39 protein-coding genes (1 of these 39 running past the window's edge) are annotated in these 57,671 nt (G+C 49.6%); 22 read left to right on the top strand and 17 right to left on the bottom strand.

The genetic code is table 11. From position 1 onward, the window contains the following. From QW520_05215 to hutH, 3 genes are all read left to right on the top strand, one after another. Positions 1-724: the 3' portion of a thiolase domain-containing protein gene (locus QW520_05215; protein ID MEM0449204.1), read on the top strand. It extends 443 nt beyond the left edge of the window; the window shows 724 of its 1,167 coding nt (coding positions 444-1,167); its start codon lies off the left edge, out of view; the stop codon is at positions 722-724. Next, on the top strand, positions 721-1,137 hold the full coding sequence (locus tag QW520_05210; GenBank protein MEM0449203.1) for a Zn-ribbon domain-containing OB-fold protein: 417 nt from the start codon (positions 721-723) through the stop codon (positions 1,135-1,137). The genes QW520_05215 and QW520_05210 overlap by 4 nt, the downstream gene beginning before the upstream one ends. 163 nt (positions 1,138-1,300) lie before the next feature. Then, positions 1,301-2,827 carry a histidine ammonia-lyase gene (gene hutH / locus QW520_05205; protein ID MEM0449202.1) on the top strand — a complete coding sequence of 509 codons (1,527 nt, stop codon included), beginning with the start codon at positions 1,301-1,303 and terminating at the stop codon, positions 2,825-2,827. On the opposite strand, the gene QW520_05200 is transcribed toward hutH, so the two are convergent. Continuing rightward, on the bottom strand, positions 2,828-7,153 hold the full coding sequence (locus QW520_05200) for a hypothetical protein (GenBank protein ID MEM0449201.1): 4,326 nt from the start codon (positions 7,151-7,153) through the stop codon (positions 2,828-2,830). Between the two features lie 123 nt (positions 7,154-7,276). Then, the gene (gene cgi121 / locus QW520_05195) at positions 7,277-7,780 is read right to left on the bottom strand and encodes a KEOPS complex subunit Cgi121 (protein ID MEM0449200.1); all 504 of its coding nucleotides are present in this window, start codon (positions 7,778-7,780) and stop codon (positions 7,277-7,279) included. A gap of 111 nt (positions 7,781-7,891) precedes the next feature. Between cgi121 and QW520_05190 the strand changes: the two genes are divergently transcribed. The 3 genes from QW520_05190 (at position 7,892) to QW520_05180 (ending at position 11,458) form a co-directional block, all read left to right on the top strand. Further along, entirely contained in the window at positions 7,892-8,833 is a 942-nt protein-coding gene (locus QW520_05190) for a homoserine kinase (protein ID MEM0449199.1), read from the top strand. Beyond that, positions 8,788-10,044 (top strand): threonine synthase, encoded by a 1,257-nt coding sequence (gene thrC / locus QW520_05185; protein MEM0449198.1) that lies wholly within the window; start codon positions 8,788-8,790, stop codon positions 10,042-10,044. Before QW520_05190 ends, thrC begins: the two co-directional genes overlap by 46 nt. A gap of 697 nt (positions 10,045-10,741) precedes the next feature. Beyond that, a complete protein-coding gene (locus tag QW520_05180; GenBank protein ID MEM0449197.1) occupies positions 10,742-11,458 on the top strand; it encodes an ATPase domain-containing protein in 717 nt (238 codons plus the stop codon). Here the strand turns inward: QW520_05180 and QW520_05175 are convergent. Further along, positions 11,455-13,659 carry a DEAD/DEAH box helicase gene (locus tag QW520_05175; GenBank protein MEM0449196.1) on the bottom strand — a complete coding sequence of 735 codons (2,205 nt, stop codon included), beginning with the start codon at positions 13,657-13,659 and terminating at the stop codon, positions 11,455-11,457. The two genes, QW520_05180 and QW520_05175, sit on opposite strands and share 4 nt — an antisense overlap. Before the next feature lie 179 nt (positions 13,660-13,838). Between QW520_05175 and lonB the strand changes: the two genes are divergently transcribed. The 5 genes from lonB to QW520_05150 all read left to right on the top strand — a co-directional run bounded on the left by lonB (position 13,839) and on the right by QW520_05150 (position 18,526). After that, a complete protein-coding gene (lonB, locus tag QW520_05170) occupies positions 13,839-15,824 on the top strand; it encodes an ATP-dependent protease LonB (GenBank protein ID MEM0449195.1) in 1,986 nt (661 codons plus the stop codon). 91 nt (positions 15,825-15,915) lie between these two features. After that, positions 15,916-16,488: a nicotinamide-nucleotide adenylyltransferase gene (locus tag QW520_05165; protein ID MEM0449194.1), complete on the top strand. Its 573-nt coding sequence runs from the start codon at positions 15,916-15,918 to the stop codon at positions 16,486-16,488. Continuing rightward, entirely contained in the window at positions 16,454-16,924 is a 471-nt protein-coding gene (locus QW520_05160; GenBank protein ID MEM0449193.1) for a CinA family protein, read from the top strand. Before QW520_05165 ends, QW520_05160 begins: the two co-directional genes overlap by 35 nt. Before the next feature lie 61 nt (positions 16,925-16,985). Next, positions 16,986-17,831 carry a hypothetical protein gene (locus QW520_05155; protein ID MEM0449192.1) on the top strand — a complete coding sequence of 282 codons (846 nt, stop codon included), beginning with the start codon at positions 16,986-16,988 and terminating at the stop codon, positions 17,829-17,831. Next, positions 17,831-18,526 carry a KaiC domain-containing protein gene (locus QW520_05150; protein ID MEM0449191.1) on the top strand — a complete coding sequence of 232 codons (696 nt, stop codon included), beginning with the start codon at positions 17,831-17,833 and terminating at the stop codon, positions 18,524-18,526. Before QW520_05155 ends, QW520_05150 begins: the two co-directional genes overlap by 1 nt. Before the next feature lie 4 nt (positions 18,527-18,530). Here the strand turns inward: QW520_05150 and QW520_05145 are convergent, their stop codons facing one another. The 8 genes from QW520_05145 to QW520_05110 form a co-directional block, all read right to left on the bottom strand. Then, positions 18,531-19,679 (bottom strand): GNAT family N-acetyltransferase, encoded by a 1,149-nt coding sequence (locus QW520_05145; GenBank protein MEM0449190.1) that lies wholly within the window; start codon positions 19,677-19,679, stop codon positions 18,531-18,533. A gap of 31 nt (positions 19,680-19,710) precedes the next feature. Then, on the bottom strand, positions 19,711-21,105 hold the full coding sequence (locus QW520_05140; GenBank protein ID MEM0449189.1) for a radical SAM protein: 1,395 nt from the start codon (positions 21,103-21,105) through the stop codon (positions 19,711-19,713). Continuing rightward, on the bottom strand, positions 21,065-22,279 hold the full coding sequence (locus QW520_05135; protein MEM0449188.1) for a glycosyltransferase: 1,215 nt from the start codon (positions 22,277-22,279) through the stop codon (positions 21,065-21,067). Before QW520_05135 ends, QW520_05140 begins: the two co-directional genes overlap by 41 nt. Positions 22,280-22,290: 11 nt before the next feature. Further along, positions 22,291-23,727: a radical SAM protein gene (locus tag QW520_05130; protein ID MEM0449187.1), complete on the bottom strand. Its 1,437-nt coding sequence runs from the start codon at positions 23,725-23,727 to the stop codon at positions 22,291-22,293. After that, positions 23,724-24,932, bottom strand: coding sequence for a glycosyltransferase family 4 protein (locus tag QW520_05125; protein ID MEM0449186.1), 1,209 nt, complete (start codon positions 24,930-24,932; stop codon positions 23,724-23,726). The genes QW520_05130 and QW520_05125 overlap by 4 nt, the downstream gene beginning before the upstream one ends. A gap of 11 nt (positions 24,933-24,943) precedes the next feature. Beyond that, a complete protein-coding gene (locus tag QW520_05120; protein MEM0449185.1) occupies positions 24,944-25,798 on the bottom strand; it encodes a glycosyltransferase in 855 nt (284 codons plus the stop codon). After that, on the bottom strand, positions 25,785-25,919 hold the full coding sequence (locus QW520_05115; protein ID MEM0449184.1) for a hypothetical protein: 135 nt from the start codon (positions 25,917-25,919) through the stop codon (positions 25,785-25,787). The genes QW520_05120 and QW520_05115 overlap by 14 nt, the downstream gene beginning before the upstream one ends. Before the next feature lie 112 nt (positions 25,920-26,031). After that, complete coding sequence (locus tag QW520_05110; GenBank protein MEM0449183.1) at positions 26,032-26,715, bottom strand: hypothetical protein; 684 nt, start codon at positions 26,713-26,715, stop codon at positions 26,032-26,034. Positions 26,716-26,828: 113 nt separating this feature from the next. Between QW520_05110 and QW520_05105 the strand changes: the two genes are divergently transcribed. From QW520_05105 to QW520_05085, 5 genes are read left to right on the top strand one after another with little or no spacing between them, the layout of a single operon-like run. Next, positions 26,829-28,499: a hypothetical protein gene (locus QW520_05105; GenBank protein MEM0449182.1), complete on the top strand. Its 1,671-nt coding sequence runs from the start codon at positions 26,829-26,831 to the stop codon at positions 28,497-28,499. Further along, positions 28,496-29,698 (top strand): glycosyltransferase family 4 protein, encoded by a 1,203-nt coding sequence (locus QW520_05100; protein MEM0449181.1) that lies wholly within the window; start codon positions 28,496-28,498, stop codon positions 29,696-29,698. Before QW520_05105 ends, QW520_05100 begins: the two co-directional genes overlap by 4 nt. Further along, positions 29,695-30,810: a glycosyltransferase family 4 protein gene (locus tag QW520_05095; protein MEM0449180.1), complete on the top strand. Its 1,116-nt coding sequence runs from the start codon at positions 29,695-29,697 to the stop codon at positions 30,808-30,810. The genes QW520_05100 and QW520_05095 overlap by 4 nt, the downstream gene beginning before the upstream one ends. Before the next feature lie 50 nt (positions 30,811-30,860). Beyond that, positions 30,861-31,553 (top strand): class I SAM-dependent methyltransferase, encoded by a 693-nt coding sequence (locus QW520_05090; protein ID MEM0449179.1) that lies wholly within the window; start codon positions 30,861-30,863, stop codon positions 31,551-31,553. A 48-nt stretch (positions 31,554-31,601) separates the two neighbouring features. Then, positions 31,602-32,549: a DUF1616 domain-containing protein gene (locus QW520_05085; protein ID MEM0449178.1), complete on the top strand. Its 948-nt coding sequence runs from the start codon at positions 31,602-31,604 to the stop codon at positions 32,547-32,549. A 1-nt stretch (position 32,550) separates the two neighbouring features. Here QW520_05085 and QW520_05080 read toward each other — a convergent pair whose 3' ends face one another. Further along, on the bottom strand, positions 32,551-39,216 hold the full coding sequence (locus QW520_05080) for a fibronectin type III domain-containing protein (protein ID MEM0449177.1): 6,666 nt from the start codon (positions 39,214-39,216) through the stop codon (positions 32,551-32,553). 364 nt (positions 39,217-39,580) lie between these two features. On the opposite strand from QW520_05080, the gene QW520_05075 reads away from it, so the two are divergent. Then, entirely contained in the window at positions 39,581-40,489 is a 909-nt protein-coding gene (locus QW520_05075) for a glycosyltransferase (GenBank protein MEM0449176.1), read from the top strand. A gap of 3 nt (positions 40,490-40,492) precedes the next feature. On the opposite strand, the gene QW520_05070 is transcribed toward QW520_05075, so the two are convergent. Continuing rightward, on the bottom strand, positions 40,493-45,652 hold the full coding sequence (locus tag QW520_05070) for a fibronectin type III domain-containing protein (GenBank protein ID MEM0449175.1): 5,160 nt from the start codon (positions 45,650-45,652) through the stop codon (positions 40,493-40,495). Between the two features lie 497 nt (positions 45,653-46,149). Here QW520_05070 and QW520_05065 point away from each other — a divergent pair, with 497 nt between their 5' ends. Then, positions 46,150-47,382, top strand: coding sequence for a hypothetical protein (locus QW520_05065; GenBank protein MEM0449174.1), 1,233 nt, complete (start codon positions 46,150-46,152; stop codon positions 47,380-47,382). 35 nt (positions 47,383-47,417) lie between these two features. On the opposite strand, the gene QW520_05060 is transcribed toward QW520_05065, so the two are convergent. After that, entirely contained in the window at positions 47,418-48,419 is a 1,002-nt protein-coding gene (locus QW520_05060) for a glycosyltransferase family 4 protein (GenBank protein MEM0449173.1), read from the bottom strand. A gap of 117 nt (positions 48,420-48,536) precedes the next feature. Between QW520_05060 and QW520_05055 the strand changes: the two genes are divergently transcribed. Then, positions 48,537-49,286 (top strand): PIG-L deacetylase family protein, encoded by a 750-nt coding sequence (locus QW520_05055; protein MEM0449172.1) that lies wholly within the window; start codon positions 48,537-48,539, stop codon positions 49,284-49,286. Here the strand turns inward: QW520_05055 and QW520_05050 are convergent. Beyond that, positions 49,283-50,320 (bottom strand): GNAT family N-acetyltransferase, encoded by a 1,038-nt coding sequence (locus QW520_05050; GenBank protein ID MEM0449171.1) that lies wholly within the window; start codon positions 50,318-50,320, stop codon positions 49,283-49,285. The genes QW520_05055 and QW520_05050 overlap by 4 nt on opposite strands. A 116-nt stretch (positions 50,321-50,436) precedes the next feature. Here QW520_05050 and QW520_05045 point away from each other — a divergent pair, with 116 nt between their 5' ends. Beyond that, a complete protein-coding gene (locus QW520_05045) occupies positions 50,437-51,342 on the top strand; it encodes a phosphoribosylaminoimidazolesuccinocarboxamide synthase (protein MEM0449170.1) in 906 nt (301 codons plus the stop codon). Positions 51,343-51,406: 64 nt separating this feature from the next. Continuing rightward, positions 51,407-52,918: an oligosaccharide flippase family protein gene (locus QW520_05040; protein MEM0449169.1), complete on the top strand. Its 1,512-nt coding sequence runs from the start codon at positions 51,407-51,409 to the stop codon at positions 52,916-52,918. Between the two features lie 48 nt (positions 52,919-52,966). Here QW520_05040 and QW520_05035 read toward each other — a convergent pair whose 3' ends face one another. Together QW520_05035 and QW520_05030 are read right to left on the bottom strand one after the other, a co-directional pair. Beyond that, entirely contained in the window at positions 52,967-53,392 is a 426-nt protein-coding gene (locus tag QW520_05035; GenBank protein MEM0449168.1) for a UPF0179 family protein, read from the bottom strand. A gap of 12 nt (positions 53,393-53,404) precedes the next feature. Continuing rightward, a complete protein-coding gene (locus tag QW520_05030) occupies positions 53,405-54,472 on the bottom strand; it encodes an NAD(P)-dependent glycerol-1-phosphate dehydrogenase (protein MEM0449167.1) in 1,068 nt (355 codons plus the stop codon). A gap of 587 nt (positions 54,473-55,059) precedes the next feature. On the opposite strand from QW520_05030, the gene QW520_05025 reads away from it, so the two are divergent. Next, a complete protein-coding gene (locus QW520_05025) occupies positions 55,060-57,483 on the top strand; it encodes a GAF domain-containing protein (protein ID MEM0449166.1) in 2,424 nt (807 codons plus the stop codon). Positions 57,484-57,671: the final 188 nt, after the last annotated feature.

Raw genomic sequence — 57,671 nt, 5'->3', positions numbered from 1 at the left:
CTTCGCCATGATAGCCCGGCGCCATATGCATGAGTATGGCACCACACGAGAGCAGATCGCCCAGGTGGCGGTCAAGAATCATAAGCATGGTGCTCTCAATCCCAATGCTCAATTCCAGCGGGAGATAGATCTCGCCACTGTGCTCAAGTCTCCACCCGTGGCTGAGCCTTTGGGGCTCTTCGACTGCGCTCCCTTGTCTGACGGCGCGGCTGCGGTCGTCCTCTGCCCTATGGACATGGCGCGCAGCTACACCTCCAAGCCCATTCGGGTGCTGGCCTCAGCGCAGGCCTCGGATACCTTGGCGCTGCATTCTCGCCCCACCATCACCTCCTTCCGCGCGACCCAACTGGCCGCGGAGAGAGCCTTCCGCCAGGCGCAGCGCACTCCAGATCAGGTGCAAGTAGCGGAGGTGCACGACAATTTCACCATCGCTGAGATACTGGCCATCGAGGACCTTGGTTTCTTCCCCAAGGGCATGGGAGGTAAGGCTACGATGGAAGGCGAGACCTCGCTGGGAGGGAAAGTGGCTGTGAATACTTCTGGAGGGCTTAAGGCCAGGGGCTTCCCCTTCGGGGCCACGGGGGTGGCTCAGATAGTGGAGCTGGTGCAGCAGCTGCGAGGGCAGGCGGGTCGCCGTCAAGTGCCCGATGCCACCTTGGGACTGGCGCAGAATGCAGGGGGCACAGGGGCGACCGTGGTAGTGAGTCTCTTGGAGGTGGCATGATGGCTATTGCGAGATTCTGGCGGGAAAACCCTTCACGCTACAATCTTAAGGCCGTCCGCTGTGGCAACTGCGGGAAAGTCTTCTTCCCACCGCGGGCGATTTGCGGTGTGTGCCATCGTAAATCCATCGGCAAGATGGAATGCTTCAATCTCAAGGGCGAGGGAGAGGTTTTTTCCTTCGCCGTGGTGCATGACGCGCCGCGTCAGTTCGAGATACACAAACCTTATGTGGTGGCCATGGTGAGGATGGATGAGGGTGTGATGCTGACCTCCCAGATCATAGATGTAGAGCCAAAGGAAGTGCATATAGGGATGAGGGTGCGAGCGACCCTCAGAAGGCTAGGCGAGGACGGCCCGTCTGGTGTCATCAACTATGGCTACAAGTTCATTCCTGTGCGGCCTGATCATCTCTAGGTATCCTGAGGAGACTAAGAAGTCGTCAGCCTGAGAGGAATTGATGGCGAAGCTCTGCTGCAGCTAAAAACCTCGTCTCCTGGAATAGCTTCCAGGCTTCTATATAGCGGTAACCAACAATATTTTCTAGCCTGGCTTCGCATACTTCATCTGGGTGTGGTGGATGAGGGTGCAGGTGGATGGGAAGAGCCTATGCATAGAGGACCTTGAGGCTGTGGCCAAAGGAGCAGCCCAGGCTTTCATGGACAAGGAGACGGAAAAGCGCATAATCGAATCGCGCAAGATGGTAAAAAAGGTCTTAGAGCGCGGTCGGGTCGTCTACGGACTCAATACTGGGGTGGGCGAGCTGCGCAACGTCCTCATACCTGAAGCGGATATAGCGCGACTGCAGATCAACCTAGTGCGCAGCTCGGCCTGCGGAGTGGGCGACCCATTGCCAGAAGAGGTGGTGAGGGGCATGATGCTGCTTCGCGCCAATGCCTTCGCCACAGGGCATTCAGGCATCCGGCTGGAAGTGGTTCGTCTCCTGCTCGATATGCTTAATGCCAGAGTGCATCCTGTCGTCCCGGCTAAAGGGTCCGTGGGCTCGAGTGGGGATCTCGCTCCTTTGGCGCACATCGCCTTGGTGATGATAGGGGAAGGGGAGGCCTTTTATCAGGGGAAGAGGGTAAGAGGGGAGGATGCACTAAGAGCCGCTGGCCTCCTTCCTATATGCCTGGAGGCCAAAGAGGGCCTGGCGCTCATCAACGGGACGCAGATGATGACCGCTTTGGCAGGACTCTCTCTCGCCCGGGCCCTTCGCGCCCTGGATGCGGCGCAGGTGGCGGCTTGCATGAGCCTGGAAGCGCTGAAGGGGACGGCGCGCTCCTTCGATCCCCGCCTTTTCCAGGCCAGGCCCCACTTTGGGGCGAGCTTCGTAGCCTCCAATATGCGCTCTCTGCTAGAGGGCAGCGAGATACTCAAATCGCACGCTCACGTGCCTCATGAGGTGCAGGACGCCTACACTCTAAGGTGCGCCCCACAAGTCCTAGGAGCCTGCCTCGATGCGCTACTATATGCCAAGCGCGCCATAGAAGTGGAGATGAACAGCGCTAACGATAACCCCTTGGTCATGGAGGATGGGGAAATAGTGTCAGGAGGCAATTTCCATGGCATGCCCATAGCCCTTCCCATAGACCACATGGCCTTGGCGGTGCACGTCATCGGCGCTTTTGCCGAGCGCCGTATCGCCCGGCTTGTGGACGGTAAGCTTTCCCACCTGCCGCACTTTCTCACTAAGGAGAAGGGCTTGGGTTCGGGGATGATGATAGCTCAGTACACCGCCGCTTCCCTGGTTTCCGAATCCAAAGGCAGATGCTTCCCCTCTAGCGCTGATTCCCTGCCTACCTCGGCCAATCAAGAGGACTACAATTCCATGGGAGCGGTAGGTGCCCTGAGGCTCATGGACATGGTGCATAATACGGAGCGCATAATCGCCATCGAGCTGCTGTGCGCCGCCCAAGGACTAGAGTTCGCCAAGTTCGCACCTGGCAGGGGCGTAGCCGCAGCATATAATCTCATACGCTCTGAGGTGCCGGCGTTAGAAGAGGACAGGCCCTTGTCGCAGGATATCGAGAGGATAAGGAGAAAGATCCTGGACGGTTCATTGATACACGAGGTTCAGAAGGTCAGCCATTTCCATCGCGCCTAATTAAACCTCGACCTCGAACTCGGTGTCATACCCTACCTTGTCATTGGAGAGCACGGGCCGACACTCCAGGCTTAAGTCCACGCGAGCTTTTCCCGCCACGGAGGGGCGCACCTCCACCTCAATTCGTACCCTTTCCCCCCCTCTCAATTTGGGTAGGGCAGAGAATCCTCGCATCTCCATATCCCCACCGATATGTATTTCCACCTCGCGGGCCATGGCCTTGGCTTGGTTGCTCAGCTCCAGCACAGCTTTGGACCATTCGCCCGCCCGCAGCGGCTCATGGAAGTGGAGGGAGACCTCGATGTCAGGAAGGAACTCCTCCGCCTCCTTCTCGGCCAGCGCCAGCGCCTTATCCATGAGCTCCATGGCCAAAGCATGGTCCTTCGCTCTGACGCTTTCCGCTTGACGGTATAGGGCTACGACCTCAGCCATGTCCAGACCGTTGCGTCGAGCGTTCTCCACTCGCGCTTCCACTTTCATGCGGGTTTCTACGTATCGACGCTGCTCCTCAACCTGGACCCCTATGGCGCGCTCTGCTTCCAGTATGCAATTGGCCGCACCTTTCCATTTGTTCTCGGAAAGCATGCTAGAAGCCTTGGTCAAGAGCTCCGAGGAGGCGGTGACATCGACGCCTTGGGCCCGCGCCTCTTCAATGCTCTCCTGCACCGCTTCGATCCTCGCGGACAGTTTTTTGAGCATGACCTCGTTCATGGCCTGCAGTGCTTCTCTCAACTTCTCCGGGTCAAGGGAGCCGCCTGAGCCGCGCAGCTGCAGCACATCCTTGACTGCCTTAGGGATGGAATTGCGGTTGAGCATGAGGTCCTCCGCCACCATGCACAGGTTCTCCAAGCTCCTGAGCCTCTCCGCCTTTATCGCTTCGAGCGCTTCGCTGATCGCTTGCCTCCCTCGGTGCAGGTGAAGGCTAGCGGCCTCGAAGTCCATGGCCTCCAGGCTTTTCCTCGCCTCCTCCGTCAAAGCCCTAAGATGGGGGAACGCATGCTCTCCCTCCAATCGCGCTAGCTCTTCTTCCAGGGCTTTCAGCTCAGTCATTCTTCTGCAATAAACGTCCTCCTTTGTCTTTACCTCCTCCCCGCATTTCCTCGCCAGGGTTTGAGCTTCCTTAAAGGCTCCCTCTGCAAAGCGCTGCTGGGCGAGGGAAAAGGTTCGCTCCTCTTCTTCTAGCTTAAGCCCCTTCTCTCTAGCTCTGCTGAGATTATCCCCGGCCAGGTGCAAAGCCTGCGCCGCAGCCTCCTTCTGCAGTAAAAGCCTCTCTAGCTCCTTCTCCAACATGGTCACTTGCGCTGCGGCCTCGCTTATCCTTTGCGCCTCAATCCTCTTTTCCATCTCCTCTCTATTGCGTAGGAGGGCTTCTAGATCGACACCTTGCAGGCCTTTTAGCTGGTATTTCTCCTCCGCTTCTCCAATTCGTTTGCGCAGAGCCTCTGCCGCTCCTGCCGCCGCTTGATCTCCTGCCTTCTTGGCCAGCTCATGGGCGATGCCTTGGCGTCCCAGCTTCTGGTAGTTGAAGGCCTGACGCAGCAAGTCAGCTGCAGCTTCTACCGATACCCCCAGTGACTTCGCCTCATCTATGAGGGCCTGAGCCTTTTGAATGGCCATCTCCGCCTTCTTGCTGATGATCAATCCCTGGTCCAATTCACCCTTGGCCAGCTCCAAGGCCCGAAGCGCATCTTGCAGCCTTCCCTCTCTCATCAGGGATTCTGCTTTATTCGTCATCAATAGCGGGCCACTGACATCCGTTCCCGTGGACTGAGTCTTCAACAGCTTTTCTTTAATGTCATTCAGCTCCCTCTCTAGGCCTTTGCTGAGTACCGAGTTGACCGTCTTCTCCACCTCTCGCACGGATATCATAGCCTGGGCGTACTCCTGTCGCTCGATCATCTTTTTGGCCTGTTCCAGGCGCTTTTGGGGAGCTGACATCTCATAACCCAGCCGCTTTGCGATATCGATGATGCCCTGAGCTTCTTGAGCTTTCTGGGGAGCGAGGAAAGGCGCGACCAACTTCTCCGTCTCCACGAAGGTCTTGGCTATCGCCGGTAAGGCTTCCTCATACCTTCCTGCCTCGAATAGCTTCTTGGCCTTGGTCAGCATCTCCATATGCGAGGTGGCATCTAGTTGGTGAGCCTCAGCCACTTTCAGCAGGCTCCCAATTTCCACGATGCGCTCATAAATGCGGGCGTGTACCGCCTTCAACCGTTCCAAGGTCGAGGAAGCTTCCTTCATGAGGGAATAGCCTTTGAGCAGGTCCCCGCTGATGAGGGCCCGAGAAGACTCCTCCGCCAGACGCTCCGCGGGTAGCACTTCTATGCCGTTCCTTCTTGCAGAGCTTATCCCCCTGGTTATTTGAGCCAGCTGACGCGTGACCTCATCCTTGACGATGCTACGGGCGAACTGCACTACCTCAGCCGCCAGCCGCAACCCCTCCCCCACCTTCCCGCCGTTTCGCAATTCCTCGGCCCTTTGTAGCTTATCATTTAGCGTCGAGCTCTCGCATCCCATATCCTTGGTTATGGATAGCAGGTGCCTGGCCTCATCAAGCCTCCTCTGCAAAGCATCGTTCTCGTCCCTCTTCACCATAGCCATCGCGCTGTTGGCCAGCTCATAGGCGCGTAATGCCTGTCCCTCTTTCAATGCCTCAGCGGCCATCTGAAGGGACCTGCGGTGCGGGGTTATGTCTATCGGTCCTTCATATGTCTCGAGCAGGCTGCGGGCTTCGCTGACCGTTCTCTCCGCTACGACCCGCATCTTGGCCTCCACCTTTTGCATGCACTCATCCAACTCTTCCCGAAGGCCTGCATAGCGCCCGGCTTTGGCGCGTGCGATGATGTCTTCGAGCAAGGCCGATTCCTCCGACACCTCAGCTCCTATCTTGAGGGCAGAGGTCACCCGCATCTCAGCCTTCATTATATCCTGGCCGATATGAGCCTGTATGGCCTGATGGATTATCTCCTGCGCTTCTTTCAGCTGTTTTATGGCAGAGGAGAAATCTCTCCTCAAGGCTGATAGGCGCGAGGAATCCACCTTGCTCTTGGCCTCAGTTATATTTAACCTGAGATCGATGGCAGCGGTCATCAGGGACCTGGTGCGGGTCAGCTCTGACTCCATCTCGCGATATCCTTCAAGCAATTTCTCCAACTTTTCCTCGGCCTTTTGCACCTGAGATACGGCAGAGCGAAAATCACCCTGATTTAGAGTGCTGCGGGCCTTAGCCAAGGCATCCAATACCTCGGTCAGATTCGAATTCGTCCTCTTGGCTATAAGCAGGCGCCCGCGCAGACGAGAGACGAGCTCCACCAGTTTCTCCGTTTCCATGGAACGGGCCAGCTTTTCCGCGGCATTCCACCACTCCAGCCCTTCGGCATTCCTATCATTGAGGGCCATCTCCCTTCCCTGGGAAATGATACCCAGCAGCTGCTCGACCTCCATTCCCATCGCTCTCAAGGTTTCCGCCCGTTCCTTCAGCTGCTCGAAGCGATTCAGCAACCCATTGGAGATCAAGGACCGCACCTCGCTCTCCGCGATGCCTAAGGTGCTGAAGGCGTGCTCAAAATCCCCTTTCTCAGCATATGCTTTAGTTTTTGCCAGAGTCTCTCGCGGCCTGGAGAAATCCACTCCCAATTGAAGGGCTTGTTGCTCGGCACTGGCCATGGCCTCCATCCTGGATGCGAGGTGATTTTGCAAAGCGGTAGCGGTCATGCTCATGCAGTTGCGTAATTGAGCCACACACCCCCCGAAGTCATTGGCATCCAGGCATTGTCGCGCGTGAGCCAGCATCTGCCTTTGTCCACTCATGTCCAGCTTAAGGCGCTCAGCTATGAGCACCTGTGATTGGGCGGTGGAGAACATGTCCGCCAGAAGGGAGTTAGCCAAGCGCTCACTCGCATCCCATGACTCTCTGGCCCGGGCCAAAGCCTCTTCTAATTTCCCCTGTCCAAGCAGATCTTTTGCGGTGCGGAGTGAACCGCTCACCTCTTCCCCTTTGCGCTTATCCTCGAATAGAGCCAGCAGCGTTTCAGAGGAGTTGATGATGGATGCTATCTTATCCTTCTTTGCCTCTTCTACCCCCTTTATGCATCTCTCTGCCAGCGAGAGAGTCATCTTGTAGTCCTTCTGTTGGAAGGACTGGTTGGCCTCCTCCAAGGTTTTCTCAACCGCTACAGAGCGGGTATCGTAGGATTTCAGCGAAGCTACCGCTCTCTCGGCCTCGGCCAGGCGCTCCTCAGCTTCCTTGCGGTTCTTTGCCGCCTCTTTCGTCTTCTGCTCCAGCTGTCTAGTGAGCTGGATCTGCTTCAGGAGATCCCCGCTCAATGACCCTCAGCTCCGAATCGCAGGCATTCCATCCTCTTGACCATCGCTGAACCGAAGAATATCCAGCAACAATGACATAAGTCTTTGGTCCTGATTTCTCTCTTCAATATCCAAGCCCTAGCCTCAATGTTTCAGTACATCTACGAAGGCCACCTTCTCCAGCACCAGGTCAAGCGCCTTGTCACGAGGCACAGCCCCTATCTCTTTAGGGGAGATGCCAAAGCGCTTGAGTTTGGTCTCGTCACATAGCAGCACTTCATCATCTCTCCTTAACTTTAACATCCTGACTACCTCCAAGGGGTCTGCGCCTATCACCACCAAGGCGATCTCTGCGCCTCCTTCCTTCAGGGACATCTTCTCTTGCGCTTTGGATATCTGCCTCTCGCCAGAGGCATAAAGCATGATCTCCATCAATAGGTCATTGGCACAATTGGCATTTTGCCTAAAAGCGCGGAATGCATGCTCAATAGCCGTGTCCAGATGCTCCTTTCCGCATACCATGTTTGCATCCAACGCCAATACTCTTCCTAAAGGGAATGAGCGCAGGCGAGAAAGGATCTCGGAGGTGGTACCAGACTCTATCCGAGCGCCTATGACAGTGTAATCGCTCATATCGCCTCGAGGCATGGACAAGCGTATATTTGATGCTTGCCAGTAATCTCAGTTGCGCATGATGACGAAAGGTTTATCAGAGCCGACCGTTGTCTGAGGCGCCACAGCAGAGGGAGATAGGCCAGCATGCCCATGGAAAAGGTAACGGTTATGGCGCCCGCTAGCATCGCCAACGTGGGACCAGGCTTCGACGTTTTCGGGCTAGCCTTGAAAGAGCCTTTCGATTTAGTGACGGCAGAGAAGCGCAAGGATAAAGGAGTCAGGGTACGAAAGGTGGAATGGGCTACCGGTCGGCCAGTCACACTCGATCCCAAGCGCAACACCGCGGCCGTGGCAGCCGCCAGAGTGCTAGAGACGGCTGGAGCCGATTTCGGGGTGGACCTGGTGATAAGAAAGGGAGTGAGGCCCTGCAGTGGCATGGGCTCATCGGGGGCTTCCGCGGCCGGAGGGGCATACGCCGTCAATCTGCTCCTGCAAGAACCGTTAAGCGATATTCAGTTGATAGCCTGCGCCGCCTGCGGCGAGGAAGCCTCATCGGGCAGCTTCCATGCGGATAACGTGGCTCCTTCTTTACTGGGTGGATTCACCATAGTCCGCTCGTATGAGCCTTTAGATGTCATCAGGGTCAAACCCCCATCGTCCTTGGGAATCGTCGCCGCTCTGCCCGACGTCCAGGTCCCAACCAAGGAGGCCAGGGAGAAGGTGCCTCAGAGCGTGCCCTTAAAGAGCATGGTCTTTCAGGTGGGCCATGCATCCGCCCTGGCCGTGGGCATGGCCATGAGGGATATGGAACTCATCGCGCGTAGCCTGCGAGACAAGGTGGTCGAGCCGGCTAGAGCCCCTTTGGTCCCATATCTGAAAGAGGCTGAGGAAGCCGCCTTGAGAGCGGGGGCGAAAGCCTCATTCCTGGGAGGCTCAGGACCCTGCGTGGCCTCATTCTTCGATAGAGAGGAGGTCAATGGCGAGGCCATAGCACGGGCCGTTAGAGAGGTATATCTGCAGAAGGGGATAGGGTGTAGTACATGGGTGACCACCTGGGGCCGAGGAAGCAGGAGGTGGAGGAATTGAAATACATGGTCCGGTGCTTCGACTGTAGCCTTGAGGTAGAGGATGAAAGGCTTGACTCCTGTCCCAGGTGCGGCGGTCTGCTGAATGTGGAATGGGATATGGAAGCGCTCAGGGAGCTGAGATGCGAGAGATTGAGGAGCCGTCCACTGGGAGTGTGGAGGTATGCCCCCTTCCTACCCGTCCCAGAGGCAATGGCGGTGTCCATCCAAGAGGGAGGGACGCCGCTCTACGACTGCCTCGCCCTGGCCAAGGAGGTCGACATACGCAGCCTTAGAGTAAAGTACGAAGGCGCTAATCCCACGGGCTCCTTCAAAGATAGAGGGATGACGGTAGGAGTCACCAAAGCCCTGCAGCTCGGATGCCGGACGGTTGGATGCGCCTCCACTGGCAACACCTCGGCCTCACTTGCAGCCTATGCTGCCAAGGCTGGATTGGGGTGCGTGGTTCTCTTACCCTCAGGCAAGGTGGCATTGGGAAAATTGGCGCAGGCCATGTTCTATGGCGCTAAAGTCATATCGGTGGAGGGCAACTTCGACGAAGCGCTCAATGTGGTCAGGGAGCTGGCGCATAGGGGCCATTTATACCTTCTTAACTCCATAAATCCCTTCAGGCCCGAAGGCCAAAAGACCCTGGCCTTCGAGATAATCGATCAGTTGGACTTTGATGTGCCAGATGATATCGTGGTGCCTGTGGGGAATGCTGCCAACATCTGGGCGATATATAAAGGCTTGAGGGAGTGGATGGAGCTAGGATGGATTGACAAGATGCCCAGGCTCATAGGTGTGCAGGCCGTGGGTTCCAATCCTATAGCTCAGGCCTTCCGCGCTGGCAAACGCGATTTCATGGCCGTGGAGCAGCCTGAGACCTTAGCCACTGCCATCCGCATAGGCAATCCCGCCTCAGGGAAGAAAGCACTCACGGCCATTTATGAAAGCGGCGGCATAGCCACGGACGTGACTGATGAAGAGATAATCCAAGCCCAAAAGCTCCTGGGCAAAAAAGAAGGCATCGGGGTAGAGCCAGCCTCGGCGGCCTCGATAGCAGGGGTGATCAGGTTGCGTCATGAAGGACTGATCTCTAGGGAGGAGAGAGTGGTCTGTGTATGCACTGGAAACCTGCTCAAAGACCCTGATACAGTCATCAAGCATGCAGGAGAAGTGCTCAGAGCTAAGGCTGATGTGGAGGAGGTAAAGAGGCTTATCGAGCCTTAGCCTCCGGTCCAATCACCTTAGAGACGACCTCTCACCATTGCTCCGCACAACCGCTTTGTGTTGTGCACGAGGCGCTGAGCTCTGTAGTTGAATCGAGGCGTATAGAAAGCGGAGAAGGAGCCGCCTGTCTCTCATGCATACCCTTTACGGGTCAATATAAAAAGAAAAGAAATGCCTGAACGATCTCCCTGTCTGTCCTTAGATTTGTAAGGGAAGTGCACGTTGCGATCCAGGTGATGCATACGCATCTTCACTTTGGAGGCTCGAATTTCAAGTCCTTTAAAACTTGAATCTTCTTCAATGAGGTGAGTGTGGCTGAAATTTGCTTTCCTTTTCCGCGTTTATGAATCATTTTTCATTCCTTGGGAATCAGAAGTCCTTTTTCAATTTCGTATCAATAGCTTGAAATCATCTTTCCTTGCCTCATGTCACTGATTACCTCATCGTAATTAGAGGGAAGCGTCACGCGATCATAAGGTTGTCTGTTTTTTCCACATAGATCAAGATTTCGCCCCTGGCAAAGGCTTAGAATATTGTTTCCATGGGTTACTCAGCGCGGCTAGACCCTAGAATCCCTGGCGTCTTGCATAGCTGTGAGAACGTATTTCAGACTCGAAATGAAAGTTCATATCATCGTTAGCAGTCGATAGCGATGGGAAACAGTTTTATGCGTCAAGACGAATCATCATGAAGCACTATGTTGAATGCGCCGGCGAAGCGTTTGAGATACCGAACTTATGTTGATGGTTTCGACGAGAATCTCAACGGGGGTATACCCCAGGGTCATGCGGTTATCGTAGCTGGGGCCGCGGGCACCATGAAATCATCGCTAGCTTATCATATACTTTTCATGAACGCCAAGAGGGATGGCGTAAACGGACTTTACATTTCGTTGGAGCAGAGCAAGGCCTCTCTAATGCGCCAGATGGAAGGGCTGGGGCTGAAGGGCGATACCTTGGGCCGACTTGAGATACTGGACCTGGGGGAGATTAGGCGCAAGAGCGAGGGAGCGCAGTTCATGGACACCTTCCGCTTCGCGGTGAATGAGACCAAGAAGCGCTTGAACTATGAACTTCTCGCCGTGGATTCCCTCGGAGCCTTGGAGATGATCTCCGCCAGCAGCAGGCCCAGGGAGGAGCTCTATCGGCTGCTGGAATGGATTCGCTCTATGGATGTGACTTCTTTCCTGATAAGCGAGATGCCGGTAGGAGCCTACACCAGCTATGGCCTTCACGACATCGATTTCCTGGTTGACGGGATAATCCACTTGAAGATGGTGGAGGTCAGCGACACCGAGGTGCAGCGCCGCATCCGCTGCGTCAAGATGAGAGAGACGGATCATTCCAACAATTATTTCAGCTTCTTCCGCAATGAGAGGGGCTTCGCGGTCACCCGAGCCATCACCGACTTCTAGAAATCCATGAGCCTGCGTTGAGGGCTATCCGCCTCCTTTCGCTTGCTCTCTGGCTCTTTCTCTGTCTTGACGGGGGGTGCTTTCGCATATCGACTCTCTCCTAATTGTTCCTTTATGCTTTTGGCCAAGCTCTCCCCAATCTTCGGAACACGAGACAATCTCTCTACTTCCACGGCTCTCAAGTCCTCCAGGCAGCGAAAGCCATGACTGAACAGCGAACGGGATCTAGCCCTGCCTACACCTTTGAGCTTCACCAGGTCCAGCAGCTCCCTTCTCACTCCATATCGCATACGGGCCATGAGTTCCGTCAACGGTGCATAGGCATCCTTATTGAAAATGTTAGAAAGCTCTCTCATCGAATAGAGAAGCCACTCCCCTAGCTCTACCTTGTTGCGCAGATCTCCAGGCCCAATGCCGTACTTGGTCAGGATGGCTTCCTCCTCTACCTCCTCTATCCAATCTTCCAGAAGGCTGGCTGTCTTGACCTCAGCCAGGAAGAAATCGTATAGCTCTAAGTCATTTGGTATAGGTAGTAAGAGTTCCCTTCCTTTTTCAACCACTTTCGACTCTAACCAATCCATATCGCTGCGCTTCAAGTACAGGGGAAGCATGTCAGGAGTTGAGCATATGGCATGTAGGAACCCGAAATCCCCTTTGCCTGAGGCATAGGAGCGTAGAGCATCGCGCATTCTAACGGCAGACATAGGATCTATGTAGAGGTCCGAAACCCGGCGGCCAAAGAAAGTGGCGGAGAGCTCATCCGGTTTAAGCAATTGCTCTCTTCTGAGAAAGGAGATCACATCCTCCACTGCCTCCTCCATCCCTAGCATGGGAGATTGGTGCGCCAGGAAGGTGGAGTTAAGGAAATCCATCAGAGACTCCATGGAGCAGGTGGTGGAGGTCGCTATCAAAGCCAATATGTGTGACCGCAGCACACTCTCGCTTCCCAGCTTGGAGAATATTTCCTCCGTCTCTGCCAGTAGGTAATTCTCCATCAGAAAGGAACGCTCTTCCTCGCTCCTAGCCAACAGAACTGCTTCGCCGAAACTGTCATAGCGCGGTCGGCCAGCCCGGCCGCACATCTGCTTTATCTCCAGCACGGGGATGGGCACGTTCCCCATTCCCCCCTCGAATCTATACACCTCGCGTATTATGACGCGACGGGCTGGAAGGTTTATGCCTGCGGCTAACGTGGGCGTGGCTACAATCACCTTGATAAGACCTTTCTTGAAAGCCTCCTCCACTGTTTTCCTCTGCTCATTGGTAAGGCCGGCGTTGTGGAAGGCTACACCCCTATGCACGCATGCCCTCAACTTCTTTCCTATGCTGGTCTGCTCTCCGTTATCAAGCACCAGATCCTCTTCTTTTTCCAACCTGACATCGTTTTGCAGGAACTCATGCATCTGAGAAGCCAATTTCATAGCCACCGTTTCGGTGGAGCGACGGGTGTTCACAAAGACCAGGCACTGCCCCCCTCCTTTCAGGCAATCCCTCACCAATGACCAAATCGCATCCCCATCTTCCTTTAATCGAAGGCTGGTGTTATCCACAAATCGTATTTCTCCCCTGAAATAGACCCCTTCTTTTAGAGGGGTCGGCCTCCACTGGGAAGAAATATGCTCTGCTCCCAACCAGGACGCAAGCTCTCTCGAGTTCTTCACCGTTGCCGAAAGCGCGATTATCTGCAGATTGCTATTCAGGCGCTGGAATTTTGTCAGTATTACTTCCAAGGTGGGCCCTCTCTCAGGGTCATGTATTAGGTGGACCTCATCCGCTACCACTAAAGATATCATCTGCAGCCAAGCTGTGCGATGGCGCAATAGAGAATCGGCCTTTTCCGAAGTAGCCACGATTATATCATAATTCTCTAGCTCAGGCTCCGCTGAGTCCAGGTCACCAAAGGAGACCCCTATCTTGATTCCCAACCGCTCGAAACGCCTTAGATCCTCGTATTTCTCCGAGGCCAAGGCGCGAAGGGGAACGATGTACAAGGCCTTTCCACCTCTGACCAAAACATGTTTTAGTGCGGCTAAGTAGGCCACCAACGATTTTCCGCTGGCCGTGGGGACCGCAAGGAAAAGATTTTTTCCTTCCAGGGCAAGAGGCACCGCCTTTTCCTGCGGTGGATATAACTCAGATATCCCTTCTTCCATTAGAATATCGATTACTCCAGGCGGAAGGTCTAGCTCCTCTAGCTTCATTTGCTCCAATCATAATAAAAAGAATAACCTTTAACCCCTTCCTTCCACTATCGATGTTGATGCGGGACATAGCTGAACACATAGCATCACGGTGTATTCGGAAACCGCCGAAAAATTAATTATCCAGCGATTCTAGTGCCAAAACTCTTATTAAGTGGTAGTATTTTTAGTTAAATCCAGTGTCCAGAGGTAAGTTGTACATGACCGTTGAGGAACCAGGTGGCACCGAGGCTCTCCCCGATGTAGACACCTGGATTGAGAAGCAGCCTTTTACCACTACTGCCGAGATTAAAATCCCTGAGAAGCTGGCCGATCAGGTCATCGGACAGGATAAGGCAGTGGAGGTCATTAAAAAGGCTGCTGAGCAGAAGAGGCACGTCATGCTCATAGGGGAGCCAGGCACAGGCAAGTCTATGCTGGCTCGATCCATGACTGAGTATTTGCCCAAGGGAGAGCTGCAAGATGTCATCGCCTATCATAATCCAGAGGATCCGAATGAACCGAAGATCCGCATAGTTCCAGCGGGTAAGGGGAAGGAGATAGTGGCCGCCCAGAAGAGAGAGGCTATGCAGCGCAAGCAGCAAAAGGCTTCCATGGTCACGGTCATCGTGCTGATGGTGGTGATGCTCACCGTGGTCCTTTGGCTCCAGACAGGGGATCCATCGTTCATATTGGTCGGGATAGTGGCTGCGGCGGTGATATTCTTCGCCATGCGCTATTCGGGGCAGAGACAGGAGAACTACATGGTTCCCAAGCTTCTGGTCTCTCATGAAGAGAATGACATGCCACCTTTCATTGATGCTACGGGAGCGCATGCTGGTGCACTATTAGGAGATGTGAAGCACGATCCCTTCCAGTCCGGTGGTCTGGAGACGCCAGCACATGAGCGCCTGGAAGTGGGAGCGATTCACAAAGCCTCCAAGGGCGTGCTTTTCATCGATGAGATTAACATGCTGCGCATAGAGTCGCAGCAGTCTCTTCTCACGGCCCTTCAGGAAGGCAAGTTCCCCATCACCGGCCAGAGCGAACGCTCTTCCGGAGCCATGGTGAAATCTGAACCAGTGCCTTGCGACTTCATATTGGTATGCGCTGGCAATCTCGATGCCGTATCTGGTATGCATCCCGCTCTAAGGTCGCGCATTCGCGGATATGGCTATGAAGTCTACATGAAGTCCACCATGGATGATACCGAGGAGAATCGTACCAAGCTCATCCGCTTCGTGGCCCAAGAGGTAGCCAAGGATAAGAAGATACCTCATTTCGACAAGCGCGCCGTGGCCGAGATAATCAAAGAGGCCCAGAGGCGTGCCGGGCGCAAGGGGCAACTCACTCTTCGTCTGAGGGAGCTAGGCGGACTGGTGAGGGTAGCAGGTGATATCGCTAGGGAGAACAATCAGCCAGTGGTGACTCAGGAGCATGTCTTGGCGGCGAAGAAGATCGCACGTTCGCTGGAGCAGCAGATTGCCGACCGCTATCTTGAGGCCCGCAAGGAATACAAGTCTTTCGTCACTGAAGGGGCCGAAGTAGGGATGGTGAATGGATTGGCTGCCTTGAATACGGAGAGCTCTATGGCCGAATATTCCGGCGTGGTGCTGCCCATCGTGGCCGAAGTCACTCCGGCGCAGAGCAAGAACGCGGGAAGGATAATAGCCACGGGCAAGCTGGGAGAAATCGCCAAAGAAGCCGTGTCAAATGTTTCGGCCATCATAAAGAAATATACTGGCGAGGATATCTCCAACCATGATGTCCACGTGCAGTTCATCGGCACTTATGAGGGAGTGGAGGGAGATTCTGCCTCCATCTCGGTGGCCACAGCCGTCATATCCGCTCTGGAGGATGTCCCAGTAGACCAGACGGTGGCCATGACTGGTTCGTTGAGCGTACGGGGGCAGGTACTCCCGGTAGGAGGGGTCACGGCCAAGATCGAAGCTGCGGCAGAGGCGGGCATCAAGAAAGTCATCATCCCCGCAGCGAACTTGAAGGATGTGGTGCTGGAGGAGCGCTATATCGGGAAGATACAGATAGTGCCTGTGACCAATATGTCTGAGGTGCTAGAGAACGCCTTAGTAGGGGGCATCAAGAAGGATAGCCTCATCAAGAAGCTTACCTCTCTAGTCGAAGGAGCGCCCTTGTCCGGGGCCTCAAGACCCGCCTTACAAGGCTAAAAACCCCTTTTCTATTTCTTATTTTTTGCAGTTTTTTCTTATCTCAACGGCGAAGCATTGAATACCCGCATATGGCATCCTTGTCGAGAACATGTCCACACAGGCAGAGAAGACGGCCTTGGTGATAGGCAGATTCCAGCCTTTTCACAAAGGCCATTTAGAGGTCATTCGCTCCATAGTCGATGAATGCCATTCCATCATCGTAGGGATAGGTAGTGCCCAGCTCTCCCACACTTGTGAGAACCCGTTCACTGCGGGTGAGCGGCATCTCATGATATCACGCTCACTGCGCGCCGCGGCTATTGCCGAGTATTCCATCGTGCCCATAATGGATATCAATCGCTATGCGGTCTGGGTGGCGCATGTGGTCTCGCTAGTGCCTCCATTCCATGTCGTTTATAGCAACAATCCCTTGACCCGAAGGTTGTTTTCAGAGGCTGGTTATGAGGTAAGGGCCTCTCCCTTGTTCAACCGTAAACTGTATTCCGGCACGGAGGTGCGTCGAAGGATGCTATCGGGCGAAAGTTGGGAAGAGCTCGTGCCTCAGGCCGTGGTTGAGGTCGTAAATGAGATTAATGGGGTGGAGAGGATAAGGGAGCTGGGGCCAAAGCAAGTGGAGAGGAAGGATCATGGACTTATCGACTATGGTGGGGAAAACGCTTAAGCAACGCGGCCTCAGCCTGGCGCTGGCAGAGAGCCTTACTGGAGGCCTCATCGGAGCGATGATCACGGAAGTCCCAGGATCCTCAGCCTATTTCGTACTCGATGTAGTCGCCTACAGCAATCGCTCGAAAGTGGAGATCCTGGGCGTCCAAGAGAGCACATTGCGCTCCCATGGTGCGGTTAGCGCCGAGTGCGCCCGAGAGATGGCTTCGGGCGTGAGGCAGATTGCCGGCGCTGACCTTGGTGCCTCTTGCACCGGCATCGCTGGGCCAGGCGGTGCCACGGCCAAGAAACCCATTGGGCTTGTATATTTAGCAGTCGATGATGGGCGACGCACTCTGATCGAGGAGCGCTGCTTCCAAGGCGATCGCGCCGAGGTGCGGAAGGCCACAGCCCAACGCCTCTTGGAGTTGATCCTGCTGACCCTGGAACCTTGAGCTCAAGGATAATTATTTTATTCGTCGAGATCGATTCACTTATGGGATGGGTGCACAATTAATGGCAATCGGCGCATCAGTGACTAGAATACCGACTGGGGTTGCGGATTTCGATTCGATCATCAAAGGTGGGCTCCCTATAGGCTCGACGGTGCTGCTACTGGGCGAGTTGGGCGCAGGACAGGTGGAGTTTGCATACACCTCAGCCGCCAAATTGGCCCTGGTCAAGGAGCACCCGGAAGCGGGGACCTATTTCCTGGGACATGCGGCCAAGAACGGCCATATACCGAAGAAGATCTGCTATATCACCTTCTCCCGCTCCCGTGAGGATATCTTGCAGGAGATCAAGGTCTCCTTCAACAACGACTTCTATGAAAGCTTCGAGAGGAACGTGATCTTCAAGGACTTCTCAGGAATATATTTCCGCAAGACGCTGGTGCCAAAGAGCTGGGGTGGGGACGCCTCCTCCATTTTCCTACCTCCGAATGAGGACAACGTGCTAGAGGCCCTAGTGAACTTCATGGACGAGAACGCCCCCGATTCCCTGGTGATCATCGACTCCCTTACTGACCTGGCCGTGAGCGCCAGCATCGATGTGACGGATCTAGTCCAGGTGCTCAGAGGCATGACTCGAATCTCTAAGCAGTGGAATGGCATCGTGTACCTCATACTGACAAGGGACATCGTGGACGAGCGCAAGCAGAGAATGATAATGGACTCGGTGGACGGGGCCCTGGTCTTCGAATGGAGCAAATTCGCCATGAGCTCTAAGCGCCAAAGGTATCTTTACGTGGAGAAATTCATGAGCATACTACCACATCTCGATAAGGAGAGGATAGCCAGATTCGCCACCGTGGTGACGGCCGAAAGTGGCTTGGTGGTGATAGACACGGAAAGGGTGGGTTGATGATCGAACGGGTCAAGACAGGAATTGATGGTCTGGACGAGATGCTTGAAGGAGGCTTCCCTAAGGGTCATACAGTGGTGGTGATGGGCTCTTTCGGTACGGGCAAGACCACTTTCGGACTTCAGTTCCTGAACCAAGGCCTTAAGCAGGGAGAGAAAGGGATCTATATCTCCCTGGAAGAGGACGACCGCTCCATCTTAGATGATGCCATGGCCTTCGGCTGGGATCTCAAACCCCATATAGACGCCAAAAAGCTGGTCATAATCAAGCTGGAACCCAATGACGCTAAGACCACCATAACCCGCATCAAGAGCGAGCTCCCTGAGTTCATTAAGACCTTCGGAGCCACCCGCATAGTTTTCGATTCAGTATCTCTGCTCAACATGCTGTATGAGAATGAGCATGACAAGCGTGTCAATCTCTTCAATCTCTCTCAATTGGTAAAGAAGACAGGAGCTACCTGCCTGATGACAGCTGAGACTAACGACGACAACCCTCTGGCCACCAGAGACGGTTTGGCGGAGTATGTGGCAGATGGCGTGATTGCGCTGCGTTACGTCGAGGTCAAGGAAAAGAACGAGATGATCCTTACGCTTAGGGTGGTCAAAATGAGGCGCATCAAGCACTCGCGCAGGATCACGCCTTACAGCATCGGGAGCAAGGGCCTAGAAGTCTACGCCGGCGCTGAGCTCTAAAGCCTCACCTTTCGATTTCTGTATCGAGTTTAGGCTTATTTGCTGCCGCCTGAGCTTCCGTACTCTTCTGAGATAACAATTTCGAGCTCCAACCTCTCAAGCCTGGTAGTTTGGCTAGATTGGACCCGAGCAGCGCTACCCCCCTCTTGCCGTGGATGTTGCAGGTCCAGCGGTCCACTCCCCCTACCTTATATTTATATTCCTCTGGACCCGGTCCCAAGTCATATTCGGCATATCCTTCCTCTTGCGTCTCCTTCATGGCATAATAGACCGACAAATACCCAGGTGCATAGGGCCGATAATCATCGTTCATGCCTATCTTGAACAACCTGACTACATCCCGTTCGAGGATGCAGAACTGCTGTGCGGCCACATTGCCGTCTATCAGCACCTCGTACACCAGCATCTCCCCCTTCTCCGCCGATCTCGTAGATATATCTTTTAGGAAAGATGCCTGGCGCGGATCGTTGAATATGCTGCCTCCCTTGGCAGCCCAACGGCGCTTATGCTGTTCCACATAGACGTCCACTGCCTGCGCCAAGCTATCCGGTGATCTTCTTGTACGGAAGCATATGCGACCTTCGTTCTCCAGGGAGTCCAAAATTCGCTGCACCTTTTTGGCGGAGCGAGGTTCGAAATTCTCCAGAATTTCTTTCCCCTTATTCAGGGTGACATAAGGACAGGGCTTTGAGTCGTTCATCTCGGCAGCCCAATCCTTACCCATCCTCTGAAAAAGGGCCTTCGTAAGCGCATCGCATCGTAGATCGCGCAGTTGTAACATGTCCCAACGCAGCCGACGCATTCCTCGCAGTAGGGCCTCTGCGGCCTCCCCAGTATCCAAGGAGAAAGGGAATCCCAGATCATGGTATTCAGTGGTCTCTCCCACATTCCCCGCCAGGCAGAGATATGAGAGAGTAAATCGGCTGAGCTTCGTGCGATACAAAGCCAGCGGTGCAACCCCTTTTAACTCGTCCTTCTGATAAAATGCCAGTACCCTGGGACTGGCGAGCCCCCAGAAATGCTCGAACCAGGTGAGCGTCCAAAGGTGCGAGGTGAAGACCGAAGTACCGCTCGCCCTCTGCAGCACATCCCAATCCTGGCCAAGGCCTTTAAGGTCATCGATTGCAGTGATGACCTCCAATCTCAACCCCATGCGCAGCAGCTCCCATTAAAGTAATACTAAATCATGATTTATCAGGCTTCCCTGCTTTGCCCATCAGGCCGCGGGCCATCGCTCCTAGAGGATCTCTTCTTATGGCTTGCAGATTGGCGCGGTGACGAGCGCGTCTCGTCTCCCTTTTAATCATCCTCTCCACCCTTTCCCAAGGTACTTGCGACAGGCTGCGCTGAGGGTAGGATGATATGCCATATCCACCGAGGGTAGCCCACCCTTCTAAGGTGGTCGGCTCCTTGAAGCCGAACTGCTTCGCCACCTCCAAGTATTCCGTCCCTGGAGTGGGAAGGAACATGCTGAAGTAGAAGCCATCCGCCTCCAGTTTTCTAAGCATGGCTTCCGTTTGCTCGAAATCCTCCATGGTCTCTCCAGGCAGGCCTACCATCAGCATGGCGTTGCCTTTAAGCCCTGCGGCATGAGTTATTTCGAAAGCTCGTATGATATCCTCCTTCTTAACACCCTTGAGGACAGTGGATAGCAAGCGGTCCGATCCCGTCTCCACGCCTATCAATAGCTCAACGCATCCTGCCTCCTTCATCTCCCTGACCAAATCTTGACTCACATCGCGAGCGCGGATCTCACAATTCCACAGGATATCTATATTGCGCTCGCGTAGAAGGCGGCAGAACTCCTTAATGCGCTTCACGTCTCCAGCGAACAGGTCATCATCAAAAATGATTGCGCCCACTCTCGGTTCTAAAGACATCAAATGTTGTATCTCCTCAACGACTTTGGTGGCGGATCGAGAGGTCCAACGATATCCCCACATATTCTTCGTATAACAGAAGGAGCAAGTTCCTGGACAACCTCGGCTAGTGACCATGGGGATGGCCAATCGGCCATGATAGGGTATGAGGAAGCGATCCAGGGGGAGTATGCATTCCCAACAGGGCATTGGTAGCGAATCAAGGTCTCTGATGCGCTCACGAGGGGCGGTACGGACGTATTCTCCAGACCGCAAGAATGCTAGGCCAGGCACCTGCTCCAGTTCTCGCCCCTCGCTCCATGCTCGAATAAGTTCCAGCATGGTTAGCTCTCCTTCTCCCACGACCACCACATCCACAGGAGCCTGGCGCAAACACATCTCGCTCATGGCGGAAGGGAATGGACCTCCCCACACCACCCTACAGCCCAACTCCTTGGCCAAAGCGCTTGCCTTTTTGGTTCGAAGCAGGCAGGATCCCATTATCACCGTGAAGCCGACAATATCTGGCGAAAAGGATGCTAGCGAGGAACGAATGGATTCATCGATAGGGAACGAGCTCCAATCAAAAATTTTGACCTCTAGACCGGCTTGTTGCAAATAAGCGCCTATGCTCATTATTCCCAATGGTGGGCTGACTATTATCCCTGGCTCACCCTTTTCAAAGCCCATGTTCACTAGGGCCACTTTTTTCAGAGCCATTCATCATCATCTCACAGAGTTCCAGATATCTTTTAATGTAGGAGCTGGGTTCGTGATAACGTTGGTATCTCATAAAAGCATTCTTTCTCAACTCGGAGCGTTTGGATGGATCAGAGATCACTCTGACCGCTTCCGCGATTGACCTGGGTTCGGGCTCGCAAGATTCTCCGCACTTGGGCGACTCCACCAGCTCCGGAAGTCCACCGCGTCGCGTCACTATCAAAGGCACACCGAGAGAAAGAGCCTCAATGCATGCAAGAGGCGAGTTTTCATTACCTGTTGAGGGGCAGATGAGGGCGCGAGAGGATCCCATTTCCTGCCATAACTCATCTCCGGTCAAGAAGCCTTTATAGCATATTCGTCCCCCTGTGAGGCGTTCCATTCTCCGCACCTCCTCCTCAAGGCTACCCTTCCCCATGATGTGCAGAGATCCCAACGACTCATCCTCAAAAGCCTTTAATAGAAGATGTAATCCCTTGCCTTTCTCCAAAACACCAACGAAGCAGAAATGTTCGCCTTCAGGCCAGTTGTTGGACGGAGGCCGTGGGGCGAAGTTAGGAAGGACTGTGGCTTCTAGGCCAAGGAAGTGCTGCAGGCGACTTGCTAAGAAATGAGAGGGGGAAATGATGAGTCGAAGGGAGCCAAGAGCCTTCGGCATGAGGAAAGGTCTCCATATCTGCGGTGGCCTACCAGTCGCCACGTTGCATCGGGAACACTTGCGTATCTGGCATGTCTCCTTGCCCTTGAACATGAGATCGCTTCGGGGGCAGATGAGCCAATAGTCGTGAGCGGTGTATACGCTCGGGAATCTGCTGCGATAAAGTACACCTGCCCCTAAAAGGGATATATTATGATGGTGAATCCAGTCGGGTCTGATCTCGGCGACCAATCTTTCCAATGAACTCTCAGCCCTGTGATTTCGACCGGTTAGATATGTGGCAAAGGCAGAAACTCCTCTCAGACGTCCTTCGATAGGATGTATTGTAGGAGATGAAGGGATGTCGCCTGAGACCTTCCCTCTCTTCAGGCGATAAGCGTCTAGGCTATATATGATATGCACTTCGTGTCCTCTTCTTTCCAGCTCATCCCTTAGCATCTTCACGTGCGTCGCATCCCCCCCGAGATGGAAGGGAGGAAAGAAAGTAGAGGTCATTATGATGCGTTTGCTTTCCATGATCTACTCACTCAATGGGCGTGCTTCATCCTATATATGAAATAGTTTTTCATCGCCTTAGCAGCATATCTTACGGCCAGATCCAAATCTTCTGGTTCTCTCATCACATGACCTATATTTCGCATCCACCAACGCGGATTGAAGTAAAGGGAACGATAAGCCAGGCTGCGCGCTTCATTCAGCTCCGTAGGCGAGAGATATTCCGTGCCCACTACGGCATCGTCTTGATAAAGTCGGCGGAAGTCCACGGCATCAGTTCCATTCCCTCCATAAACCATCTCATACAATTTCGTACCGGGATAGGGCACAGCGACATTGAACTCAGCACTGTTGGGCAACGTATCCTTTACGAATTGGATTGTTTCCTGCACCGTTTCCCAGCTCTCGCCGGGCAATCCTAAGATGAAGGAGGCAAAAGTCTTGATGCGCGCTTCCCTAGCCCAGGCGATCGCCTTTCTGGCTTGATCCACCTTGATGCATTTGTCTGTGTTATCCAATATCTTTTGGCTTCCCGACTCCACTCCATAGGATATACCGCGGCATCCCGCCTGGCGCATACGCTTCAATAGCTCTAGATCCACGAGGTGAGTGCGGGTGTTACAGTACCATCCAATGTCCATGCCTTCCTCTATCATGGCGTCGCAAAGCTGCAGCACCCTTTTCTTATCTAAAGTGAAAGTCTCATCGAAAAACGACACGGTACGAATGCCATAGCGCTGTTTGAGGTACCGCAATTCCTCCACAGTTCTTCGCGCAGATTTTGGCCTCCATTTCGTGCCCGCGACAGTGCAGAAGCTGCATTTGAAGGGGCACCCTTTTGAGGTGTATATTATAGTATAGGGCCTTCCTGCGGGTGCGGTCACGAAATACGGCTCAAGGGAGGGGAGAAGATCGAAGGCAGGTATGGGAAGCGAGTCGTAATCTTCGAGCGGGGAGGCATCAGGATTCACCTTGATTTCGTTGCCCACGCGGTAAGCGATGCCGCTCACCCCCGAAGCATCCCCGCTGCTCTCCAAGGCTTGGATCAATGAAGGCGTCACCACCTCATACTCATGCCGTATATAGAAATCCATACTAGGTGCCAGCGACATCACTTGTTTGGGCATGGTGCGTAGGGTCCAACATATTCCGACGGTAATCGTGTCCGGGTCGTTGGTCTTAGCCAGCGCGGCGGTCTTGACATCATGATCAAAGGTAGTGGGGGTAAAGCGGAAGATTACGATATCAGGGGAAAGAATCCTCAAACGCTCCTCTAAATCTTTCCATGAGAGGTTAAAGCCGTTCATGTCGAGCAGCGATACCGATTGCCCGCTTTGGCGCAGAAGGGCGCCCACCTGCAGAAGACTATAGGGTTCAAGGACAGAATAACGTTCGGTTATCTCGCACCTCTCCTCTCTAATCACAGGGATGCCTTCGAAACGAGGCGGATTAACTAGGAGTACCTTCATTCTTTTTCCTCCAGCACCATTCGGTACATCTCCGCGGTGGTAGAAGCCATTTTGGTGGCAGAGAATTGCTCGCAAACTTTGCTCCTAGCTTGATTAGCCAGGCTGGAGGCGAATTTCTTGTCCATGAGCACCTTGATCAGTGCCGCGCCAAAATTTTTCGGGTTACCCGGCTGAACCAGAATACCGTTGCGGCCACTGTCGATCATCTCCGGTATCCCTCCAACATCTGTAGCAATCACTGGTAGCTGACAGGACATCGCCTCTAGCACGGTCATGGGAAAACTCTCGGAGTAGCTGGGAAGAATGAATGCTGAGGCCATGGAATAGAGGTAGGGCATTTCGGGATACGGAACACCACCTAGAAAAACATACCTTTCCTTAGGAACTCCCAGGGAATCCAGTAGCTGTCGCCAGGGCTCTATCTTCCCCGCTCCGGCAAACACCATGAGGGCGTCAGTCTCCTCATGGATGAGAGCGAATGCTCGTATGGCTAGGTCAATACCTTTTAAGGCTATCATTCGGCCGGAGAAGAGCACGATCTCCCTGCCTTCGAGTTGGGGGAACTTTTGCGCACACTCTCTTATGGGTAGGGGACGGAACATGCTCGTATCCACACCGTTATGTACAATCCTCCAATGCCTTGGCATGCGATAGATTTTAGAATACAGTCGGCGGATGAACTCCGAAACATAGATGGCGTGATGACATCTGTAGAAGTATGCCCTCTCCAGGCTACGAAGGAGGGGAAGCATCAAATAGGTCATTTTTTCCGACCGTTCGAGCTGCCTCAAAGGCACCCTGGAGCGTCTGGTGCCCATGCGTTGCGAGTCAATAGTGGTGTGCACAGTCGTTAGTTTGGGCGTTTCCGGGTCTAGAAAGCGCAAAAAAAGGTCTGGCATCTGGGCATGATTGGCATGGAGAAGGTCGAAGCCATATCGCTTCTTTAGAGACCTAAACTTGCTGAGCATTTTGAATTGGAATTGATTATTGTAGAGGAAGTAGTCCTCTGCATATCCTAGATAATGCACATTTATCCTTTGCAGGATTTCCTTAGTTTCAGGGGTCACGATGACTTCCCCTTTTCTCTTGAGGGTTAAAACGTGCACATCTATGTTCTCTGGCATCTCCTTGGCCAGTAAAGTCACATAAGTGCCTATCCCACCCCAATTGGGCAGGAACTCAGGAGTTGCTATGGCGATCTTCATTTCACCACGAGCTAAGGTCCTTCAGGAGGATGTATCATGGCTCTCATGCGGTTCAAGTCGGTGTCTGGATCGCCGGAAAATCTTTTAGACTTGGCCAAGGAAAACCTTCTCTCCAACAGCTTGCGGAATATCATTATTCCTGAGTTGATGGGCACGAGCTTCGACTCACCTTCCCTGGGATAATATGTGATTGGGATCTCTTTTATCTTAAGTCCATTACGCACTGACACCGCGAACATCTCTGCTTCTAACTCGAAGCGCTCCGAATCTAACTCCATAGATCGGATAGCGTCCAAACGGAATCCCCATAGGCCGGTGCATACATCAGTGCATGGGTGCATGTAAATTATCGAAGCCATGAGGCTGAGGATCAAATTTCCAAAATAGTTGAGCTTCGACATGGCTCCTGGCTTGATCTCTCCCCGGAACCTAGAGCCCATCACAACATCATACCCTTCCTCAAGAGCCGCCACTACATCAGCTAAATATTTAGAAGGATAGGTACCATCACCGTCCAGCATTAATAGGTATTGGGAATCTAACAAAGTGGATAGGACATAAACATCTGAGATGGCCCCTTCCCTTCCTGACAAGGCTCGTAATACCACCTCTTGTGGTTGACTCAAGGAAAATGCCTGGCGCACTCCCAGGCCCTTGCCTTTCCCTTCTTGGATATAGACTCGTGCTCCTCGTGATATGGCCACGTCTCGAGTATCATCACTTGAATTGCCATCGACCACAATAACCTCTACACTGAACCCGCGCGCATGGAACTCTTCAAGGGGTATGGTATCAATGACCTTCCCTAAGCTGCGGCCTTCGTTGAGGGTAGGTATCATTACCACTATCTTCCTAGAGGGGGACATCAGAACCCTCTCCTAGGAAATCGCGCAGATTCTTTCTTCTCAATCTTCTCGCTCCTTTCCCTTCGCGAGCACATTCCCGCCTCCCCCCTAACGAGGCTAGATTGCTCTGCGTTCGGGCCACGAACCCGAGTAATATAGGGATTCTCTTTTTGACCTTAATAAATGTTTGTATATAAGAGTGTGCAATATTAGTTATTGTCCATTATCAAATAAGATAATACGTATTGATTCTCTTAAGAATCAAATATCATTTCGGAGAACATTTTGGAGTATGATTTTCCCTCTCTAATCAAAGCGAGGAATGCCAGAAGGAGTATCAGGCAGAATAAAGAAAATAAGATAAGTGAAGATAATGTAAGATTCTCTTCCAGGTTCAAAACGTAGAAATACGCAATTTGTGCCGCTCCTTGAATGTTGAACAATCCTAAGATACAAATACAGGCCAGTACTTCGCTCTTGCTCCTAGGTAATTTATTGGCTTTCATGAGCAAGATAGCCGTGAAAGGGATAATTGCTGCTGTTATGAGAGCGATCTCTGTCCTGATGGCGAAAAGGGTATTGAACTGGTTGAACTGCACAAAATCCATGGAAAATGGGTACCAAGGATAAACATGACCTATGTAAGTGTCAGCTAGAAGATGAGAAATCATCGAGATGCAGGCTATAACCGCCAACCACGGGCGCCACTCATGCAAGGCGGTCAAGGCCACGACACTGACTATCAGCATCACTGTTGCGCCTATTAGGGAATGACTGAAGGGCCGAAGGATAGAAAAATGTAGGAAATCAGGGAGGATAGAGAAAAAGCCTACATATGCCAAGGCCATTGGCTTCCTCTCTCCCCGGCGCAGGGATATGACAATTATTGGAAAGGACAGTAGTAGCCCGATGACAACATGACCCGGAAGCCACATCATGACCTCATGGGTGTTTTAATATAAGCCTGTGTTTGAAAAAAAGCCAATGGAAGCAAAAGAAGTGTTGATATCTTAATCAAGAGATACCTCGGTCAGAAGAAGAGAGGATAAGCTTGCAATCACGTACAAAGAGAAAGGGGATAGCGGATTGGGCTCTTATAGCGCTTACCTTCTCTGGCTTTCTTTCGGTCGTTATCTCATCCTTATCCTTTGAGATCGAATGGGTGCCTAGATTGGAGTTGGGGTTATTTCGCCTCATGCCAATCGGATATTGGCTGGGTATGATCTTAATGAGTTTGGCATTGTTATTAGGATATGTTTCATCCAGCGAACGGGCTTTCTTTGCACAAGGTCTATTTCTTTATCTTGGACTATGGTGCGCTCCTATTCTTTACTTGCGCCTACCTGAGGTTTGGGATTCCTATATGCATTATTTCTCCTCCATGGCCATAGCTGAGCAGGGAAGTCTGTTGGCGCAGGGCCTCTTCTCATATTCTGCTAATTATCCTGGTTTCTTCGTCGTAGGCTCATCCTTTCATCTTTTGGCTGATCCTGATGTGCTGCTTTTCTTGAAGTTGTACTCTCTTTTTGTTAGTGCCATCACTTTTATTGCGGTATATTTATTCGTGCGTACATATCTACCCTGGCGGGACTATCGCTTCGCTCTGATGGTCTCGATATTCGGTAACGTCTGGCTTCAGTACAATTTCTCCCCTCAATCCTTGGGTCTTATGGCTGGATTGATGGTATTTGTGTTCTTGGAGAAAAGGGGCCTACGCTGGGACATGATGGCATTGGCGGCTTTCATCTACGTCGTAGTCTCACATCCAACCACCGCACTATTTGTCGTGTCAGGGCTTATCGTCAGGGAGATTCTGGTGGCGCTTAAGACCTGGAGAGCTAATCGAAAGGGCTGGGAGCTAAGGGAAAGGCCCTGGCCAGTCATCGCTTTCATTCTCGTCTGGATAGGATGGCTTTTTACCGGAGCGAGAGAGTATTCTGGCTTTCTTTGGCGGCAAATAATCAGTAAACTCTCATTCATATTCGAGGTTCCAGAGGCTACGAGTCAGGCTGTTGGACAAAGAACAGCGGGTAATATTTTCCTGCTTGGGCCTTATTTCAGGTTGGCACTACTTGGCACCCTTATGCTTTTTCTGGTCATAGCCATGCTGCATTGGTGGCGCAGCAAGAGAAGGCGTCCATTATATGGCGGTCTTCTCGCCATGGCTTTCGTACCCATAGTTGTAATTCCACTTGACATTTTCATTTTTCAGGGTCAGGTGTACGATCGCGGATTTCTTTATTTTGCTCTCTCCGCTCCGATTCTCATAACTCTCATGTACTACAGGCGCTGGTCCTCCTGGAAGAAGATTGTGGCTTTAATAATCGCTGCAGCCGCCCTCATGTCCTGTGCTTCTTTATTTTACCAGGAAAGTTTGTATGTGGTTAGCTCTCGCTCCCTTGATATGTCAGAATTCTTGGACGAGCATGTGGCGCCGGATACGTACGTCATAGGGGGTACATATCCCGATCTCGTATGGCGAGAATCGAACTGGACGCATTTCACTAGGCTTAAGTACTGGCAAATTTACCCTCAACCCTTCGAGAACGTGACTAGGGATGGGGCCGCGGGCATGATTTTCGATCGGACTACCGAATTATGGCAGGCCCAGTGGGGGCAAATGTTCATTTACGAATTCTATCTCAATAATGCCACTAAATTCTCCAAAGTCTATGAGAGCGGAGCCTATATGATGATTTATGGGGGACGGGTTCGAGCATGAGATTGGGGCTTGTCAATCTTATAACCAAAACAGCAGACCTGCCCAAGGCAGCAGTCCCTCCTTTTGCGGCGGAAAACCTTAGGCCTACAACAGATTGCGATATAAACGTGGTGGAGTTCGCTAGACGCATCATTGAGCTGGGGCATGAAGTGCATATTTTTGCATCCGACGCGTTCATGCCATATCAACCCTGCCCCGCAGAAAAAGGATTGAGGATAGAATATCTGCCCACCTCTATGAAGTTCGTATTTCCCGCGGCTATTTTCCCTTTCACTCCTGACTTGGCTAAGATGCTGAGAAATGGTGCTTACGATTGCATTCTAAGCACTGAACTCTTCCAAAGCGGGACTATTCTCACCTGGTTCGCCACCCGGGGCACTAGCACGAGAATATTCATCTGGCAGGAGCTGGATGTGCTCATGCGCGGTCCCGCCGGTAAAGTTCAGGAGATATATTATCGCACTTTGGGTAGGAAAGTAGTCTCAGATGTGGCCGGCATAATCACTCGCTCCCTTTCAGCGCGCAAACATCTTCTGGAGAACGGAGTACCGGAAGACAAAGTAGCTCCGGAGATAGTACACTCTGGGGTCGATTGCCATCTCTTCCGACCTTTGGATAAAATGAAAGCGAGAGAGAGGTTTGGGCTACAGGAGTTTGAGGACGTGATCCTATGTGTGGGGAGGGCGCATCCTAACAAGGGTTTTGATTTGATGATAAAAGCAATGCCAAGGCTTTTGCGCGAAAGGCCTAATGCTGTGCTTGTGTTGAAAACCAATGGACCTCAACTCCTGGCATTGCAGGTTTTGGCCCAGAAATCAAGATTGGAAAACTCTATCAGATTTATATCTGAGCCCTTAAGCAGGCAAGATATGCCCTGGCTCTTCAATTGCGCAGACCTCCTTGCTATCACCAGTCGTATCGATCTGTTCCCTTTCACAGCCATTGAAGCCATCTCATGCGGCGTGCCAATAGCCACATCTTTCGCTAGAGGGCTGAAGACTGATATCGTGGACAAGGGAGCGGGCTTCATCCTCCCTAAAGATTATGAGTTGCTGGGGTTGGAGATTTCTCATTTGTTGAGGGAAAAGGGGAAGTTGCGTGAAGTAGGCATTAGAGGCAGGGAGCTGGCAGAAGCTGAATTCGATTTCAAAATCAGCGCTTCTCGGCTATGTGCAGCATTGGAGAGAGGATGTGCGTGAACCAGAAAATAAAGGTGCTCTTCATCCCTAAAGTGGAAAAGAAGGGAATCACGAGTGAACGCACCCCGAAGATGATGGAACTACTGTCTCGTTCGTTCGAGGTCAAAGGTCTTCCGATGGACCGATTGGACGCATTTGTTTTTAACCAGTCATACAACAAGCCAGCGCGGTACCTTCTCTTCCCAATGGATGTGGCCCATATCGCCTGCATGGTGATAAGAGAATTGAGAAGAGAAAAGTATAATGTTATCTTCGCAGAGGGTTCATATTATTCGCTAGCCGCTTCTCTGGCCGCTTGGTTGACACGCACCCCCCTGATTTGGGATAATCACGGCAATATCGTGACATTTTCCAAGATTCAAGGTAAATCCCGCATTTTTACGTGGGGCAATCTGATTTTCGAGCGCAGACTGCAGAGGCTTTGCTCCAAAATTCTCGTGGTCAATCAGCGCGATATGGAGGACTATGTCGATTTAGGCTTCGAGAGAAGCAAATTGGAAGTGGTGCCTACGTGCGCGGACATGATCATGGTCCGTAAAGGCATACGCAAGCGAGAACAGGCCAGATCTATTCTTGGCATACCGAATGGAGAAGTTTTAGTATTGTTCGTAGGCATGCTGACATATGCGCCCAATGCGGAAGCGGTGCAATATCTAGCATCCATCCTGCCGGAAATCAGGAAAGATTTCCCTCACCTCAATCTGTACGTGGCCGGAGCGGGCCCACCGCCGATAACACCTCCTGAGGGCATGCATTTCCTAGGATTCGTGCCAGATCTCTATATTTGGCTATCGGCGTCAGACATCTGCGTGGCGCCTATTTGGCGCGGGGTAGGCATCCTTACTAAAGTAATTGACTATCTGTCCGCAGGAAAAGCTTCAGTTGTGACCCCTTTGGCCCTCGATGGAATACCTGAGTTGAAGGATGGCGTGAACTGCCTTATCGGCCAGGATTATGAGGATTTCAAACGAAAGCTTCGACTTCTAGTGCAGGACGAGATGTTGAGAGAAAGGCTGGCGAATGAGGGAAAAGGGCTCATTGAAAACCTTTATTCTTGTGAGGTCGTCTTCCAAGCATTGCAAGAGATAGTATTGGATCTGGCCGCACAATGAGGTGTCCTGCTTAAGTATAAGAAGGGAGATGGGGTGCTCCGAGAAAAAAGATGGAGAAACATGGAAGAGCAGGGGTAGCCCTGACCTGGTTGGAAGGTGCGGCAAAGATTTTGGACTTGGGATGTGCTGAAGGGCTGTTCACTAAGCTCGCTAGCGACTCAGGGCACGATGTAATTGGGGTAGATGTGGATCGATTCTCTCTGGTCAAAGCCAAGAGCGAAGCCCCAGGCGCAGAGTTCATAATGACTTCGGGCGAGGCCATGCCTTTCAGCGACTCAGCGTTCGATATGGTTGTCATGCTCGATGTGCTGGAGCATGTGCCTTGTGAGGAAATGACAGTCAAAGAGATTGATCGAGTCCTGCGACCGGGCGGTAGATTGATAGTTAGTGTACCTAACAAAGGAACGTTCGCACACATAGACGCTCAAAATTCCCTGATCTTCGCAGCTGGTAGGAAAGTGATCAAGAATAGAGGATATGCCCCCTGGCATAAGCATTATTCTCTTGCGGAGTTGCAGAGGCTCCTGGGCGAATCTTATAAGCTTGTTCGTTTGCGTTACGGAGGCTTGCTATTGTTCCCTTTGCTTGGATATGTGCTAATGTTTACAGATTCTTTAAGGCTTCACCGCTTATCCTCTTTTTTCCGCAAAGCGGAGCAGGTCGATTTCGACAAGGACTATGGTGAGAGAAGCTGGCACCTAATGGCACAATTTATTAAACAAGATCGAGCGAAAGAAGAATAGAGCCTACTGAGAACCTTTTTTAACCTGACATACATCTTCTCGAAATGATTGGGAGGAAGGAAGCTGAGGTTGGTCCTGGCCGCACCTGGACGGCCATATGATTTGGCTCTTGTCTGCACCATATCCACCCTGGCAGTCATGCTTTCTATCTTAGGATGGCGTTCGCCAATTCTGGATCTCTTGGCCTTTCTCAGCGTTTTCTTCCTCCCCGGTTGGGCATTGACCTCAGCTATCTTTCCTGGCAAAGGCTCATCCAAGGATTCATCGAATGTGAGTCTAGATGTGGGCCAGATATCCCTTTTGGAGAGATTTATGGCTTCCATAATCCTGAGTCTGGTCCTTTTCGCCATGGGAGGTATCTCTTTGGCCTGGTCGCCTGTGGGTTTCACCTCAAGCTTTGTATTGACCGAAGTTCTGGTGCTCAACATAGTACTGTCCGCAGCTGCAATATTTCGCAGATTCATGGTGCCTGAGGAAGAAGAGTTTGAGCTGATACTTGAATTGAAGTTGGGTCGAGGAGCAATCAACAATTATGACAAGTCGGTCCTGCTGTTAGCCTTGGCCGGCCTGTTAGTCGCCATATTGCTAAGCGTGGGAACACTACAAAAAGGTATACCACCTGAAACCTATACTGAGTTTTACATAACTGGACCGGATGGGTCGCTCGGCACACTGCCGCAAAGCCTGAGGGTGGGAGAGAACGCGACGGTAATTATAACCTTTGTCAATCACATGAGAGAAGCTGAGAAGTACAATCTCACTCTAGGAGTGTTGGAAGAGGATAAGTTCACCGATTACTCCGGCTTGAATTGGTCAACAGTTCATGATTTGCTCCCCAGCAAGGCGTTTTGCGCTGACGAGACTGTCCTCGATGGGCAGACCTTCTCTCGTCAATTCCTATTTCGCTTCCTCGAGCCCGGCCAACACCGATTGTTGTTCATCTTACAGTTTGATGACCAGATGCACGAGCTCTGGCTGATCGTCGATGTCGTATGAACTACCAAATGCGTTCTGTAACCTCTAGATCTTTTAATGTTCTCTCGAAGGACAGGAGATCCATATTCTGGGTGGGTGTAGAAGCCCTTTTAGTGATGTTCTGGCTCTGAGGACGGCGCACATGCACCATCTTAACTACTTCCGCGGGAGAAACAGAACTTTTCTGCAAGGGCTTTTTTCTCGCCGTGCCTGTTTGTCCGCGATGCCAACCCCAAGTACCCGCACCAAGAGCAGCCCCAGCCAAAGCCACAGCTCCCAATAGGACCGGGAGACTGGCTCCCAGTATAACTCCATCAGATATACCAGTCTTCACATCTAGCGCGCTTTTGGGCATAGCTTGGACTATGGCCGCGGAACTCTCTCCCGCGGCATTCACGGCTGTAACCATGAAATTAACTTGTTCATCATCCGGCACATCGTGAACTGCAAAGCTGTTCATTAGCCCTGTAACTTGCCCGATTAATATTGTCCCGCTCTTAGATTTGAGGTAGATGTTATAAGCCTCTATATCCGCTCCACCATCGTAATCTGGAGCATCCCATTTGAGCACTACCATCCCATCGTAAGGGACATAGGTGAGTGAAAGCGGCGGATCGGGCAGTCCATAAGGCTTTACAGGAGGACCTTCAAGCGCCTCCCCTATACCCATAGGCGTTATGGTAGCCACTGCATATGTATAATAACGGCCGTTTATCAGCCCCTCATCCAGATAAGAGGTGCCATTGGTGCTGGCTATCATCGTCATTTCTTCTCCTGAGCTCTGACGATAGATGGTATAGCCTAGTACTTCCTCTCCAACATCATATTCTGGAGACTGCCAACTTAGAAGCACTTTTCCATCTTGCGCAGTGACCGTCAAGCCTTTTGGAGGAGCAGGTTTCTTGCTAAGGGAAACCGATGCCAAGTTGGAGAGCGCGCTCTCCCCTACAGCATTTAGCGATGAAACGCGGTAATAGACGAAGTCGCTCTTCGGCAGAGCGGTGTCAGTGAAGCTCAGCCCAGAGCTTACGGTGGTAAGTTTGGTCAATTGAGATGGTGAAGTCCCGCGATAGACTACATAGGTTATTCTTTCGCTTCCCCCATCCTGCTCAGGTTTTTCCCACGTCAGCATTACGGAATTTTTACCTTTCGTCGCCACCAAGTTACCAGGAGGAGAGGGTGGCAACAAGAGCTGCACCTTTACCTCAGGTGACGCAGGACCTTCGCCTACGGCGTTCAAAGCAGATACCTTGTAAGAATATGATATTCCGGGCGATACTTGTCCATCGATATAGGATGGAGTGTTTACATCTGTCAGCCACATCATCGGTTCTGAACCCTGTCCTCGGTAAAGGCGATATGAAACGATAATCGAGCCTCCATCAGAGGTCGGAGCAGCCCATCTCAAAGAAATCATAGCGCCGGATGTAGTTGCTTCTATCCATGTCGGAGATGAAGGGACGCTGGCCGGCAGCCTAGCACTAGCTACTTCGCACCTCATCCCCTCTCCCACCGCATTCACTGCTGATACTGCGTAATAATATTCAATTCCTGGCGTCAGACCTGTATCAAGATAGTAGGTTTCGTTGGTCAGCGCCACACAAATCAGATTTCCAGGAGCGGCTCCTCTGTAGATCTTATAATTCAGAACTGCTGTTCCACCATTATAGTTCGGAACCGACCAACTGAGAGCGATCTTATCCTTGTCCGCGACAGCCTGGAGGTTCAAAGGTGTGGAAGGCAAATCATATGTTCTTGCCCATGCCTTAGTACCCGCACCTAGGCCTTGCCCATTGAAGGCCCTGACCTCATAGTAGAACATGATGCCTGGCCCTAATCCAGAGTCCTGATACGATGAAGAGGTGACCATGGCTATCTGCACCAATTCATCGGCCGTCGAACCGCGGAAGATTACGTAACCAATTATAGAATCGCCACCATCTGTCAGGGGAGGCTGCCAGCTAAGCGATATGGTCCCCAATCCCGCAGAAGCAAATAGTAGCTGGGGGCTAGAGGGTACAGTTGCTGGGCGCGCAGATGCTAGGGGAGAAAAGCCACTCTCACCCTTGGCGTTGCGGGCGGTGATTCGGTAATGATATTCGACGCCATTGATAACGCTCGAATCCGTGAATTGAAGTACGTTGCCTAGCGAGGCATAGGGAATCAGCTCATCGGGCGAGGTCCCTCTGTATACGACATATCCCTCTATGCTGAAACCGTTATCGAATAGCGGGGCGCTCCAAGACAGCTCCACCTTTGAATCCGCACCTATTGCAGTAAGGCTCCTGGGGGAGGAGGGCACAAAGCCTGGGACACAGGTGACCTGGGGCGACAATGCTCCTACTCCCACTTCATTAACCGCCGCCACGGCATAATATACCTGCTGACCGTTCGTAAGACCCTCGTCTACAAAGGTCAGAGCTTGACCCACTGTAGCCACCATAGAAAGGCTATTCGGTGAAAGTCCACGATAGATTCTATAACCAATGATAGCCGCGCCGCCATCATTCTCCGGAATAGACCAGCTAAGTGTGCATACAGAATTGCCCGGTATGGCTTGAAGTTCTAATGGTTGGCTGGGAGGTCCTACCGGTAACACTGACACCTCATTAGATGGCTCACTTTCTCCTGCTGAATTCAGCGCTGTTACGGTGTAGCGATAGATCTGGCCGTTGGTCAGGTTGGAGTCCATGAAGTAAACGTCTTCGAGTACCCTGATAAGCGACATACTTCCTGTCCCTACTGCTCTATATAATCTGTATCCAAGCAGGGGTGAGCCGCCGGAGACGAGCGGAGAAGACCATGATAAAGTGGCACATCCATCCCCTGCCAGAGCAATTAAGGAAAGGGGAGCTGATGGCACCTGAGCTGAGGTTGCTGCCGCAACTACTTCTGATAGAGAGCCTTCCCCAGCTACATTGATGGCCGAGACGCGATAATAATATATTTGTCCGTTCACTAGACCCGAATCCATATAATATGTATCGTTGGATATCGAGGCTATAAGGGCTAGATTTTCTGAAGACGCACCTCTGTAAATCCTGTATCCTGTTACCTTAGAACCACCATCTGAGGTCGGAGCCGTCCAAGTCAAAGTGATGCTGTCCTTGGAGGCGGAGGCTATCAGTCCCCGAGGGGCAGAAGGGACAAGCACGGAGGTGGTGGTGGAGGCTATAGGGCTCGATCCCCCTTCTCCCACCGCATTAACCGCGCTCACCCTGTAATAATAGGTCGTTCCGTTAGATAGGCTTGCATCGACAAAGCTGAGAACTGGGCCCAGCGTTGCGATCAATGATTGAGAAGTCGTGGATGTGCCACGATAGAGGCGATATCCCGTTATTGGCGTTCCGCCGTCAGAGGCGGGTGGGGACCAGCTAAGGGTCACGCTGCGTACTCCTCCCACGCCGGAAAGAGAGAGCGGCTCTGAAGGCAGGGCAAAGGTAACACAGGAAACCTCTGCCGATAAAGCTCCTTCCCCCGCTGAGTTTGTGGCAGAAACCTTGTAATAATAGACTGTGCCATCGGATAGCCCCACATCTGTGTAACTGTTCACATTTCCCAACGTGGCCACTGGTGCATATCCTGCATCACCCGTGTTGATCGCTCGGTACAGCTTATATCCTGATAACGAAGCCCCACCATCATTGGCGGGAGGGGACCAGGATAAAAATGCGCATTTTACCCCACCGCTTGCCATCAATGACAAGGGTGCTGAGGGGACGACAATTAAGGTTGGTTGCGCTTCGGTGGTGAATGTGCTGATATAAGAAGAGGACAGGGCATTGCCCGCTACGTCACGAGCGGCAACGCTGATCTGGACAGTATAGGTGGTGGCATAAGACAGCGTGGTTGAGGGAGAGAATGTCACCACCCGATTCTCATCCTCCCAAATGAAGCTGCCAGCAACATTCGAGGTCCCGGAGAGGGAAAAGGCGGATTGCGCGCTATTGATATCCATGCTTTCGTTGAAAACTATCCTGATCTTCGTGGTTATGGATACCGAAGTGGCTCCAGGCGAGGGTGAACAGGACACGACATGAGGAGGATAAACGTCAGCCGCAGTGGACAATGAGGTCGTAACTCTATCGTTGCTTCCATAGCTGCGGGTGAAGGATATGCTTCCATCCTGTGCTGCAATCTTCGTGTCCACCTTCACGGAATTCACAAATATATCATAGCTCTTGCCAGGGGCATATCCACGAAGGATTATTTCCGTACTCCCTCCAGTAGAGCTGACGGTCAGATCCGCATTGGGGCCAAGTGAAGACAAGCTAATGGTGGCGCTGCCGGTTAAGCGCTGATATACCTTGATATCATCGACTCGATTGAGCTTGGAGGTCTTCTCAGGATCGATTCTACCCGAGAATTTGGCGTAGCCATCCGCCGAGTAGGTCATATCAGACAGTTTGGTGACTCCAGGGCCCGGAATATAGTAGGATCCGCTCGGTACCCTGAGGTCGAAGGTGTTTGAGGTGGCGTGAAGATTGGTGATGGTGAAGGACGACAAATCCGCAGTCGCTGTAATCGTAGCCGAGCCAGCGCCTTTAGTCACAAGCATCTGTGCGGCGGTTGTGATGGAATTCGACAAGGCTAGATCCAATGTGTCCACCGTTACTGTCCTGACGTCAGAATCGCGCGTACAACCCATGGCTTTGAACATTTCCTCTGCCATGCGCAGATAACGCAGCTGCGAATCGTAGGAATCATACGAGAGAAGAGTGACATGGAAACCGTATTTGGCAGCCCCGAATAGCACAGAATAGACATCCAATTGATCATTAGTATTGCCCGTGGCATAATTCTGATAGACAAGTATTCTTGGTCTATAGGTTTCTGGAATCATGTTCACGAAGTTCATAGTGGAATGAACATGCTTTACCAGATCGGTACCATAGATGCTTGAAGGCTCGTAACCCTCGAGAAGGCAAATATCTGCGGCAATGCTGAGATGCAGCAGGCCTGTGAAGGGATTAGCGATTACATAGTCCCAATAGCCAGAGGCATAGGACTCTTGCACCAAGCGTAAATAGCCGTCCAAAAGGAAATCGGATCTCTGCTGATAATCATTCTTCAAGCGATTCTCCGCGGTCCAAAGATTCATCTCATCCCAGAATACTCCTTTGGTACCTGTCCACCAGGCCATGTAGGGGTCGTTGTTTATGAGTTGCCATCTGTATGTACCTGGTGTATTATAAGGACCGCTCACAGGATTGCATATGACCTTGGTTCCGTCATTGGTAAGCATCGGAGCTCCTGAGGAAGTGATTATCTGCCATGAGTAGGGAACGTTGGCAGCATCTCCTGGGTTCGTATTGGAGATCTGTGAGGATTTGTAGTTCCAATTTATTTGATTAGGGTTCTTGGAATAGGTAGCTAGCTTGATTTCGCTGTTCTCCACGTAGGAACGGAATGTACTCGTCCACGAGCCCAGATCCATTACGGCTAGAGGGAAGATGGGTGTGTTATGATTCCCCCAGGCAGAAGCTATCTTGGGCGCCACCCATTGAGCGTATCCCACATTATAGCCTCTCTGCTTGCCGTCCGAATATTTGTAGGGTCGACAGAACATGTGGAAAGTCTCCTCAGTTCCCAAGGCTACATTGGGAACGACAGAATTCTTGGAGGAGAACTTCAACGCCATGACCGAAGCTCCGCCCGTTCCGCAATCCTTCATCCATACTGGAGAATACAGATAGGCTACTGTTTCGTTATATCCCCATTCCACCCCTAAATTCTTCCCTGGTACGCGGAGGTCGCAGGCGGGTGCGAACATCTTGAAGGATGGATACCATCCTCCAAAGCCATACCCATCTGGAGTATCTTCTGCATAGCCTGGTATATATCGATTGAAGCGTCCAGTAGCGGTATTCACCAGGCTATAAAGTGAATTGGAGGCGGAGTACAATCCTATGAAATATGTGGTCAAGACTTTCTTAGTTCCCGGTTTGTAGGTGACATCTAGCTCGAAATAATCACGATAGACGCGGAAAGACTGATTTAGTGAGAACTCAGGACAGGACTCGATGAACCATACGTTGTTGCCTGAGCGCCCCCAGGATGATATGGTCATAGAAACAGAATCAAGGGCGTTGCCATTTGCATCGTAAGTACCATCACCAGCGTATTGAGGATTAACACGCCGGTAGCGAATGAAGTCAGTGCAGAAATAGGGTTGTATGCGGTAATCCACAAAAGAGGTAGAAAAATCTACTTTTATTGCATATTCTTCAGTCCAAACAGTGATCAGGGTCCCTGATACTGTTATAGTAAGGTTAGAGGATAAGGCTCCAAGTGTGAAATCCTCTGAATTGGGGACAAATTCCAATGCGGTGCCTGTACTGCCAGCGCTATCTAATGCAGCCGTTGCGGGGATAGCCATGAAGAGGGGGGCGCATGGGCCCAAAAGGAAAATGAAGGTGAAAAGGATGGAAAAGAATCTTGCCAGGCGTATAGACGCCGAACGGTCCAGGACTTTTATTCCCTTCTTGAAAAGTCTGGCCTTCTCCGGCTCCTTCCCACTGAGCAGTCTAGCGCCACGGGCCAATGCCTGGCGGAAAAATGACAGCGGTGATTGGGTGCTCCTTGTCACTTCTTGATTACCTTTGGTTTCGAAGCAGAACGACTCATTATCCTCTTTAAGGGAAGAGCTCGGTGCTTTTGCTTCGTTAATCGTATCGCTCCCAATCATTTTCATCCTCTTCCTGGCTCTGTGCAAAGACCTATGTTGCTGGGGAAGCGTCTCCCCATTAGAGGTTAGGACCTTATTGTCATCTCAGTCCTTTCACCCTCTGCTTCCTATCTAGAAACCTTACCGCATAATTTCCATTATAAATTGAATCACCTAGATATCAGGGTTGATAATGCCTTTTTGAAAATTCACTTATTTTTATATTGAATTCCTATATCCAGCCAGGAAAATTTTTACAAGCCCTTCGATAAATGAAAGAGCGTCATTATCATTTTTCGAATAGATAATATCGAAGTAAATGATAGGGTCTCCGAAATGATTTTCATTTCTCATAGGGATGCACATGAAGAGCTGAGGAGATAATCTGAATCCTGAGGAAGTCTCAATCGTGATATGCACCTACAATCGCAAGAAATGGCTTCAGAGATGCTTGCAAGCAATTGAGAAGCTTTCCCCACCACCAGGTGAAATAGTGGTAGTTGACGGCCCATCCTCAGATGGTACCAGAGAATTCTTAGAGAAATTGGAAAGAGCAGAGAAAATAAAATTGGTAACTCAACCCAAACTCGAAGGTATATCTATCGCTAGAAATCTCGGAATGGAGAAAGCGAGGGGCAAGGTAGTTTGTTTCATCGATGACGATGCAATCCCTTGTCCAGAATGGATGATCAGCTTGATCTCAGGTTACGATTCCCCTAAAGTGGGCGGAGTAGGAGGTCCAGTCTACTACATGGATGGTACCTTGGCCATAGGGAGGAGCGCCATAAACTATTATGGTGATTGGTTCGACGCATCTCGTGGGCATGATCTGACGGGTTTGCTTCCTATAATGGTAGGTTGTAATATGTCCTTTCGTACCGAGATCCTGCGAAGAATCGGAGGCTTTGACCCCTACTTCCGCTACCATCAGGACGAAGCAGATGCCTGCCTGCGCGTTCTCCGCACAGGTCATGAAATACGTTATGTGGAAAAGGCAGGCGTGAGGCATGAATGGTGCGAAGGCTCCTATCGCAAGGATCGCTTGAAATGGTATCTGCGCCTTAGGTATATGTATGGCAGGAACAACGCTCATTTGGTGCACAAGAATTTCCCTGAAAAGGTGAGCTTCTTCTCATACATGGCTCATCAAATCGATTTAGCGGCAACGCGAAGGTCGACGAGGACCATATCTCCAAGCTCAGAAGTTGCAGTAGAGACCGATAAACTGCCTAAGATTCTAAGCTTGGTTGGCGCGGCCTTCGAACTTTTCGGAACGGGCATCGGCTGGAGATGACGGTCATCTTTTTCTCTTGAGCTGCACTCCTTTATCCTCGTCATTCTTAGAGTCCCTTTTAGAGGCCCGAATCAGCCATATGCCGATGATCAGGATCGTGAGAAGGATCACACCACCACCACCGATGATAGCACCTCCATACTCTCCAACCCAACTCTTTTCCATGGCGCGCCCTTCCCCAAGCGAAGGATCGGATAGGACTGTTGCCTGAGCGATTTCCGAAGGAATTCCTGTGCCCATCTCATTCATAGCCGCAACGATATAACGATAGGTGACATTGGGCATGAGCCCCGCGTCGATGAATTTGAATTGATGGGAGGAGAGGATGGCCACGATCTGGAATGGACCCAGCTCTATAGCGCGGTAAACTACATATTCCAAAATCGGTGCCCCACCATCATTAGATGGCTCTGACCATATGAGGGTAACATTCTTCCATCCCCCCTTCACAAGGAGAATTTCTGGTTTATTGGGCACATCGGGCACGCGGATAATGGCTCCCACTCCTGTCCCTTCTCCCACTTCGTTGAAAGCGCGAAGTTGGTACTCATGAAAACTTCCAAGAGCTAAGAATTCCAAAATGCATTCAGTGACATTTGCCCCCAACTCCCTTGTCAGGATCCAAACACCATCGATTTTTTCATAGATTCGATATCCCAGTATGGCCGAGCCATTGTCTTCCTCAGGTTGTGACCAACTCATGATAACAGAATTGCGATGGATACTTATCGAAAATTCGACAGGCGCTCCGGGCACATTCCTAGGGATAGCGCTCACCGAGGAAGTCGGAACCCCTTCATAGGCATAATTGAAGGCCGATACTGAATAATGGTACTCTCTCCCATTGGTAAGATTGGTATCGATAAATTTGGTGGTCTGGACTTTAGCCAGGATCTCCATAGGTTCTGATTCCATGCCCCTATAAATTACATAGCCAATTATAGGGCTCCCACCGCTTTCTTGCGGCGGTGTCCATTGCAATTCAATCACTCTATCTCGAGATATCGCCGTTAGTGAAAGAGGTGAAGAAGGGGGTTGACAACTCGTTGTTGCCTGTACCACTTGTGAAGCTTCACCTTCTCCGGCGCCATTCAAAGCTCTGATCAAATAAAAATATGTGGCATTATTTGCCAGTCCACGATCGAAATATTCTAAACCATCTTCAACAAACGCCAGGAAGCTCCAACCACCATAAATCGCCGAGCGATATACACAGTATCCCATTATGGAGCTTCCTCCATCATCTATTGGTGCTGACCAGCTAATTTTTATCTCACCATTTCCTCCTATTGCCTGAACCTCCGAAGGCGCTGAAGGCGTGGTCATTGGTCTGCACTTGGCGACCTTGGAAAGCGCGCCTTCCCCCGCCCCATTCACAGCGCTTACACGGTAGAAATAGGTAACCCCATTCTCCAATCCCAGGTCCAGATAGGATAGTGAGGTGGTATTAGCAATGTGTGAAATTGAATTCTCCGTCTTTCCTCTATAAATCTTATACCATTGAATCGCGAGTCCCCCATCCGATTGAGGTGGTGACCAGGTCAGAAGAATCTGACGGTCTCCTGATGTGCCCATAACGAAAATAGGCTCTGTTGGCACCGCTCCGGGTTTCGCCCAAACCTCAATGGATTTAGGTCCTGTTCCAGCTTCGTTCACGGCTGCGACCACATAATAATAAGTCACGCCATTGGTGACGTTGACATCATCAAAGTAGGTTGATCCCACTGTAATATAATAAGAAGCGGCTCCGCTTACGGTGCCTCGATATATCTTATAATTTATAATTGGTGCCCCGCCATCGCTCGAGGGTGCAGACCATCGAATGCTCACCTTGCCTAGATAAGGGGTGGCCGACAAATCTATGGGAGCGGCAGGGGGCTCTGCTGTCTTTGCAAAAGCATAAGTGGAAAGTGCCCCCTCTCCAGCAGAATTCACTGCGCTAACTCTATAGTAATAAGTGGCGCCGTTAGGCAGACCGGTGTTCTGGTAGAAGCTGATGGCAGATATAGAGGCTATTAGCGTGAACGGTCCTGAGGCAGAAGTTGCCCTGTAAATCCTATAACCAGTTATGGTGGATCCACCATCAGAACTAGGAGGGTTCCAACTTAGCGTTATTTGTCGCACACCTCCTTGAGCAAGGAGATTAGTAGGAGCTCCTGGGGGAGTGGGGTCAGGTGGTGGCGGGGAATTTGAAATAGTCGTGAATTGAGAGGTGAAGGTCGTTGCCAGCCCATTCCCGGCCAGATCCTTTGCCCCCGTGCCCACGTTTATGGTATAAATAGTGTAATAAGAGAGGGATGAACTTGGAATGAATCGCACGGTTCGAGAGTTAATCCAATAGAATGTTCCCATAACAGTACTTGAACTATTTTTAAGAGAGAATGACCCTTCCACAGAAGTTTTGTCCATATCCTCGCTGAACTCCACTATTACTTGAACACTCACGCTAACGTCAACATCACCGTTCGAAGGTGAACAGGAAATAACGTTAGGCTTTATGGTATCTGGAACTGGAACTGTGGTGAATTGAGAGGTGAAGGTCGCTGCCAGCCCATTCCCGGCCAGATCCTTTGCCCCCGTGCCCACATTTACAGTATAAGTCGAAGAGTATGAAAGAGTACTAGCGGGAGTAAAGATCATTGCTGAGCCCGAGGCCCATGAAAATTTCCCACTCACCTTACTTCCCGCCAGAGTCAGGGCAAACACTTCTTCCACAGAGGTCTTATTCATGTCTTCACTGAAGGTCAATGTGACTGTGCTTCCAATGGATATCCCAGTAGCGCCATTGACTGGAGTGCAGGACAATATGGTAGGCTTGGTCGTATCATTTACCTGGGTGTGTACATTCACCTTTAAGACATCTGCTGTCCCGAATGCTCTCTCGAAGCTCAATGTGCCATCGGCGCTGGATGTTACGGTGTTTACCACGACCCCATTCACAATAATGTCGAAGGCGGTATTGGCTTGCATACCCCTCAGTGTGAATGCCGTGGTGCCACCAGTGGATGCTAAGTTCATCTCAGCTGAGCTGGAAGAGAGAGAAACAAGACTCACTCCAATGCTGCCTGTTCCCTTTTGATTTACTTGGACTTTATTGTTCTTGACGATTTCCCCGGTTTTCTCCGCGCCAATCGTTCCTTGATATGTGCCCTTTCCGTCGGTTGTAAAAACCATGGCTCCACTGGTCTGGACATTACTACCCGATTGGTAAAGATTAGAAGTGGTGAAAGCGATTTTGAAAGCTGTTGAACTCGAGCGAAGATTCGTCAATTTAAAGATGTTAGGGCTACCAGAATGAGTAATGGTGGGCGAGCCTGAGCCTTTCATTACCAACATATCTGCAGACGTTATTTTGGTGGTGGTATAAGCCATATCTAATGTGTCCACCGTTACTGTCCTAACATCAGAATCGCGCGTACAACCCATAGCCTTGAACATTTCCTCTGCCATACGCAGATTATGCATCTGTGAATCATAGGAGTCATAGGATTGCAAAGCTACATTGAAGGAATATTTAGCCGCTCCGAAAAGAATGGAATAGACGTCTTCTTGATCGTAGGAATTTCCAGTGGCGTAATTCTGATACACTAAAATGTTAGGCCTATATTGAACAGGTATGTTGTTGACAAAATTCATCGTGGACCAGACATGCTTGGTAAGATCTGAACCATAGGTGCTTGATGGAGCATATCCTTCAATGATGTTGAGATCGGCCACCATGGATAAATGAAGTAAGGCGCTGAATGAGTTGGCTATGATATAGTCCCAATAACCGCTAGTCTTGCTTTCTTTCATCAACTTTAGATACCCATCGTAAATAAATTCAGGGCGCTGCTGGTAATCGTTTTTCAAACGGTTTTCTGCCGTCCAGAGATTTATCTCATCCCAAAAGACTCCGCGAGAACTAGTCCACCAGCTCTGTTGCGGATCGTTGTTTATTAGTTGCCACCGATACGTACCAGCAGTGGTATATGGGCCACTCACAGGATTACACATCACGCTGCCATCTGCCATAACCATAGGGGTACCGCTGGAAGTATAGATTTGCCACGAGGTGGGAACATAAGCAGGCGTATCTGGAATGGTATTAGACTGTTGAGCGCTTTTATAGTTCCAATTGATTTGGTTTATATTCTCTGAATATGTCGCCACTTTTACCTGGCTGCTCTCAACCCAAGAGCGAAATGAAGAACTCCATGAGGCTGTACTCATAATCATTAACGGGAAGGCGTTGACATCATACGAGCCCCAATAAGACGCGATCTTGGGCGCCACCCATTGAGCGTAGCCAACATTATATCCCCTTTCCTTTCCATCGGTGTATTTATAAGGTCGGACGAATGCATGAAACGTAGTCTCCTTCCCTAGACCGATATTAGGCACTATCGAATTATATGAAAAATATTTAATCGCAAAGGCTGAGGCACCCCCAACACCACCACTCAACCATATGGGCGAATAGATATAAGCAACAGTGTCAGAAAAACCCCACTCAGCTCCCAATATGCCGCCGGGAACACGGACATCGCAAGCAGGTGCATACATCTGGAAAGATGGATAGTATCCTCCGATTCCGTTACTAGCTGGCGTGTCCTCTGGGAATCCTGGCACATAACGGTTAATCTTACCTGCCATGAGATTATAGATGGAACCACTTGAGGAACAAAGAGCAATATAGTATGTGGTCAGCACATTTTTGGTGCCTGGTTTATAAGTTACATCCAACTCAAAATAATCACGGTAGATATTGAAAGACTGTTTGATGCTGAATTCTGCACATGACTCAATGAACCATACGACATTTCCCTCTTGTCCCCAATTGGTTATGGTCATGGCAACGCCATCGAGAGCGTTACCATATTGGTCAATGGTTCCATCTCCCGCATATTGGGGGTTCACTCTTTTATATCGAATATAATCGGTGGTAAAATAAGGTCTGATTTGATACTCAATGAAGCTAGTTGAATAGTCCGCAATGATGGCGTATTCCTCCGTCAACACTTTGTATTTGTTTGTCATGGCAATTACGGTCAGGTTCGCTGAGCGTACGCCTATGGTGATGTCATCACCAATAACCTCCGTTGTTCCGGGTGATGGCTCACCTTCTCTTGTTGTTATTATATATTCAGAAGCCGAAACCCAGGGAAAGAGATTCAGGGACAAAATAATTAGCACCGAGAAAAGAGCTAAAAAAGCGCTTTTTGCAAATCTGCGAAAGGGTACAGAACCGCAAATGGCAAACCATTTGATTGGATGCCTTGTTTTTAATGACAAAGGACGAATTTTTAGGTGCCCCTCCTTTTTGAACTCATCCCTGAACGAATTTAACTCCCTTCTCTTTCTCAAGTGCATCCCCTTGAAATCATTATTTATCCATCCCATCCCGCCTAGCCATCCCCACGGCTTTAATTTCCCACTATTCCACTATTTTTGGAAGAAGGTCAGGGCAGCAGCAATATTATCGAAAGTGGTAATGTTCGAGCGTATTTATTTGTTGCGCATGCCTCACGCTTACAAATATTCTACGCGCTCATAAGGGAGATTTTAAAACTCATGTGGAATATCTATTCAAGTGAATTTACTATGTTATTCACATATTATCATAATGCCTATCTTTCGAAAATTGCCTATCTTTCGAAAATATAACCGGCAGGAATTCTATGGATACCGTAGAGGAACTTGAGTTAGACACCAGCCGTAGCGTTTTCGTGCTCAATATGGATGCTAATGGGTTAGGGGTGGCGAGGAGCTTAGGATGGAACGGCATTCGTGTTATAGGGGTAGATTACCGTCCCTCTATTCCTGGATTGTTTTCCAAGTATGTGGAACCGCTTTTGACACCTGATCCGGTATCTGAGCCTGAGGCAACGGTGGAGGCACTTTTAAAAGCCTCAAGGAATGCTGATCAAAAACCAGTGATAATGGCATGCTCAGATGCATATGTGCTACTAGTTTCGCGTTACCGTCACGAGTTAGGGAAGAATTTCGTTTTTGCTGTACCGCCAGAGGATATTACAGAATGCATCCTAAATAAGCAAAGGCAATATGAATTAGCGCGCAAAGCAGGCATACCTATTCCCAGGACAATATTCCCAAAATCCATGGCTGAACTCGAGCATGATATGCAGGAAATAACCTTTCCTGCTTTCGTAAAGCCTTTTTACTCTCATGTTTGGTATCGAGTCTTCGGCAACAAAGGATTCATTGTTAATAATAAACAAGAATTGCGTGCCAGGATGTCTCGGGTATTTAACTCATCTTTACAAGCCATGGTACAATCGATTGTTTTACCGCCTGGAAAAGATTTGTATCAGTATTGTGCGTATGTAGGGAAAGAGGGGCAAATATTCCCCAGTTTTGTTTGGATCAAGGCCAGGCAGGCGCCACCCAATTTCGGCGTCGCATCTTTAGCCATCAGCAGGAAAAATCATCATGTCCAAGAGCTAGGAGAAAGATTCTTGAGGTCCATCTCTTACAAGGGAATAGGCTCGGTGGAATTCAAGTTTGATCCTGAGCGCAAAGAATACGTGCTGATTGAATTGAACTGTCGAACCTGGATGCAGAACGTCATGTCTACCATCGCCGGCATCAATTTACCTCTCTATCAATATGCTGATTTGACAAATCAAAATATACCATGCAATCATGTCTTCAAGGAAGGGATTAGGTGGTGGGATAGCATATCTGATATTGATTCATTCATTAGGTTGCGTAGACGTGAGGAGATCAATACTGTAAATTGGTTGAAGTCTTGGCTCGGCAGTGATTGCTACGCATATTTCTGGAAAGATGATATTAGACCAGCCTTAAGAAGAGCTGGATTTGGAATAGAAATCATCAAAGCCTTAGTGAATGCAATGCGTATGGAGTTCGATGAGGACAGTGTTGGATAGCGTATTGGCATGGAATGGAGATCGAACGAATCAACTTATTCGGTCATTACATTTTTTTCTAACATCTCACGTGCCAGTTTTCTATATTCTGCTATGAAGCGTTCCATTGAAAACCTCTTTTCCGCGCAAGCTCTGGTTTTAACCCTTTCCATAGATAAAATTTGATCTATCGCCCTCATAAAGGTCTCATAATCAACACGCTCTACAATTACCCCTACTTTATCATTATCCATATCTTCGAAGACACCGGTGCGATACGCTACGACTGGAAGATCACACGCCAAAGCTTCGATAGTAATATAACTCGAAGATTCATATCGGGAGGGAAAAAGTAAAAAGTCAGCAGAAGAATAATATTTAGGCATCTCTTCATTTGGAACCTTTTGGAATACTATCATTTTTTCCCGATCTTCTTTCTCCACCCTACTTCCGGTAACGCAAAGGATTTTGATGTCTTTTCGTGATTTGGCTATTTGTCTCACGACATCAAACCCTTTAGATGGGTCCGCACGGCCAACGAAAATCCCGATTGGACCTTTCCATTTAATACCTAACTCAGCCCTGCATTCATCCTGGGGTAAAGGGTGGAATACATCAAGAGGAACAGCATTCTCAATTACTGTAGCTGATCTACCGTATAGGCTTTCGAGTTCTCTTCTTGTTTTGTGACTTACGGCAACAATACGCTTTCCGTGCGCCGTGGCCTTCTCGAACCAAGGTAAAAAATGTTTTGAAGGCACATAGCCTGGAAGGCCCCGCAATGCGCTTTCGGCAAAACCTCTATAAGTATAATGGAAAACTTGCATGGCTGGAATTTGAGGCTCAAGCACATTCAGCCCCAATCCTGCTAAATCGTTACATATCACAAGATCGAATTCTTCTTCCTTGTTCAATCTCGCAAACTCTCGGCTTATGGCCCATCCCATGCGTGGATATTCTAGGTTGAGCTTGCTCAAATTAGGCAAGAAAGTGAGAGAATGGCTGGAAGAATACGTTATGATCCTCGACTCAGGAAAAGCCTTTTGAAGATGGCTCACGAAGAGTTCAGTACCCCCTTTCACCTCGGAGAAGTCGAACAAGGAAAGAATAGCTACTTTCAAAGTAATCACACCTGCCAGTAGAATGAATATGGTTTTAACGCTATGAGGCTATCTATGTTTATGGATTGGTCCAAGGTTTCCCTCGAGCTCAGGCTCATTGCTCTTCGAATTTCAAGGCGCTTTTGGTTGAGGGGCTCGCTGTCAGGCAGTGCTTGGAATCCAAAGTCGATGGAATCGATTGAAGGTAGAAGGATCATGGTCATTTCTCCTCATCCAGATGATGATGCCATTGGGTGTGGTGGGTTAATTATTAAGGCTATATCACAAGGAAAAAATGTGAAGATTGTCTATCTGTCTCTTCCGAAGATTCATGCTTCAAGCCTGAAGGAAAGAGAGCTAGAAGCGATAAAATCTATGGAGGTCATGGGAGTAACTGATTTTTATCTTCCAAAAAAAGAATTTCCAAAAAGCAAAAAGGAGGTGTCAAGGATCATAGCTAAATGCATAGATGAGTATGGTCCAGATTTAGTGTTAGTCCCCTCGCCATGGGAAAATCATGATCAACATCTCTTATCATTTGAGGCTTATCTGGACCTTCTAAAGGAAGATCTTGAGGTTGATACCTGCATGTACGAGGTTTGGGGTATGTTGATTCCTAATCTAGTCGTCAACATAACAGAAGAGTGGAAACGGAAAGCTGAAGCAATCAGTGCTCACGCCTCACAGCTGAGCAAAGTTGATTACGTAGCTATGGCTGATGCCTTGAATTCATATCGCGCTATATCCAGTGGCCTAAGGGGTCGAGCAGAGGCATTCCTTCAATTGAACAAGAAGGATGTCATATCATTTTTTTCTAAAGCTTAGATGCCAACTAACTCTGATAGCCCAGCCCGCACTCCTTTCTTTTTGGTCCTGAAGCGAAGAAGTTTTCGCTGCTCAGGGTTAAAACGAAATTTATAATCTTCATTACCTCGCAACAAATCCACCTCCTTTAACCCTTGTTCGTACGAATCTTGGATGATTTTTGCCAACAAGCATCTGCCTGGTCCAAAGTTATGATATTCCGGGTTGAAACCAGATAAATAGTATAAATAGCGACCTCCATAGTGAAATCCCAGCGTAATGGAAATCGCTACCTCCTCTGCATATAGAACATGGAAGACGACATTATTTTTCGGTGCCAGTCTCCTCAGGGCATTTTTTAGGAATTCTCTCATAGGTGGGGATTCTAAAGTGCTTTTCCCACGTCCTTGCCAGCGTAGGGAATTCAAAGCCAGGAGAATATCAAAGGCCTCTTTCATTCTTTCTGGCGATTTTATAGCCTCTACTCTTACCATGTGTTCTTCATTAAGCCTTCTCCACGAACGCTCAATATTATGCTTGTAACTTTTGGACAGACTTCGCATATATCTTTCAAAATCTCCTCTGAGGGGAATATAAGGGTCGACGTTCTCTTCTCTCTCAGCTTCAAGCGACGTTTGAGTCAATGAACATGCAGTGCTTAAATCGCTTCTCATGTCACGTAAATCCATTATGTCCCAGTCATCTAAATCATTTAGATGCATCCATATCGCCTGAGCAACATCCCTCCTCCCTTCTTTCAAGATGATTCCAAGATGGTCAGAAGGGCCTGTACCGATGAATTCGGCAATACGCAATTTGAGTAACTTGCCAATAGAAGATATCATTATCGGAGCCACGCCGACGATGGCATCATTTTCACGTGCAATTATAAGACGCATTTTCCTTCCTTCGCCGTAAGTGGCCCACCAGCTGTACAGCCAATCGAATGTGAGGAATAGATCATTCTCATCGCTGGAAGAAAGAAGCTCATGCCATTCATCTTCTAATTCGGCCCATTTCGAGGCCGAAGAGATTTCCTCGATTGTTATCCGCATCTGTGTTGGAATGCATTATGCCGATTATAGCCTTTCTCCAATAGCCAGAAATGTCGCCTTATCTTCTTAACCAAAAGAAATATGAACGCCTATCAGATTACAACGAGTTGAGGGAAATGAGGCTGTTGCGCGTAGGCAAAGTCAAGCAAGTATATGAGGTGGATGAGGAAAGCCTTGAGTTCGTTTTCACCGATAAAATATCTGTTTTCGATAAGATCATTCCATCAGAAATACCCTATAAAGGAGAGACATTGTGCCGCACGGCGGCTTTCTGGTTCCAAGTGCTGAGAAAAGCCGGGATACGCACACATTTTAAGGAATTGGTTCCTCCGAACAGAATGCGTGTACAAAAAGTAGATGTAATTGCGGATTACAGCAAGCTAAACTGCTCTCGTGCCAATTATCTAATACCTTTGGAATTCATATCAAGGCATTATGTAGCTGGCTCCTTGTATGATAGAGTCAAAGCCAAAGAAATCTCCGCAGAGGAGCTCGGATTCCCTCGGCATCATGAGGTTAAGTATGGTGAGAAGCTTCCTCGTACATTCTACGAAGTGACTACGAAGTTGGAAAAAATGGATCGTCTACTTTCTATGGAGGAAGCAGTACGCATCTCAGGAATGACAATGGAGGAGTACTATCGTTCCATCGAATTGATAGAGAAGATAGACAAGCTTATTGCCAGTGAGGTAGAGGAGCGAATGCTTATCCATGTAGATGGAAAAAAGGAATTGGCGTTTGATGATAAACGCCGGTTGATGGTGGTTGACACATTTGGGACTGCGGATGAGGATCGATGGTGGGATGAGGACGAATACATCAAGGGCAATTGTGTAGAGCTCAGTAAAGAAACCGTAAGGCAGTATTATCGCTCCATCGGCTATTATGATGAACTTTATTCAGCTCGAAAAGCAGGTCGTCCAGAACCACCAATACCCCCACTCCCTGAGGAAAAAGTGAAGGAAGTAAGTAAGCTATATGTGGAAATGTTTGAGCGGATAACTGGAGAAAGTTTCCGCTGAATATAAGTTGGCAAAAAGTTTGCCTAACGTTATATATATTTAAAATATTGAGTCATTTGATAGCTTGCTGGGCCGCAAGTCACTGGTGGTTCTCGTCGCTCGCGTGCTGGCATCCGTGCTGGCATTAGTGGGCCTAATGTTCACCAGCCGTTATCTAGGTCCTGAGATTAATGGCCAAATCTCTTGGGCTCTGGCACTAATCACTACGTTCAACTCCATCTCGGATTTTGGCTTCATGGCCGCACATGTGAAGCGAGTTTCTGAAGGTAAAGACATCAATGATTGTGTCAGCACTTTTACTACCATCAAATTGACCCTTACTGCTGGGATGGTGGTCTTCACTACTGCCTATATAACTGTCTGGCAATGGCTGCAACCGGGGGCCATATCAGATACTAGCCTTTCGATCCTTATTCTCTTCGTACTATACAGCGTATTCTACAATATATCATCAATTTTCTGGACCACATATGAAGGTAGAATGGAGGCTGTAAAATCTCAGCTAATTGTGTTGGCAGAGCCTCTTTCTCGCACTCCTCTGATGATTTTGGTCGCGCTAGGAAGATGGGGAGCAGTACCCTTGGCATATACCTATGTTATAGGGGGGCTGGTCATCGTCGTTGTGGGTTTAATGCTAATACGCCGAGAGAAGATACATTGGACTAGACCGACTCTGTTCAAAGAGTATTTCAAATATGCCGTGCCCATATCCTTTATAACTGTTTTCGGTACTATATCTTGGAATTTGGATAAGCTAATAATCGAAGTCTTCGGATCCACAACGGACGTCGCCTTCTTCTCTCAGCCACAGACGCTGTTGGGCGTGGTCGGATTCATTGGAGTAGCTGTCACTACGTTGACCTTTCCCGCCTTTTCCCAGATGCATAGCAGGGGGGACTTCGAAGGAATTCGCGCCGTGACACATCGTGCGGAGAGATACATATCTATGCTTTCATTGCCCGTAGTGGTAGTGATCGCCCTATTCCCTACTGAGACTGTCGTCACATTCTTGGGCGAACTTTATGCTCCTGCCTCGGAGCCTATGCGAATCCTAGCCTTGGCAACTTATATCTCTCTCCTTAGTCAGGCATACACACCACAAATAGGAGGGATAAACCGTCCAGACATTTCTGCTAAATTGGTAGGGTTGGCGCTGTTATTGAACATCATCCTGTTGTTGACTTTAGTCCCCTCCTCATTAAACGGTTTCCGGACATTAGGGCTAGGTGTTAATGGTGCTGCTTTAGCAAATGTTCTCGTTTCTTTCGTCTTCATGTTAATGGTCAGAGTCACGGTATTTCGACTTACACAGACTAAATCCAATCTACGAATAATATTGCACATTATTGCGGGGATATTATCTGCCATAGTCCTTTATTCAATTTTCCAGATACACCCAATTCGTTATTGGTATGATCTTCTATTCTTCGCGTTATTGGAAATACCGGTCTTTTTTGCATTCTTAGCCCTTTTCCGAGAACTCACGCGATATGATATTCATTATTTCTTGGAGGTCATGAACCTAAGAGACATGGCTGGGTATGTTTCAGATGAAATGAAAAGAAGAAAAGAATGAGAATTGAGGTATCATGAATAGAGAAGATCAATGTTATCTTATCATATCTCACTCTACGACGACTTCTATGACCTTATTGCCCTCGGGGCACTCCAACTCACCTTTTACTTCTTTAATTTTGTATTTACCCCCCCTCTCAATAGCTTGTGGGTGGCACAAGCGGAAGTTTACGCACCCAAGGTTCTTGCATTTGACTTCGTCATAGGTGATAGTGCTCCCTTCTAAGGCGAATTTTTGAGCGATTGCCACAGAGGCTGATAGTTTCTCCACTTCCACGACCTGAACAGCATCATCATGAATCTTGCAATCATGTCTTACATCTCTTACCGCCTTCACACGATAGATTCCACCTGGGTCGAGGTTGAAGCAAACGGCTTTCAATTTACAATCGCGGCATTCTGGCACGAAACCCTTGTAAATAAAGGTCACTCCTTCCTTGGCTTGCCTCACACCTATAAGAGTGATATTAACCATTCCTATTCCTCCTCAGATGACTTTAGTTATCTCAGCAACTTTCTCAGCAGCTTCGTAGGTCAGACCGAGCGTACCGAGTATGGTAAACCTGTCTTTGCGAATCTTATGCGCGGTTACAAGAGCTTCTAATATTTGCTCTCGCGTCAATCCTAACTCCTTAGCCGTCGTTGGCGCTCCAATTTTAGCTAAGGCGTTCTTTATTCTTTGCCAATCCCCTCCATGCAAGTACATCATCATTATACATCCAACGCCGCATTGCTCTCCATGCAGAGCTTTTCCTGGGGCTATGATGTCCAACGCATGTGAGAACATATGTTCCGAACCGCTTGTTGGTCTTGAAGAACCAGCCACAGACATAGAGATTCCGGATATTATTATCGGACGAATCGCTATCCAAACGCTTTCCTCAAGATTAGGTCTTATGAATTCTGCATTCTCAATCATCGTTTGAGCAGTATAGTTGGCTAGCGCCCAGGCTGAACGAGAAAATTCTTCATTGCGTAACCTACGGGCAAACTCCCAATCCATCAATGCAGTGGCATTGGAGATAACATCTGCGCATCCGGCAGCCAGAAGACGGTAAGGGGCTTTAACGATCACTGAGGTATCTGCAATCACTCCCAATGGGACCTTAGCATCCATGGAAACCGGAATGCTTTTATTCTTAATCGAGGCCCGACCTGAAGCTATACCATCATGAGATGCTGAAGTCGGAATGGAGAGAAATTCCACGCCTAAATCCTTGGCAGTCATTTTGGCTAAGTCTATCTTGCTCCCGCCTCCGACGCCTAGAAGAAAATTTGCTTTTACCTCACGGGCCACATCCTCAACTTTGGCCAAGTTCTCATCAGTGGCTTCACCGGTATTGATCACATGAACATCATATCCCTTTCTCTTTAGGCCATCTAGGATCAACTCTCCAGCGACCTTAATGGTCTTATCACCGGTGATTATTAGAGCCGTACCTGAGAGATTAAAATCCTTACACACCTGAGGAACCTGCTCTATTACACCATGTCCCACAAGCACATTTCTGGGAAAAAGCATAGAGCGGGCTTTGGTGAAGTCCCCTTCATCCATCCAAGCACCTTAAGTATTCCCTCATATACGCTCCCCACTCATCAAGTTATCGGTTGATTTAAATCTCCTGGCTTTTGATAATTTATATTTATCAGGGGAAATCTAATTCTCATAAAAATGGGTGAAAACAAATCATTAAAAAATATAAATGAAAGGAGTCTCGGGCAGGCATTGCAAGGTGGAACTGTTGACAATATCTAAGGAGGAGAATCGGGGGTGAGACCCACCCGAGCGCTCCCGCGGGCGCAGAATAGTTAAATCCTATTTAGAAGTATCGAATCCGGATGGATGAAATCAATTCATATAGGAATCATTTTGCCACTTTGAAATCAAATCCGTCGTAACACGTTAGTTCTGAACACTTGTTTTAAATTCAAATATTGTTTTTTTAAACTATTCAGAAAAAGTCTTTTCTGGCTCACCTCCCAACGATTAAGATTTTCACGCGATGAACAGATGAAAAGTAGCATTAAATATGGTCATGATAGTGTGATTAATGAAAGAGGGACGTGCAATTAGGCATCTTGTGGAAAAAGATGCTATTTTCACGTGCTTCCGAATATCAGAGTCATAGACGGGGAAATTAAATGATGAATTCGGACACCTGGCCATCCTATATCGCATGCGTCAGTACAGATGGGGTGCTAGTCTCGGTGACCAAGTCCTTCGTCGAGCTTCTCGGACTTCGAATTGAAGAAGTGGTTGGGCATTCGATAATGGAGTATATTCAACCTGTAGAGAAAGGAAGTATTGAAGAAATCATTTTAGAAATGAATCAATTAGGCTCAAAAAATGTTCAAGAATTAGATTGTGTGATTAAGGATAAAGGTACCAGCTTAAAGCTGAAAATGGAAAAACTGTGTGGAGAAGGAGATCTAGTTCTTATAAGACTCATATCGGAAATAAAAATCCTCAGTAATGCTTCGCCACCCTCTTCATATGATCTTGCTCAGGAGCTCATGAAATGGGAAGGTCTTTTAATTGTAGCGATTAACAATGAAGGCACGGTCATTGCCATCAGCGAATCTGTTGAATTTCTATTAGGAATGAGAAGGGAGGATGTTATAGGAAGAAAGTTCTCAGAGCTAATCCAGCTCGATTCGATGGGCAATAAATTAATCAGTTCCGCTTTAGCCAAGGTAGAATCAGGAGAACCTTGGTCAGGTGAGATTATTCTGAGTTCTCAGGTTAAAGGTCCTATTCGCATGAACTGGCGTCTGCAACCCATGCTCGATGATCAGGGCCATGTCATATCGACTATAGGTTTTGGTCATATAGCACATCATTCTCTATCTTTGAAAGAAAATGAAACAGTAATCGTGCAGGGGCTGGAAATCCTCTCTGAGACTATCTCTGAGATTGTAGAGGCGCATGATGTCTTCCAAAGTTTGGAAAACCATTTGGAAAAACTAGTAGACGCGGTGGGAGCAGATTTTTCTGTGATGCGGCTGATCGGTAGGGAAAATAAGCCGCGCATGATATGCTCAGGAATCGATTTCCGAAGAGCGCGAAATTTGCTCGAATCTCATCTAGTGGGGCAGGGTCCTTTATATAGAGGTGTTCAATCCGGCTTGGTCTTCATATCTACAGGAGTACAGTCCGATCCGAGAATCATTCTCGAGGATAAAGATGTCAAATCCCTTGTGTGCCTTCCCATCCGATATAAAGAAGAGGTTTATGGTTGCGGGGCGTTTGGGTTTACGGACAAAACTGCCAATATCCAGTCCATTCTGCCTTTTCTTCAGATGCTTTGTACTCAGCTTGCGCTCTCCATGCATAGGATCAAGCTCATGGATGATTTGATTCTGAAAGATATGGAGTTGAGCACTCTTTATGAGACATCGAACATCGTATCAAGCGGATGGGAGACGAAGCAGGTCTTATATGCAATAATGACAAAAACTGCAGAATTAGCTCGTGCCGATGCAGTTTATCTATTCCAGTTGGATAAGAACACCGCAACTCTTCACCTCATCTCCTCCATCTCTCCTTATTCTAATGTCGTTGAAGGTTTAACTATTCGAGTTGGAGAAGGAATTACTGGAATTGTGGCTCAAACGAGAGAGGGGATGTTGGTAGAGAGAGCTGATAGGGATACCCGTTCATTACATGTTCCAGGTACTCCAGATGACCCTTCTTCTCTAATCTCTGTCCCATTAAAGATGGGTAACGACCTACTAGGCGTCATGACTTTGGAGAGGGTCCCAGGTCTTCCATTTAATGAAGAAGATTTTAGGCTTGTCCATTTATTTTCCTTTCAGGCAGCTACAGCCTTATACAATGCGCAGATGTTCAACCGCCTCAATGAGCATGCTATTTCTCGACAAATGTTGCAAATATTGCTAACACATGATGTGGCCAATTATAATGTTCCCATCCATGGATATTTAGAGATGCTAGCCAAGGATCCAAAACTCGACGAAAGGCAGCGCCGCTTTGTCAAGAGCTGCCTCGCTCAATCCGAAAATATCTCATCCTTAATTGCGGATGTGCGAAAACTTTCTCTCCTGCGTACCATGGAATCCGTGCGCTCATTCGAACCCATAGAACTTCCCAAGGTAATTATGGAAGTTCTTGACTCAATCCGGCAGAATATCTTATATGAAGATGTGGATGTTCATTTCCATCCTATTTCAAAGCAGGCAATAGTGTTAGGTGACAGCTTTGTAAAAGATTTAGTGCACAATCTCATATTGAATGCTTGCAAGCATGCGGGGGACTGGCCAATTGACATCGTTTTGCAAGAGCATGAGGAGGGAGGGTTAAACTACTGGCGCATGGATGTAAAGGATCAGGGAGGAGGTATTTCCGAGGAAAGAAAGGCCTTTCTTTTCCAGCGTTTCGAGAATTTAGATGCAGGCTCGGCCTCAGAGGGTCATGGCATCGGCCTTTCAGTAGTTAAGGCTCTTTGCGAAAGATATGGAGGAAGAATATGGGTGGAAAACAGGGAAAAATTGGATGGAGTGAAAGGTTCAACATTTTCTGTGATATTACCTATGGTGAAGGTTTAATAAACAATTGAAATAATTAAACCCAAATCGGGGAGGAAATGGCATGGTCGAGGAACAGAAGGTTGTACGCGTACTAATGGTTGACGATAATAAGGAACATGTAGAATTGTGTGCAGAGTACCTCCCCCAAGAAGAGTTCATATTGGATCCAGCTTATACCGGTGTGGAAGCCCTGTCAAAGCTCAAAG

This window comes from Methanomassiliicoccales archaeon, from assembly GCA_038740345.1.
GTDB lineage: Archaea > Thermoplasmatota > Thermoplasmata > Methanomassiliicoccales > UBA472 > JAJRAN01.
This window is presented reverse-complemented; position numbering and strand designations above follow the sequence as displayed.

Bases quoted from the DNA above. Each gene is read 5' to 3' on its own strand.
- QW520_05100 (MEM0449181.1), top strand. From the start codon at position 28,496: ATGAGATTGGGGCTTGTCAATCTTATAACCAAAACAGCAGACCTGCCC.
- QW520_05130 (MEM0449187.1), bottom strand. From the start codon at position 23,727: ATGAAGGTACTCCTAGTTAATCCGCCTCGTTTCGAAGGCATCCCTGTG.
- QW520_05125 (MEM0449186.1), bottom strand. From the start codon at position 24,932: ATGAAGATCGCCATAGCAACTCCTGAGTTCCTGCCCAATTGGGGTGGG.
- QW520_05120 (MEM0449185.1), bottom strand. From the start codon at position 25,798: ATGTCCCCCTCTAGGAAGATAGTGGTAATGATACCTACCCTCAACGAA.
- QW520_05035 (MEM0449168.1), bottom strand. From the start codon at position 53,392: ATGGTTAATATCACTCTTATAGGTGTGAGGCAAGCCAAGGAAGGAGTG.
- QW520_05050 (MEM0449171.1), bottom strand. From the start codon at position 50,320: ATGCGGATAACAATCGAGGAAATCTCTTCGGCCTCGAAATGGGCCGAA.
- QW520_05025 (MEM0449166.1), top strand. From the start codon at position 55,060: ATGATGAATTCGGACACCTGGCCATCCTATATCGCATGCGTCAGTACA.
- QW520_05175 (MEM0449196.1), bottom strand. From the start codon at position 13,659: ATGAAGCTAGAGGAGCTAGACCTTCCGCCTGGAGTAATCGATATTCTA.
- QW520_05065 (MEM0449174.1), top strand. From the start codon at position 46,150: ATGGATACCGTAGAGGAACTTGAGTTAGACACCAGCCGTAGCGTTTTC.
- QW520_05190 (MEM0449199.1), top strand. From the start codon at position 7,892: ATGCCCATGGAAAAGGTAACGGTTATGGCGCCCGCTAGCATCGCCAAC.
- QW520_05090 (MEM0449179.1), top strand. From the start codon at position 30,861: ATGGAGAAACATGGAAGAGCAGGGGTAGCCCTGACCTGGTTGGAAGGT.
- QW520_05160 (MEM0449193.1), top strand. From the start codon at position 16,454: ATGGACTTATCGACTATGGTGGGGAAAACGCTTAAGCAACGCGGCCTC.
- QW520_05150 (MEM0449191.1), top strand. From the start codon at position 17,831: ATGATCGAACGGGTCAAGACAGGAATTGATGGTCTGGACGAGATGCTT.
- QW520_05045 (MEM0449170.1), top strand. From the start codon at position 50,437: ATGAGGCTGTTGCGCGTAGGCAAAGTCAAGCAAGTATATGAGGTGGAT.
- thrC (MEM0449198.1), top strand. From the start codon at position 8,788: ATGGGTGACCACCTGGGGCCGAGGAAGCAGGAGGTGGAGGAATTGAAA.
- QW520_05180 (MEM0449197.1), top strand. From the start codon at position 10,742: ATGTTGAATGCGCCGGCGAAGCGTTTGAGATACCGAACTTATGTTGAT.
- hutH (MEM0449202.1), top strand. From the start codon at position 1,301: ATGAGGGTGCAGGTGGATGGGAAGAGCCTATGCATAGAGGACCTTGAG.
- QW520_05140 (MEM0449189.1), bottom strand. From the start codon at position 21,105: ATGGCTCTGAAAAAAGTGGCCCTAGTGAACATGGGCTTTGAAAAGGGT.
- QW520_05055 (MEM0449172.1), top strand. From the start codon at position 48,537: ATGTTTATGGATTGGTCCAAGGTTTCCCTCGAGCTCAGGCTCATTGCT.
- cgi121 (MEM0449200.1), bottom strand. From the start codon at position 7,780: ATGCCTCGAGGCGATATGAGCGATTACACTGTCATAGGCGCTCGGATA.
- QW520_05165 (MEM0449194.1), top strand. From the start codon at position 15,916: ATGTCCACACAGGCAGAGAAGACGGCCTTGGTGATAGGCAGATTCCAG.
- QW520_05210 (MEM0449203.1), top strand. From the start codon at position 721: ATGATGGCTATTGCGAGATTCTGGCGGGAAAACCCTTCACGCTACAAT.
- QW520_05110 (MEM0449183.1), bottom strand. From the start codon at position 26,715: ATGATGTGGCTTCCGGGTCATGTTGTCATCGGGCTACTACTGTCCTTT.
- QW520_05030 (MEM0449167.1), bottom strand. From the start codon at position 54,472: ATGGATGAAGGGGACTTCACCAAAGCCCGCTCTATGCTTTTTCCCAGA.
- QW520_05080 (MEM0449177.1), bottom strand. From the start codon at position 39,216: ATGATTGGGAGCGATACGATTAACGAAGCAAAAGCACCGAGCTCTTCC.
- QW520_05145 (MEM0449190.1), bottom strand. From the start codon at position 19,679: ATGGGGTTGAGATTGGAGGTCATCACTGCAATCGATGACCTTAAAGGC.
- QW520_05155 (MEM0449192.1), top strand. From the start codon at position 16,986: ATGGCAATCGGCGCATCAGTGACTAGAATACCGACTGGGGTTGCGGAT.
- QW520_05135 (MEM0449188.1), bottom strand. From the start codon at position 22,279: ATGGAAAGCAAACGCATCATAATGACCTCTACTTTCTTTCCTCCCTTC.